Below are 56,949 nucleotides of genomic sequence, written 5' to 3'. Positions count from 1 at the left end.
CAGGCGCGGGCCCGGGCCCGACGGGAGCGGCGGTCGCTGTGCGGTGATGTTGGCGGATGTCATGGATGCAGGTCCCCCAAGGCGGGATGCGTCCCCTGCCCGCCGGATCGCGGATCAGGGAGTGGCGGCGCCCCCGCGGGGATGCCGCCCATGGCCGGGCCATCAGTCCCGGGCGGCCGCCAGCAGGTCGAAATCCCAGTACTGTGCGGTGTCCAGATCGGCCTCTGGCGCCTGGACCTGGCCCGCGGCGGCCAGGAACGTCAGGTCGTCAATGACGTCCTGCGGGGCGCCGCCCGCCGTGGGCAGCATGCCGTCATCCACCGCGCCTTGGAAATAAGGGGTGATCTCGGCCACCGCCTGGTCGGGCAGGTCGGGCAGCAGGTCGTACTGGGTGCGCAGGTCGGCCACGACTGCCGGATTGTCGTTGATCTCGGTCCAGGTGCGCAGCAGTTCCTCGACAAAGACGGCCATGTCGGCCTCGCGCTCGTTCAGGAAGGCCTCGTTGCCGTACAGCGCCTCGTCGGTGGCGTTGACGCCGTCCAGCGGCAGACGCTCGAATTTGCCACCGCCCTGTTCGGTCAGCAGGCGAAAGCCCGAACTGTCGACGATCGTGGCCTTGACCGCGCCCTGCAGCATGGCGCCGGCGCGCACCTCGGATCCAGGGACATAGCTGACGGCGGAATATTCGATGCCGTGCTGCGTCTCCATCAGGCGCATCAATGCCTCGGTGCCAGAGCCGCGGGAGTGGACGGTGACCTCCTGTCCGTCCAGATCCTCCCAAGTAGAGTAGAATTCGGTGTTCACCACCGGAAAGAACTGCAGCGTGCTCATCCGATAGAACATGCGGATCGGCGCCTTGGAGTTCTGGATAAACGCATAGGGGGCGCCGACGCCGATGTCGGCCTGCCCGCCCACGACGGCCTGCGTTGCCACGTCCTCGGAGTTGAAGAACGTGATGTCCATGGGCACGCCGCGTTCCTTAGTGCGCTCCATCGCGATCAGCAGGCCCAGGGTCTCGACGGATGCGATGTCGCCCATGGCGACACGCATCGGCGTCTGCGCCGCTGCCCCCGTGGCCAGGGCCGCCGCCATCGCGCCGCCCGCAACCCATGCCGCAAGCGGCCCTGTCAGTGTCCTCATTCCCCTCATCTCGGCGCTCCTCCCAAAGCGGCAATGTCGGCGCGAATCCCAAGCGCACCTCGATTGGTTTGATCATGGCACCTGATTGGTTAATTGGTCAACAGCACAGTTCAGAGTATTTATACCGTAAAACATAAGTATTATGCATGATTGACCCCAAACCAATCTAGGATTATTCTAGCCATACTGACAAATTGGTTACGGATGGTGATCTTGCGCGGCAACCCTGACCCCCTGCCCGGATATCCGGCCCATGACGACGACGGCGGTTCGCGGCAGGCGACGCTGGTGCAGCTGCGCGCCTGGCTGATGCGCCATGATTTTGCGCCCGGCACCCGCCTGCCCCCGGAACGCGACCTTTCCGAGATCCTGGGCGTCTCGCGCGGGGAATTGCGCAAGGCGCTGGCCACGTTGGAGGCCGAGGGCCAGGTCTGGCGGCATGTCGGCAAGGGCACTTTCATCGGGTCGCGCCGCGTCGAGGTGATGAGCCTGTCCGAGATCGACCGCGTGACCAATCCCGCCGAGGTCATGCGCGCCCGCCTGATGATCGAGCCGATGCTGGCGCGCGAGGCCGCGCTGAACGCCACACAGGATCATATCGAGGCGATGGCCGCCTGCATCCTGCGCACGCGCAGCGCCCAGACCTGGCGCCAGTACGAGACCGCCGACAACGAGTTCCACCGTCTGATCGCGCAGGCCACCGGCAACCGGCTGCTGCTGGCGTTGTTCGATGCGCTGAACGCGGTGCGGCGGGCAGTGGTGTGGGGGGCGCTGCGGTCGGGGCGGCAACGGCCGCCGGACGACCACCATTCCTTTGCCGAACACGACCGGATCGCAGCGGCGATCGCCCAACGCGACCTGCCGGGCGCGGCTGAGGCGATGCATCATCACCTAAGGGCGGTCCAGAAACAGCTGATCGACCCCAAGGGCCCCGCGATCCCCCCGGAATAGCGGGTCAGATGGTGGACATTTCCCCCCGACGCGACGCACAATCCCGCGCATAAGAACGAGGATCAACAGACCATGGCCGAAAACGACACACCCCAGATCATCTATACCAAGGTGGACGAGGCGCCCGAGCTGGCGTCGGCATCGCTGCTGCCGATCATCCGCCGCTTTGCGGATGCGGCCGGAATCACGGTCGCGACGCGCGACATCTCTCTGGCGGGGCGCATCATCGCGGCGTTTCCCGAACGGCTGACCCCGGAACAGGCGCAGTCGGACGATCTGGCGGGCCTGGGCGCATGGGTCAAGACGCCTGCCGCCAACGTCATCAAGCTGCCCAACATCTCGGCCTCGGTGCCGCAGCTGGTGGGCGCGATCAAGGAGTTGCAGGCGCAGGGCTATGACCTGCCCGACTATCCGGTCGATCCGCAGGACGACGCCCAGGCCGAGATCCGCGCCCGGTACGACGCGCTGAAGGGATCGGCCGTGAACCCCGTCCTGCGCGAGGGCAATTCGGACCGGCGCGCCGCGCGGGCGGTCAAGAACTATGCCAAGGCGCATCCCCATTCGATGGGCAAGTGGTCCCCCGACAGCAAGACCCGCGTGTCGTCGATGCCCGCAGGCGATTTCCGCCGCAACGAGACGTCGGTGACGCTGACGGCCGAACAGGCCGGGCGCGTGCGCATCCAGCTGACCGGCGCGAACGGCCAGGTGACCGTGCTGAAGGACGGCCCCGACCTGCCCGCGGGCACCGTGGTCGATGCCAGCTTCCTGTCCGTGGCCGAGCTGACCCGCTTTCTGCAGTCCGAGATCGAGGCGACGCAGGCCGAAGGCACGCTGTTCTCGGTCCACCTGAAGGCCACGATGATGAAGGTCTCGGACCCGATCATCTTCGGCCATGTCGTGCGCGCTTGGCTGGCGCCGGTGTTCGAACGTCACGGCGCGGCGCTGGCCGCGGCGGGNGCGGACCCCAATGGCGGCCTGGGCACCGTGCTGGCCCGCGTGGCGCAGATGCCCGAGGGCGATGCGATCCGCGCCGAGATCGACGCGATCATGGCGCAGCGCCCGCCGCTGTACATGGTGAACTCGGACAAGGGCATCACGAACCTGCACGTGCCGTCCGACGTGATCATCGACGCGTCGATCCCGGCGCTGCTGCGGGCCGGCGGCAAGGGCTGGGGCCCCGACGGGGCCGAGGCCGACACCAACTGCGTGATCCCCGACACGTCCTATGCCGACGTCTATGACGAGAGCGTCCGCTATTTCAAGGAAACCGGCGCGCTGGACCCGCGCACCGCGGGCACCGTCCAGAACGTCGGCCTGATGGCCCAGAAGGCCGAGGAATACGGCTCGCACCCGACCACGTTCGAGATCCCGCATGCCGGCACCGTGACCGTCACCGCCGCCAACGGCGACGAGCTGAACCGCCACGCGGTCGATACGGGCGACATCTGGCGCCTGTGTTCCACCCGCCAGGCCGCGATCGAGGACTGGGTGCGCCTGGCCATCGACCGCCAGCGCCTGGAGGGCTGCAAGGCGGTGTTCTGGCTGGACCGGGACCGCGCCCATGACCGCGAACTGCTGGCCTATGTCGAACCGATGCTGGATGCGGCGGGCGTCACCGACCGCTTCCAGGTTCTGGCCCCGCGCGAGGCCACGCGCCTGTCCTTCGAGACCATCCGTGCAGGCCAGGACATCATCGCGGTCACCGGCAACGTGCTGCGCGATTACCTGACCGACCTGTTCCCGATCCTGGAGCTGGGCACCTCGGCCAAGATGCTGTCGATCGTCAAGCTGATGCAGGGCGGCGGCATGTTCGAGACGGGCGCTGGCGGGTCCGCCCCCAAGCACGTCCAGCAGCTGGCCGAGGAGAACCACCTGCGGTGGGACAGCCTGGGTGAATTCTGTGCCCTTGGCGAAAGCCTGAACTTCCTGGCCGAAGCCACGGGCAACGAAAAGGCCCGCACCCTGGCCGCCGCGGTCGAGGCCGCGACCCAGGGCGTGCTGGACCACGAACGTTCTCCCGGCCGCAAGGCGGGCGACCCGGACAACCGCGACAGCCACTACTATTTCGCGATGTACTGGGCGCAGGCGCTGGCGCAGCAGAATTCCGACCCCGACCTGGCCGAGGAGTTCCGCCCCATCGCCCGCGACCTGACCGAACTGGAGGAGCAGATCGTGGCGGAACTGCGCGCGGATCGCGGCCGTCCGGTCGACCTGGGCGGCTATTACCACGCGGACCCGGAAAAGGTCGCCGCGGTGATGCGCCCGTCAGCCACGCTGAACCGCATCCTGGGCTGACGCCCCTGGGGGCGCGCGGGGAAAACCCGCGCGCCATTCCTATCGGCGCGCCGACAGCGTCAGCAGACCCTTCTGCAGCAGGATGAAGACCAGCAGCAGCAGGCCGATCACGATCTTGGTCCACCAGCTGGACAGGGTGCCGTCGAAGACGATGTAGGTCTGGATCAGCCCCATCGTCAGCACGCCGACCAGCGTGCCGAACATGTATCCCGACCCGCCCGACAGCAGCGTGCCGCCGATCACCACCGCGGCGATGGCCGTCAGTTCGGTCCCCACCGTGGCCAGCGAATAGCCCGACCCGGTATAGACCGCGAAGACGATCCCCGAGAGCCCCGCCATCAGCCCCGAGAACCCATAGACCAGCACCGTCGTGCGCCCCTGCGGGACGCCCATCAGGCGGGCGGTCTGCGCGCCGCCGCCCAGGGCATAGACGCTTGTGCCGAACCGCGTGCGGTGGGCGATGACCATGCCGACGGCAAAGACCGCCAGCATCAGCACCCCGATCAGCGTCAGCCGCCCCTTGCCCGGCATCAGCACATAGGCGCCCTGCAGTTGGCCAAAGAACGGGTGCGTGATGGGCACGGATTGCACCGACAGCAGATAGGCCGCACCCCGCGCCAGGAACATCCCGGCCAGCGTGACGATGAAGGCGGGCATGGCCAGCCGGTCGATCAGGAACCCCATCGCCGCCCCGAAGGCGGTCGTCAGCCCCAGCAGGATCGCAAAGACCGCCAGCGGATGCAGCCCCGTGTCGCGCAGCATCACGGCGATGAACACGCCCGAAAACGCGATCACCGCGCCGACCGACAGGTCGATCCCGCCGGACAGGATGACCAGCGTCATCCCCACCGCGACGATGCCAAGATAGGCGTTGTCGGTCAGCAGGTTGCCGATCACCCGGGTGGACAGGATGTTCGGGAACTGGCTGTAGGCCAGCGCATAGGCCACGACGAAGATCAGGATCGTCGCATAGAGCGGCAGGGCACGGGCGTTCATGCGCGGTCCCCCTGGGCGCGGTGGCTGTCGCGCCACAGCCGCCATTCCGAGGCGATGCGCGGCGATTGCAGGATCAGGATCACCAGCACCAGCCCGGCCTTGATGATCAGGTTGTATTCGGACGCGAACCCGGCCAGCAGGATGCCCGCGCTGATGGTCTGGATGATCAGCGCCCCCAGCACCGATGCCGCGATAGAGAACCGCCCCCCCAGCAGGGAGTTGCCGCCGATCACCACCGCAAGGATGGCGTCCAGCTCCAGCCACAGGCCGGCGTTGTTGGCGTCGGCGCCGCGAATGTCGGCGGTCACGATGATCCCCGCCAGCGCCGCGCAGAACCCGCTGGCGACATAGACGGCGATTAGCAGGACCGTGGCGTTCACACCTGCCAGCAGGGCCGCGCGGCGGTTGATGCCCACCGCCTCGACCAGCAGGCCAAGCGCGGTGCGGCGCATCAGCAGGGCCGCGGCTGCGGCGGTGGCCAGCCAGATCCAGACCGGCACCGGCAGGCCCAGGGCCATCCCCGAGCCCAGCCAGGAAAAGCCCGGATCGGTGAAGGTCATGATGCGGCCTTCGGTGATCAGCTGGGCCACGCCGCGGCCCATCGTCATCAGGATCAGCGTCGCGACGAAGGGCTGGATGCCCACGACCGCGACCAGCACGCCGTTCCACAGCCCCGCCACCAGCCCCGCGCCAAGCGCCAGGGCCAGCGCCGCCCCCGCGCCAAGCCCCGCGGTCAGCGCCCAAGCCGCCGCCGCGCCGCAGATCGCCATGATCGTGCCCACGGACAGGTCGATCCCGCGCGTGGCGATGACCAGCGTCATGCCGACCGCCAGCAAGGCGACCGGTGCGCTGCGCTTCAGGATGTCGATGACCGGGCCGACCAGGCGGTCGTTCTGCACGTCGACGGACAGGAAGCCGGGATAGAAGACCGACACCAGTGCCACCAGGGCCGCCAGGGCGATCAGCTGGGGGGCGATGCGCGACATCAGGGTCATGCCGCCTCTCCGGTCCCGGCGATGGCGCGCATGATCGCATCCGCGCCGACCGCGCCTCCGGTCAGCTGGGCCACATGGGCGCGGTCGCGCAGCACGATCACGCGATCGGCCACCGCGACCAGTTCGTCCAGCTCGCTGCTGATGATCAGCAGGGACAGGCCTCCGCGGGTCAGGTCGCGGATCAGGCGCAGGATCTGGGCATGCGCGCCCACGTCGATGCCGCGCGTGGGCTCGTCCAGGATCAGGAAGCGCGGGTTCATCGCCAGCCAGCGGGCCAGCACGGCCTTCTGCTGGTTGCCGCCCGACAGCTCTCCGATGGGCTTCTCGCGACCGGATGTGCGGATGTCCAGCTGACGGATGTAATCGTCGGCCAGCCGGTTCTGTTCCGCCCGCGGAATGGGTCGTGCCCAGCCCCGGCGGGCCTGCAAGCCCAGGATGATGTTCTCGCGGATCGACAGGTCGGCCACGATGCCGTCTGTCTTGCGGTCCTCGGGCGCAAAGCCAAAGCCCGCCGCGATTGCCGCGCGGGGGGTGCGCAGGTCGATGGGGCCCGCGTCGTCGCGGGCGGTGCCGGTCTGGGCGGGGCGGATGCCGAACAGCAGTTCGGCCGTCTCGGTCCGGCCCGACCCCAGCAGACCGGCCAGGCCGACGACCTCTCCGGCACCCATGTCCAGGTCGAAGGGCTGGATGGTGCCGGCCCGGCCCATCCCCTGGAACCGCAGGATCGGGGCCGCGGGCGCGGCATCCGCGGCGGGGCCGGCCACAACATCCTCCAGCGCGCGGCCCAGCATCTGTTCGACCAGGGTCATGCGGTCCAGCCCGGCGATGGGCTGGCTGGCGACGCGGCGTCCGTTGCGCAGGATCGTCACCTGGTCGGCCAGATCGAACACCTGGTCCAGGAAGTGCGACACGAAGACGATCGCCATCCCCTGGTCGCGCAGGGACCGCAGCACGTCGAACACCATCCGCACCTCGGCAGCGTCTAGGCTGGCGGTGGGTTCGTCCAGGATCAGCACCTTGCCGGAAATGCGCACCGCGCGCGCGATGGCCACGATCTGCTGGATGGCCACGGAATAGCGGCCCAGGTCGCGGTCCACATCGATGTCCAGGCCATAGCGGGCAAGCGTCTGGCGCGCTTGGGCGCGCATGGCGCGAGTGTCGGTCAGCCCGAACCGGCGCGGTTCATGGCCGAACATCAGGTTCTGCGCGACCGTCAGGTTGGGCAGCAGGTTCACCTCCTGGTAGACAGTGCCGATGCCCAGTTCCTGCGCCTGCAGGGTGGAACGGGGGTCGATCGGGGCGCCGTCCAGCATGACCGTGCCTCCGTCGCGGCGATAGGCGCCGGTCAGGCACTTGATCAGCGTGGACTTGCCCGCACCGTTCTCGCCCAGCAGGGCGTGGACCTGGCCCGCCGCGATGTCCAGGTCGACATCGTCCAGCGCGCGCGTGCCTGGAAACAGCTTGGTCAGCGACCGGATCGACAGCAGCATCGGCATTCCTTTCAGGGATCGGGCGGGCCTGTCGCGGCCCGCCCGCGTGGCATTAGTAGCCCAAGTCCTTGCGGCGGTCGTATTCGCCCTGCGGATCGTCGGCCGCCGTGTACAGCTTGGATTCGGTCTGGATGAACTTTTCGGGCATGGTTCCGTCGGCCCAATACGCCTCCAGCGCGTCGAAGGCGGGGCCGGCCATGTTGGGCGTCAGTTCGACCGTCGCATTGGCCTCGCCCGCCGCGATGGCCTGGAAGATGTCGGGCACCGCATCGATGGACACGACCAGGATGTCGGTGCCCGGCGCCAGACCCGCCTCCTTGATGGCCTGGATCGCGCCCACCGCCATGTCGTCGTTATGGGCATAGAGCGCGCAGATGTCCGCGCCGCCGCCCTCGGCCTGCAGGAAGCTCTCCATGACCTCCTTGCCGCGGGCGCGAGTGAAATCGGCGGTCTGGCTGCGCACGATCTCCAGGTTGTCATGGCCCGCGATGGCGTTCTCGAAGCCGGTCTTGCGGTCGATGGCGGGGCTGGAGCCCGTGGTGCCCTGCAGTTCCACGATGCGGCAGGGTTCGCCCGCGACCTCGTCGACCAGCCACTGGCCCGCGACCTCGCCCTCGTGGACCAGATCCGAGCCCACGGCGGTCAGGTACAGATCGTCGGCGCTGTCGACCTGGCGGTCCAGCAGGACGACGGGGATCTCCGCCTCGGCGGCCTCCTGCAGGACGCTGTCCCAGCCCGTGGCCACGACCGGCGCCAGCAGGATCGCATCGACCCCCTGGGCCACGAAGGACCGGATCGCGGCGATCTGGTTCTCCTGCCGCTGCTGGGCGTCGGAAAACTGCAGCTGATAGCCGCGCTCTTCGGCTTGGCTGCGGGTCAGCGTGGTCTCGGCCGCGCGCCAGCCCGATTCCGAACCGATCTGCGAAAAGCCGATCGTCTCTCCCTCGGCAAGGGCCGCCCCGGCCGACAGGGCCAGCGCGGCGACGGTCGTCAGCATGGTTGCATGGGTCATGTGAACATCCTCCCTGGATATGTTTAGACGTTTGTCCGCGCGGCTGTCTTCCCTCAGTCGCGAAGGTCGTGCGGCAGCAGGGCGTCGGGCAGGTTCTGGAAGCAGACCGGGCGCAGCCAGCGCCGGATCGCCAGAGTGCCGACGCTGGTCGCGCCGAAATTCGTTGATGCCGGATAGGGACCGCCATGAACCATGGCATCGGACACCTCGACCCCGGTGGGCCAGCCGTTGGCCAGGATGCGCCCGGCCTTGCGTTCCAGCACAGGCATCAGCCGCGCCGCAAGGTCCGTGTCGCCGTTATCCATCTGCAGCGTCACCGTCAGCTGGCCGTCCAGCGCGCGGGCCACGTCCAGCATCTGCGCATCACCGTCGGCGGCCACGATCAGGCCAAGCGGGCCGAACACCTCATGTGCCAAGTCGGGGTTGTCCAGAAACGCGGATGCGGTCGCGCGAAAGACGGCGGGCCGCGCGTTCCGGCCCGACGCCTCGGCCACGGTCACGGGCGTCGCCGCTCCCGCGACCGCCGCCACGCCGTCGCGGAACGACTGCGCGATGCCGTCGGTCAGCATCCCCTGGGCCGGGGCATCGGCCAGCGCGGCGGCGGCGGCACCGGCGAACGCGTCGGCCCTGTCCGCCGGAACGATCACCACGCCCGGATTGGTGCAGAACTGGCCCGCGCCCATCGTCAGGCTGGCCGCCCAGCCCTGGGCGATCTGATCGCCGCGCGCGGCCATGGCGGCGGGCAGCAGGAAGCAGGGGTTGATGCTGCCCAGTTCGCCATAGAAGGGGATCGGTTCGGGCCGCGCGGCGCACAGGTCGAACAGCTCGCGCCCGCCGCCCAGGCTGCCGGTAAAGCCCACCGCCCGGATCAGCGGATGACGCACCAGCGCCTGACCGGTCTGGTGCCCCGCCCCGTCCAGATAGGCAAAGACCCCGGCCGGCATGCCGGTCCGCCCGGCGGCCTCCAGGATCGCCTCGGCCACGATGCGGCCGGTTTCGGGATGGGCGGGGTGGCCCTTGACCACGACCGGGCAGCCCGCCGCCAGCGCCGATGCCGTGTCGCCCCCCGCGGTCGAGAAGGCCAACGGAAAGTTCGACGCGCCGAACACCGCGACCGGCCCCACCGGCCGCTGGATCATCCGCAGATCGGGGCGCGGCAGCGGCTGGCGGTCAGGCAGCGCCACGTCGTGGCGGCGGTCCAGGTAATCGCCCCTGCAGATGTGGTCCGCGAACAGGCGCAGCTGCCCGGTGGTGCGCCCGCGTTCACCCTGCAGCCGCGCGGTGGGCAGGCCGGTCTCGGCCACGCCGGTTTCGGTGATCGCGTCGGCGCGCGCCTCGATCGCGTCGGCGATGGCCTCCAGGAACCCGGCGCGGGCGTCGCGGGACAGGGCGGCGAATTCCGGGAACGCCGCCTCGGCCGCGCGGGCGGCGGCGTCGACGGCGTCCTGGCCGTCAGCGTCCTGCCAGCGGCCAAGGATCAGGTGCTGTCCGTCGCGGGGGTGGGTCATCAAGGTCTCCTTCAGAATTCGAACGGGTCGACGGCATGCCGCCGGCCCGAGGTAAAGGCGTCGGCGACCAGCACCATCGGCGCCAGGTCCACGTCGGACGCCCCCTGGCGCACCAGCCGCGCCATGCGGTCATACAGCGCGGGATATTCCTGCATGATGCTGTCGCCGCCCGTCACGGGGCGGTCGTCGATCTGCAGGATGTTGCCGCCGTTCCTCAGCACCAGCGTGCCGTCGTCGGTGACGATGCGAATGTCCCAGGTCTGCGGCCCCCGCTGGCGGAAATCCAGATCAGCGGTGATGCCCTGCGACAGCTGCAGCCGCGCCGCGATGGGCGCCTGGCGGTTGGCGGGCACGTCCAGGTCGGCGCCCTGCAGATGCACAGGTTCGGGCAGGATCGCGGTCAGGATCGACAGGGCGTTGATACCGGGATCGAACACGCCCATGCCCCCGGCGTCCAGGATCCAGTCCTGGCCGGGATGCCATTTGCGGATATCCTCGCGCCAGGTGATCCGGCCTTCGCGGATGGCGCGACCCGCCAGCCAGTCGCGGGCCGCGGCGACGCCCTGGGCCATGCGCGAATGCCAGGTGGCAAAGATCGTCAGCCCCTGCGCCGCGGCCATGTCGCGCAGGACGTGAACCTCGGACAGGGTGGCGCCGGGGGGCTTTTCCAGCATCAGGTGCCGCCCCGCGCGCAGCACCGCCACCGCCGCGGCAAAGCGTGGCACGGGCGGCAGGCACAGGCTGATCGCGCAGATCTCGGGGTGGGCCGCCAGCATCGTGTCGATGTCGTGAAAGGCCAGGACGCCCGGAACCTGACCGCTGCGCGACACGGTCGCCGTCAGGTCCCAGTCCGGGCTGGCGGCCAGCGCGGGGACGTGCTGATCCAGGGCGATCTTGCCGATGCCGACCAGGGCGATCTTCATCAGTGGCTGTCCTTTCCGACCGCGTTGCCCCGGCACCCGCGCAGGAAGTCCATGTCCGCCCCGGTATCGGCGCCCATCACGTGGGCCTGGTGCAGAAAGGCGTAACCGCTGGTCGGCTGATCGGGCAGCGGACGCCACGCGGCCAGCCGCGCGGCCAGTTCCGCATCGGGGATGTCCAGGTGCAGGCGGCGGTTCGGCACGTCCAGTTCGATCATGTCGCCGTCGCGGACCACGGCCAGCGGCCCGCCTGCCGCCGCCTCGGGGGCGGTGTGCAGGACCACGGTCCCATAGGCCGTGCCCGACATGCGCGCATCCGAGATGCGGATCATGTCCGTGATGCCCCGGCGCAGGACCTTGGGCGGCAGGCCCATGTTGCCCACCTCGGCCATGCCGGGATAGCCCTTGGGCCCGCAATTCTTCAGGACCATCACGCAGGTCTCGTCGATGTCCAGTGCCTCGTCCGTGATGCGCGCCTTGTAGTGGTCGATGTCCTCGAACACGACCGCGCGGCCCCGGTGCACCAGCAGATGCGGGCTGGCGGCGGACGGTTTCAGCACCGCGCCGTGGGGGGCCAGGTTGCCCCTCAGCACCGCGATGCCGCCCTGGGGCGTCAGCGGGTTCGATGCGGGGCGGATCACGTCGGGATTGTGGTTCATCACCCCCTTGACCTCGTCCCAGATGGACTGGCCGCTGACGGTCAGCGCGCCCTTGTGCAGCTGCCCCGCCTCGGCCAGGTGCTTGATGACCACGGGCAGCCCGCCGGCATAGAAGAACTCCTCCATCAGGTACTGGCCCGACGGCATCAGGTTCACGATGGTCGCTACGTCCCGCCCGCAGCGGTCCCAATCGTCCAGCGTCAGGTCCACCCCCACGCGGCCCGCCATGGCCAGCATGTGCACGACCGCGTTGGTCGACCCGCCGATGGCGCCGTTGACGCGGATGGCGTTCTCGAACGCCTGCTTGGTCATGATGTCGGACGGTTTCAGATCGTCCTTGACCATCTGCACGATGCGCCGCCCCGACATCTGCGCCATGACGCGGCGACGCGAGTCCACCGCCGGGATCGCGGCATTGCCGGACAGCGCCATGCCCAAGGCCTCGGCCATCGAGGCCATTGTGCTGGCGGTGCCCATCGTGTTGCAGGTTCCCGAGGAACGCGACATCGATGCCTCGGCCTCCAGGAAATCGTCCTGGCTCATCTCTCCGGCCTTCACCGCCTCCGAGAACTTCCACAGATGCGTGCCCGACCCCACGCGCTCTCCGCGGAAATAGCCGTTCAGCATCGGCCCGCCGGTCACCACGATCGAGGGGATGTCGCAGGATGCCGCCGCCATGATCAGGCTGGGCGTGGTCTTGTCGCAGCCGACCAGCAGCACCGCGCCGTCCATCGGCTGACCGCGGATCGTCTCCTCGATCGCCAGGGCGGCCAGGTTGCGGAACATCATCGCGCTTGGCCGGAACGTGTTTTCCGAGGCAGAGAAGACCGGCACCTCGACCGGAAAGCCACCCGCCTCCCACACGCCGGCCTTCACCTTCTCCGCCAGTTCGCGCAGGTGGCCGTTGCAGGGCGTCAGGTCGGACCAGGTGTTCAGGATGCCGATGATCGGGCGCCCATCGAACAGATCGTGCGGATAGCCCTGATTCTTCATCCAGCCGCGGTGATAGATCGTGTCGCGTGACGTGCCGCCATACCATTCCTGCGAACGCAGACGGCGGGGCCAGGGGGCGGGGGTGAATGTCATGGGCCGGATCTCTACAGGGCCGCGACCGCGACGGGCGTCGCGTCGGCGGGGCGTTGCGTCAGCGGATTGACCAGCGGCAGGCCGAAATCCGGGCATTCGATCTGGAAGCTGTCGCCGTCGCGCGTGGTGATGCCGTCGGCAAAGGACAGGGTCGCGGTGCCGAAAAAATGAACGTGCACGTCGCCGGGCCGGCGGAACAGATCGTACTTGAAATGGTGGTGTTCCAGGTTGGCAAGACTGTGGGACATGTTCGCCTCTCCGGACAGGAACGGCTTTTCCCAGACCACCGCGCCGTCGCGGACCAAGCGGCTGGTCCCGCGCAGATCGGCAGGCAGCTCGCCCACCCGCAATTCGGGGCCAAAGCTGGCCACCCGCAGCTTGGAATGCGCCAGCCACAGATAGTTGCCGCGTTCGGTCACGTGGTCGGAAAATTCGTTGGCCAGGGCAAAGCCCAAGCGGAACGGGCGGCCATCGGGGGCGATGACGTAAAGGCCCGCGATCTCGGGCTCTTCTCCGGCGTCCAGGGCGAAGCCGGGCGAGGTCAGGGGCGCGCCGGGGGCCACCGCCGCATGGCCGTTGCCCTTGTAGAACCATTCGGGCTGGGCGCCGATGCGGCCCTGGTCGGGCTTGCCGCCCTCCAGCCCCATGCGGAACATCTTCATGCTGTCGGTCAGCGTCTCGACCGCGCTCTGGTGCATGGCGTCGCGGGTGGATGCCGACCCCAGATGGGTCAGCCCGGTGCCGGTCAGGTGCAGATGCGCGGGATCGTCATGGTCCAGCGGCACCAGCAGGCGGCCCTGGTCCAGCGCCTCGGCCAGATCGACCGCATCCCCCCGCCCGCGGGCCGCGACCTCGGCCGCCAGGCCCCGGCCCGCGGCGATCGCCGCCAGCGCCAGGTCGCGGGTCGAGGTCGCGCCGGGGACCAGATGCGCCGCGCCGTCGGTGCGGGCGGCGACGGCGCGGGTGCCGTCGGTCACGGTCAGTTGCGACAGGAACATGGATCAGACCTCGCGGTTCTTGTTGTAAACGTCGAAGAACACCGCGGCCAACAGGACCAGGCCCTTGATCACCTGCTGGTAATCGATGCCGATGCCCATGATGGACATGCCGTTGTTCATCACGCCCATGATGAAGGCGCCGACCACGGCGCCCACGATGCGGCCCACGCCCCCCGACATGGACGCCCCGCCGATGAAGACCGCGGCGATCACGTCCAGCTCGACCGCGAAACCCGCGCGGGGCGTGGCGGTGTTCAGGCGCGCCGCGAAGATCAGGCCCGCAAGCGCCGCCAGCAGGCCCATGTTGACGAAGGTCAGGAAGGTCAGCCGTTCGGTGCGGATGCCCGACAGCTTTGCGGCCTTGGCATTGCCGCCGACCGCATAGATGCGCCGCCCGATCGTCGTGCGTTCGGTCAGGAAGACATAGATCACCGTCAGCACCACCATCGACAGCAGCACGTTGGGCAGGCCGCGGAACCAGGCCAGCTTCCACGTCACGAACAGCAGCGCGGCGGCGACGATGGCGTTGCGCAGCACGAACAGGGCGAAGGGTTCGTCCTCGATGCCATAGCGGGCGTTGCGGGCGCGGGTGCGCAGGCCCAGCCACACGATCAGCAGCGTCGCCATCACGCCCACGGCCATGGCCAGCCCGTTCGGCCGCCCGATGCCCAGGATGTCGGGGATGAACCCCGTCGACAGCAGCTGGAAGTTCGCCGGGAACGGTCCGACCGACTGCCCCGCCAGAAGCCACAGCGACAGCCCGCGAAAGACCAGCATCCCCGCCAGCGTGACGATGAAGGACGGGATCTTCCAATAGGCCACGAAATAGCCCTGCACCGCGCCGATCGCCATGCCCATGACAAGGCAGATCGCCATCGCGGCCCAGACCGGCATGCCCCAGGTGACGATCATCACAGCCGCCAGCGCGCCGACGAACCCCATCACCGACCCCACGGACAGGTCGATATGGCCCGACACGATCACCAGCAGCATGCCAAGCGCCATGATGATGATATAGCTGTTCTGCAGGAACAAGTTGGTGATGTTCACCGGGCGCAGCAGCACGCCCCCCGTCACGATCTGGAAGAAGACCATGATCGCGATCAGCGCGAACAGCAGCCCGTATTCGCGGATGTGCCGCATGATGTAGTCGCCGATGCCGATGCCCGGCGCGCGGTCCGTCTGTTCCACGGCCATGTCCTTTCTATTCCCTGACTATCAGCGACATGATCGCTTCCTGGCTGGCCTGATCCGCGGTCAGTTCGCCCACGAAGCGGCCCTCGTTCATCACATAGATGCGGTCGCACATGCCCAGCAGTTCGGGCATCTCGGACGAGATCACGACGACGCCCTTGCCCGCGGCACTCAGGTCATTGATGATACTATAGATTTCGTATTTCGCGCCCACATCGATGCCGCGCGTGGGTTCGTCCAGGATCAGCACGTCGGGATCGGTGAACAGCCATTTGGCCAGGACGACCTTCTGCTGGTTGCCGCCCGACAGGTTCATGACCTTCTGGAACACCGACGGGGTGCGGATGCGCAGCTGCCGGCGATAGGTCTCGGCCACCTCGGTCTCGCGGCTTTCGTCCACGATGCCGCGGCGCGCGACGCCGTCCAGGTTGGCCAGGATGGTGTTGCGGCGGATCGTCTCGTCCAGGATCAGGCCAAGCGTCTTGCGGTCCTCGGTGACATAGGCCAGCCCTGCGGCGATGGCGCGGTCGACGGTGGACAGGTCCACCGGACGCCCCCGGACCAGCGCTTGTCCCGCGATGTCGCGGCCATAGCTGCGGCCGAAGACGCTCATCGCCAGCTCGGTCCGGCCCGACCCCATCAGCCCGGCGATGCCCACGACCTCTCCGGCGCGGACGGTCATCGACAGGTCGCGGATCATCTGGCGATCGCGCTGTTCGGGATGCCAGACGTTCCAGCCCCGCAGTTCGAACAGCACCTCTCCGGCGAGGCGGTCGCGGTCGGGATAGCGATGCGCCATGTCCCGGCCCACCATGTCGCGCACGATGCGGTCCTCGGTCAGGCCCTGACGCGCGTCCAGCGTGCTGATCGTGGCGCCGTCGCGGATCACGGTGACGCTGTCGGCCACGCGACGCACCTCGTTCAGCTTGTGGCTGATGATGATGCTGGTGACGCCCTGACCCTTCAGCTCCAGCAGCAGGTCCAGCAGGGCCTGGCTGTCGCTTTCCGACAGGGCCGCGGTCGGTTCGTCCAGGATCAGCAGGCGCACGTTCTTGGACAGGGCCTTGGCGATCTCGACCAGCTGCTGCTTGCCCACGCCCAGGGTGTCGACGATGGTGCCCGGCGTCTCGCGCAGGCCGACCTTGGCCAGCAGGGCCTCGGTCTGGCGGTACGTCTCGGGCCAGTCGATGACGCCGCGGGTGGCGCGTTCGTTGCCCAGGAAGATGTTCTCGGCGATGGTCAGCAGCGGCACCAGCGCCAGTTCCTGGTGGATGATGATGATCCCGCGATCCTCGCTGTCGCGGATGGTGCGGAAATCGACGGGCTGGCCGTCGAAGACGATCCGCCCGTCATAGCTGCCGGTGGGATAGACGCCCGACAGCACCTTCATCAGCGTGGACTTGCCCGCGCCGTTCTCTCCGCAGATGGCGTGGATCTCGCCCTGCGCGACGGTCAGGCTGACATCGTCCAGCGCCTTGACGCCGGGAAATGTCTTGCTGATCCCCTGCATTTCCAGAAGGTCTGTCATGGCCCTGCCCCGGATGGGGACCGCCCCGCGGGGGACGGTCCGGCTGGTGTCACTGCAACTGCTCGGGGGTGTAATAGCCGCTCTCGACCAGGATCTGCTCCCAGTTCGAGGCGTCGACCGGCACCGGCTCCAGCAGATAGGAGGGCACGACCTTGACGCCGTTGTCATAGGTCTCGGTGTCGTTCACCTCGGGCTCGGTGCCCTTCAGCATGGCATCGACCATGCCCACGGTGACGCGGGCCAGTTCGCGGGTATCCTTGAAAACGGTGGAATACTGCTCTCCGGCCTGGATCGACTTGACCGACTGGACCTCGGCGTCCTGGCCGGTGACGATGGGCATGGTCTGATCGCCCGACCCGTAACCCACGCCCTTCAGCGACGACAGGATGCCGATGGACAGCCCGTCATAGGGCGACAGTACGCCATGCACGGTGGCCTGGGTATAGTTCGACGACAGCAGGTTATCCATCCGCGCCTGCGCGGCCGATCCGTCCCACCGCAGCGTGCCGACCGTGTCCATGCCCATCTGGCCCGACGGGATCGCGATGCGCCCGTCGTCGATCAGCGGCTGCAGGACCGACATCGCCCCGTCGTAGAAAAAGTAAGCGTTGTTGTCGTCCGGGCTGCCGCCGAACAGCTCGACGTTCCAGGGTTTCACGTCGGGGAACCGCTCCTCCAGGCCCGCGACCAGCGAATTGGCCTGCTCGACGCCGACCGAGAAGTTGTCGAAGGTCGCGTAATAATCGACATCCGGCGTGTCGCGGATCAGGCGGTCATAGGCGATGACCTTGATGTCGGACGCGGCGGCATTGGCCAGCGCGTTCGACAGCGTGGTGCCGTCGATGGCGGCGATCACCAGGACGTCGACGCCCTTGGTGATCATGTTCTCGACCTGGGCCAGCTGGTTGGGGATGTCGTCCTCGGCGTATTGCAGGTCGGTCTCATAGCCGGCCTCCTGGAACTGGCGGACCATGTTGTTGCCGTCATCGATCCAGCGGGCCGACGATTGCGTGGGCATCGAGATGCCCACGGTCTGGGCCGCGGCGCCGAAGGCCAGCCACGACGTTCCGATCGCCAGCGCGATCGCGGCGGTGTTCAGTCTCATGTGATTCTCCCTTTCGGCGCCGTGGCGCCGCCCCTCTCGAATGCTCCCGACAGGACGATAGCAAAGCGACGGGTTATCAGTAAAATGAGATTTGCGACCTTCAACATACCGGAAAATGCATGTCCGAGATTCCCGCACGGTCCTATCTTAAACCCGCGCAGCTGCGCCTGATCCTGGAGATCGCCGACAGCGGGCAACTGCGGCAGGCGGCGGCGAACTGCGCCATGACCCAGCCCGCCGCATCGCGGATGCTGGCCGAGGTCGAGCGCCTGTTCGGCGCCCCGCTGTTCGAGCGCCAGCCCAAGGGCATGTCACCGACCGAGATCGGCAGCACCGTCCTGCGCCGCGCCCGCGTGATCCTGCGCGAGATGCACAGCATGTCGGCCGACGTCCACGCCCTGCGCGGCGGCCAGGCGGGGTCGGTGCATGTGGGCGCGGTCACCGGGCCTGCGGTCGGCTATCTGATGGCCTCGATCCGCGAGATCAAGAAGGAGACGCCCGAGGCCGACATCACCGTCGACGTGATGCCGTCGCGCGAACTGCTGGGCCATCTGACCACGGGGCAGATGGATTTCGCGCTGGCCCGGATCCTGCCGGAATTCGACAGCCGCGATTTCGAGATCCTGCCGTTGCGCGACGAGAAGGTGACCTTCTGCGTGCGCGCCGATCACCCGATGGCGCGCGCCCCGATGGTGACATTGACCGAGCTGCATGACCACGAATGGATCATGCAAAGCCGCGGCGCCCCCATCCGCGAGGCCACGATGGAGGCCTTCGCCGCCGTGGGCCTGGCCGAGCCGCGCAACATCGTCAACAGCCCGTCGATCCTGTTCACCATCGCCTATCTGGCGAACAGCGATGCCATCGCCTCGGTCTCGGAGGAGGTGGCGCAGCTGCNGATGCGGCCGCCGGTCCATGCGGGGTTCGCGCTGCTGGCCCAGCCCCGCGAGATCCGCGTGGACCCCTATTACCTTTTGAACCTGCGGCGCAGGCCGCTGTCGCGGCTGGCGCGGCGCGTGCGCCAGAAGGTGATCGAAAAGACCCTGGCCGCCGATTAGGGCCGCGACAGGTCCACCGGGCTGATCAGCGGCTGTCCCGCGAAATGCGCCTCAAGGTTGTCGACGATCAGCGACGCCATCGCGTCCCGTGTCTGAACCGTGCCCGACCCCTGATGCGGCGACAGGGTGACGTTGGGCAGCGCGGTCAGGCGCGGATCGGGGTCGGGTTCGGACCAGAACACGTCCAGCGCAGCAGCGCCCAGGCCCCCGTCCTGCAGCGCCGCGATCAGCGCGGGTTCGTCCACCACCGACCCGCGCGCGACGTTAACGAACAGCCCGTCCGGCCCAAGCGCGCGCAGCACCCGGTCCGAGATCAGCCCCTGCGTGTCCGGCCCCCCGGCCACGATGGCGATCAGGATGTCGCTGTCCTGCGCCAGCTGTTCCAAGTCGGGCTGGAACGGATAGCCCGCATCCTTGTCGCGGCGGTTCCAATAGGCGACCTGCAACCCCTGCTGGCTGGCCAGTTCGGCGATCTTGTGGCCGATCGTGCCCATGCCCACGATGCCCAGCCTGCGCCCGCGAAAGCTGCGCTGCAGGGGGAATGCGCCCTTGCGCGCCCAATCGCCGTTGCGGACCCAGGCATCGGCGGCCACGACGTTGCGCCAGCCCATCTGCGCCNGCAGCAGCGCCATGTCCGCGACCTCCTGCGCCAGCGCCGGAGAGGCGTTGGTCAGCGCCACGCCGCGGCGCGCGATGGCATCGACGTCGAACGCGTCATAGCCCGCCGACCCGCAGCTGATGATCTCCAGCGCGGGCAGCTGGTCCAGCAGGGCCACGTCGACGCTCGTGTGCCCCATCGCGACCATGCCCCGGCAGGCGGCACCGTGGCGCGCCAGAAAGGCGGGCCTGTCGTCGGCCAGATCCAGACGGTGCAGGGTGAACTGCTGTTCAAGGCGGGCTTGGGCGTCGGGGCGGGTGGGGGACAGCATCAGGACGTCGGGCTTCATCGGGCTCTCTTTCTGGCGGTTCGGGCGCCAGCATGCACCGCGCGGCCGTCAATCGCCACCCATGCGCTGCGGCGGGACCAGCGCGCGGATGACCGCGCCCATGTCGACCATGCCCACCACCTGCCCGTCGCGCATCACCTGATAACGCCGCGCCGTGTCGCCGCGCGACAGGGCGATCACGCTTTCCAGCGTGTCGTCCGCATCCACCTGACCCGACGATGCGCCATCGCCCGGCCCCGTCATGACCGAGCGCACGCGCAGCACGCGGGCGCGGTTGATGTCGGCGATGAACGCCTCGATATAGGGATCGGCCGGGTTCAGCAGGATGCCCTGCGGCTCTCCCTGCTGGACCACCTGGCCGTCCTTCAGGATCACCAGGTGATCGGCCAGCTTCAGCGCCTCGTCTAGGTCGTGGGTGATGAAGACGATGGTCTTGTGCAGTTCCGCCTGCAGTTCCAGCAGCAGGTTCTGCATGTCGGTGCGGATCAGCGGGTCCAGCGCCGAGAACGCCTCGTCCATCAGCATGATCCCCGCGTTCGAGGTCAGCGCCCGCGCGATGCCCACCCGCTGCTGCATGCCGCCCGACAGCTGGTGGGGGAAATGCGCGCCGTATCCGCCCAGGCCCACCCGGTCCAGCCAGGCGCGGGCGTCGGCCTCGTATCCCGCGCGCGGCACCCCCTGCGTCAGCAGCGCCATGCCCGCGTTGTCCAGCACCGTGCGATGTGGCAGCAGCGCGAATTTCTGGAACACCATCGACATGGTCCGCCGCCGCAGGTCGCGCAGGCGGCGTTCGTTCCAGGTCAGGATGTTGTCGCCGTCGACCAGCACCTCTCCGGCGGTGGGTTCGATCAGCCGGTTCAGGTGGCGGATCAGCGTGGACTTGCCCGACCCGGACAGGCCCATGATGACGGTGATCTGGCCCTCGCGGATGTCCACGTTGATGTCGCGCAGGCCCAGCACGTGGTTGTGGCGCGCCAGCAGGTCGGGCTTGGACAGGCCCTCCAGCACCTGCGGCAGCACCGCGGCGGGCCTGCTGCCGAAGATCTTGTACAGATTGCGGATACGGATCTTGACCGGGGCATCCATCAGCGGCCGTCCCGACTGACGTCGATGCGCGCCAGCGATGCCTTGGTCACGCGGTCCAGGATGATGGCCAGCAGCACGATGCCGAAGCCCGCCACCAGCCCCACGCCCAGTTCCAGGTTGCGGATGCCGCGCAGCACCAGCACGCCCAGGCCCGGCGCCGAGACCAGCGACGCGATGACCACCATCGCAAGGCTCATCATGATGGTCTGGTTCACGCCCGCCATGATGTTGGGCAGGGCCAGCGGGATCTGCACGCGCCACAGTTTTTGCCCCCGCGTCATGCCGAACGCGTCCGCGGCCTCGATCACGTCGGGATCGACCAGGCGGATGCCCAGGTCCGTCAGGCGAATGACCGGCACGATGGCATAAAGGATGATCGCGATGCCGTACAGTTTCGGTTCGGTCACGCTGAACAGGAAGATCAGCGGGATCAGATAGACAAAGGCGGGCAGCGTCTGCAGCATGTCCAGAACCGGCGTGCCGATCCGGCGCAGGGTGTTGCTGCGCGACATGGCGATGCCCACCGGCACCCCGATCAGCACGCAGATGAACGCGCAGACAAAGATGATCGCCAGCGTCTGCATCGCCTCGGTATAGTGGTCGACAAAGGCCAGGAACCCCAGGGACACGGCCACCAGCCCGACCACCCGCCAGGACCGCGCCACGAACCACGTGACGCCCAGCAGCACGGGCAGCATGATGAACCACGGCGTCGCCACCATCAGCGCGATCATCTGGCGCAGCATCCAGCTGAGCGGTTGGGTCGCCGGGTCCAGCACGATGCGCAGCGCGTCGCGCGCCGACAGGAACGCGCGTTCCATCCCCAGGGTCAGGTCACGTGTCTGCCAGACCGCGCCGCAGGCCGCATGCAGGTTGTTCAGCGACGGCAGCGGCAGGTCCCACCNCGACCCCGCCGGTGCGGCCGAACCGCCCGATGCCCGCGCCATCAGGTCGGCCATCGACATCGGCCCGCCCCCTCCGCCGCCCGCGTCGCACCATGCCCTCAGCCCCAGGGCGTCGAACAGCCCGTCATAGGTCGTCATGTCAGTCCCCCGATGGATGCGCGTCCGCCAGGCCGGGCCGGGGATCGCCCCGGGCCCGGCCCGCCGGTCAGTTCTGGCCCAGCAGGGCCGACAGCTTGCCCTTGGCCTCGTCCGACAGCCAGCCGGACCAGGCGTCGGTGTTGGTGGTCAGGTAATGGACCGCCACCTCCTCGGCCGAGGCGCTGTTCTCGTCCTGCCAAGCCAGCAGGGTGTTCAGCTCGTCGGTCTTGAAGGTCATCTTGCGCAGGAACTCGACCACCTCGGGCTGCTCGTCCACCAGGGCGGCGGTGACGGCGGTGACACTGGGTGCCTCGGGGAAATCGGATACCTGCGGGTCGGGCGCGTTCGGATTCTGCAGCGGCATGAACTTAGCCTCGTCATAACCGCCAAGATCGATCCGGGTCATGTCATACTTGCCAAGCGGCACGGTGGGGCCCCAGTAATAGCCGAACCAAGGCTCCTGCGCGCTGACCGCCGATCCCATCGACGATGCCAGCGTTTCGCCCGAGCCGTGGTTGAACACCTCGATGCCCGCGCCCTCCAGATCCAGCGCGCGGATCAGGTTGTCGCTGACCACGCGGCAGCCCCAGCCTTCGGGGCAGTTGTTGAACCGCCCCACCAGCTGGGGATTGTCCAGCACGCCCTGGATGGTGGTCAGTTCGGGATGAGCCTCGGCCAGATAGGTGGGGATCCACCAGCCCTCGATCCCGCCCGGGTCCAGGACGTTGGCCAGCGTCACCATGGTGCCCTCGGCCTCCAGCCGGGTATAGGCTTCTCCGGCCGAATTCAGCCACAGGTCGGTGACGATGTCCGGCTCTCCGTTCTCGGCGACCGAGGTGATGGCCGGGATGGTGTCCGACTTGACCAGCGTCACGTCGCAGCCATAGCCCTGCTCCAGCAGGAACTTGGCCACCTCGGTGATGATCTCGGCCGAGGTCCAGCCCATCTGCGCGATCGACAGATCACCGCAGGCTCCCGGTGCGTCCTGCGCGGCGGCGGGCACCGCAAGCGCGGTGCCCAGGGCCAGGGTCGTCATGGATAGAAGATGTCTCATCGTCAGTCTCCCGGTTGATGTCGGTTGGGGCGCCATGGCCCGTCAAAGGTCCTTGACCAGCCGCAGCGCGTCATAGATCGCGGCATGGGTGTTGCGGGCAGCGACCGCGTCGCCGATGCGGAACAGGCGGAACCGCCCGTCGGGGTTCGCGGCGACATCCTGCGCCCCGCCCGCGATCAGCGCGTCGTAATCGACCGCGCCCAGGTTGCGCGACAGGGGCTTGAGGTCGAAATACAGATCGTCCAGCGGCCGCGTGCCATGGTTCACCACCACCTGATCGACCAGCCTTTCGCGGGTCATGTCGCCATAGTCGCTGCCAAGCGTGGCGCGCAGGCGATTGCCGTCGCGCACCACCGACACCAGGCGCCAGGTCACGGTGAAGGTCACATCCCGGCGCTGCAGGCTGCGCATGTAGGGGACCAGGTTCATCGCCATGACCTCGGGGGCGAAGGCGCGGTCGGGGGTCACGATCTCCACCCGCGCGCCGGTGGCGGCGATGATGTCGGCGGCCTGCAGACCCGCATGGTCTCCCGCGTCGTCAAAGATCAGCACGTCCTGGCCCGGTTTCACATCGCCCGACAGGATGTCCCAGGCCGAACAGACCAGGTCGTTGCCCGCGCCCAGCACCTCGGTATGGGGCAGCCCGCCGGTGGCCACGATCACCGCGTCGGGGTCGGTGGCCAGCACGTCGTCCACCTCGGCATAGCTGTTGAAGCGGAACGACACCCCGTGCTTTTCGCACATCGCCATCCGCCATGAGATGATCGAGATCATCTCGCGCCGCCGCTCCTGCTGGGCGGTCAGGCGGATCTGGCCGCCTGGCTTGTCCGCGGCCTCGAAGACGGTCACGGCATGCCCGCGTTCGGCGGCCACGCGCGCCGCCTCCAGCCCGGCGGGACCGGCGCCCACGATGGTCACGCGGCGCCTGTCGGACGCGGGTGGGATGTCGTGGGGCATCGTCTCCTCGCGCCCGGTCGCGGCGTTGTGGAGGCAGAAGGCCAGCCCGCCCTGATAGATGCGGTCCAGGCAATAGTTGGCGCCGACGCAGGGGCGGATGTCATCCTCGCGGCCTTGGGTGATCTTGCGCACCAGATGCGGGTCGGCCATGTGCGCCCGCGTCATGCCGACCATGTCCAGCAGGCCCGCGGCGATGGCATGACGCGCGGTCGCGACATCGGGGATCTTGGCGGCGTGAAAGGTGGGAAACCCCGTCTCGGCCCGGATCCGGCCCGCGAATTCCAGATGCGGCGCGTTGCGCATGCCCTGCACCGGGATCAGGTCGGTCAGCCCGGCATCAGTGTCGATATGGCCGCGCACCACGTTCAGGAAATCGACCAGCCCGCTGTCCTTCAGCAGATGCGACACCCGGAACCCCTCCTCGGCACCCATGCCGCCGGCCAGCACCTGATCGCCGGTATAGCGCAGGCCGACGATGAAATCCGGCCCGCAGCGGTCGCGGATCGCGCCCAGCACCTGCATCGTGAAGCGCAGGCGGTTCTCCAGGCTGCCGCCCCACGGTGCCTCAAGGTCGTTGGTCAGGGGCGACCAGAACTGTTCCAGAAGGTGGCCATAGGCCTCCAGCTCGATCCCGTCGACGCCCGCGGCCTGCATCCGTTCAGCGGCATCCGCGAAATCGCGGGTGATGCGGGTTATGTCCCAATCCTCGATCCGCTTGGGAAAGGCGCGATGGGCGGCCTCGCGTTCGTGGCCGGGGGCCACCACGGGCAGCCAGTCGCCCTTGTCCCACCGGGTCCGGCGTCCCAGATGCGTCAGCTGGATCATCACCGCGGCGCCGTGGTCGTGGCATTCATCGACCAGCTTGCGCATCCATCCGACGACCTCGTCCTTGTAGGCCAGGATGTTGTTGAAGACCGGCGGGCTGTCGCGCGACACCGCCGCCGACCCCGCCGTCATGGTCAGCGCCACCCCCGCCCGGACCCGTTCGACATGATAGGCGCGATAGCGATCCTTGGGCATCCCGTCCTCGGGATAGGCCGGTTCATGGCTGGTGATCATGATCCGGTTGCGCAGGGTCAGATGTTTCAGCCGATAGGGCTGCAGAAGGGGGTCTTGGGACATCCGTGCCTGCCGTTGGGAAAACCGATCGGGGTCATACGGCGCAAAATGTTCACCTGTGTCAAATAAAAAGACAGCACTGCATACTTTGGGCGGAGTGACGTCTTGCAGGGGTTGCGGCCACCGCCTAGGGTTCCCGCATGGATGCACAGGAAATGGCCGGCGCGGGCTGGCGGGGATCGCGGGACGGCTGGCTGGAGGCGGGCTATCGCGCGCTGATCGAAGGCGGCGTGGACGCGGTCAAGATCATGCCGCTGGCGCGCCAGCTGAACCTGTCGCGCACCAGCTTCTACTGGTTCTTTCACGACCGTGAGGCGCTGCTGGCCGCCCTGTTGGATGGCTGGCACGCCCGGACCACGGTGCCCCTGATCGCGGCAACGCGCCAGTATGCCGAGACCCAGGCCGAGGCGATGCTGAACGTCCTGTGCTGTTTCCTGACACCGGGCGTCTTTGATTCGCGGCTGGAATTCGCGGTGCGCAGCTGGGCGTTGCAGGACCAGGCGGTGGCCGACCGCGTCACGGTCGCCGATGCCGCGCGCATCGCCGCGCTGACGCGGATGATGGCGCATTGGGGCCATGACCCGATGTCGGCCGATGTCCGCGCGCGCACCATCTATCTGGTCCAGATCGGCTACATCTCGATGCAGTCGTCCGAGGACATCGAGACCCGCCTGTCGCGCATCCCGTCCTATGTCCAGATCTATACCGGCGCCGCCCCCGAACCGCGCGAGATCGCCCGTTTCAACGCGCGCCTCCGACGCGACGGGGCGGCATAGGCGGCTATTCCGCCGCCTGCAGCCGCGCCGCGCCGGCCAGCAGGGCCGCCAGTTCCGGGCGGCACGATCCGCAATTGGTGCCCGCACCGGTGGCCTGGCCCAGGGCCGCGACGCCGTCGCATCCCTGGCCGATCGCCTGACGGATCGTGTTCACCCCCACGCCAAGGCAGGCACAGACGATCGCGCCCGGATCGGGCATGTCCGACCGGGGCCGCCCGGCCAGCGCGCCCGCCGGGGCCCCGCCCAGCATCGCGGCCAGGTGCGACCGCGACAGCGCCACGGGCCGGGGTCCGACGAACAGCGCCGCCGCCAGCCGGCCGTCGCGGTGAAAGGCCATCCGGTGCAGACCGCGCGCCGGATCGCCCATCTGCTGGGCGGGCGCGCCCAGGCCCAGCAGCCGCTGCGCCCAGTCCTGCCAGTCATCGGGGGCGCGGGTGCCCGCCATCTCGACCTGCCAGCCGCCGGGCAGACGGCTTTGCGCCCAATAGGCGCAGTCCGGCGCGACCGGCGCGTCACTGACCAGGAACGCGTGCCACGCGGCCGCGAACCGCCCCACCGTCACCGCCGCCGCCTTGCTGGCCGGCTGGCCCGAGACGGGATCGACCTGCCCCGCGACCAGCGCGTCGATGCGCCCGGCCGATGCGCTCTGCCCGCTCCAGTGGATCGGGGCGAAGGGGTGACCGGGGCGCACGGCGTCGCTGATCATCACGCGCAGGATGGCGCGGCCCTGCGGGCTGTCCACCTGCGCCAGATCGGCAACGGCCAGCCCAAGGCGGCCCGCATCGTCCGGATGCAGCTGCAGATAGGGTTCCGCCAGGTGCCGTGCCAAGCGGGGCGACAGGCCGGTCCGGGTCATCGTGTGCCACTGGTTTCGCGTGCGCCCGGTGTTCAGCAGCATCCGCCCCACGGGGTGATCGGGCAGCCGGGCCATGACCGGCACCATCCGCGCCCGCCCGTCCGGCGTGTGGAACCGCCCCGTGCCAAAGAACCGCCCCGCACGCTGCGCGGGCCCCTGGGGCCAGTGGACGGGCGCCAACGCCTCGTAATCCGCGCCCGCAAGGTCAGAGATGTCGAAATCGCCGCCCAAGGCGCCTGCCACGCCCGACAGCGCGGCATGTTCCGCAAAGATCTGCGCAGGCTCGGTCCAGCCGAAGCCGCGGAACCCCATGCGGCGCGCCACCTGCGCCACCGCCCACCAATCGGGCCGCGCCTGCCCCGGCGCCGGCAGGGCGGCGCGCTGGCGGCTGATCAGGCGTTCGGAATTGGTGACCGTGCCGTCCTTTTCGCCCCATGCCGTCGCCGAAAGCAGCACATGGGCCAGCCGCGCGGTATCGGTGTCGGGCCAGGCCTCGCTGACGACGGTGAAATCGCAGGCGGCGATGGCGCGGGCCACGCGGTCCGCGTCGGGCATGGTGACGGCAGGGTTGGTGTGGATGATCCACAGCGCCTTGATGCGCCCCTCCTCGACCGCGTGGAACAGGTCGACGGCCTTCAGGCCCGGGCGTTCAGCCATCCGTGGTGCGTTCCAGAATGCCCGGACGGCATCGCGGTGGTCGGGGTTCTCCAGCTCCAGATGACAGGCAAGCATGTTCGACAGCCCGCCGACCTCGCGCCCCCCCATGGCGTTGGGCTGGCCGGTGACACTGAACGGGCCCATGCCCGGATGCCCGATGCGGCCCGTCGCCAGGTGGCAGTTCAGGATCGCATTGACCTTGTCGGTGCCGGTGTCGGACTGGTTGATGCCTTGGGAATAGACGGTGACGACCCGGTCGGTCGCCGCCCACATCTCCAGGAACGCGGACAGGTCGCACGGCTCCAGGCCGGTGGCGGCCGGGTCGGCGCGGCGCGCCGCGCTCAGCGCCACGTCCAGCCCCGCGACATGGGGCATGAACCCTGCGTCGATCCGGCCCGTGTCGAACAGGTGGCACAGAAGCAGGTTGAACAGATGCGCGTCCGCCCCCGGCGCGATCGCCAGATGCAGGTCGGCCCCCTCGCAGGTCGCGGTGCGGCGCGGATCGATGACGACGATGCGCATGTCGGGTCGCGCGGCCTTGGCGGCCATCAGCCGCTGGTGCAGGACCGGGTGGCACCAGGCCAGGTTCGACCCGGTCAGCACGACCAGATCGGCCAGCTCCAGATCCTCGTAAAGGCCCGGCACGGTGTCGCTGCCAAAGGCCCGGCGGTGTCCCGCGACGCTGGACGCCATGCAGAGCCGGCTGTTGGTGTCGATATTCGCGCTGCCGATGAAACCCTTCATCAGCTTGTTGGCGACATAGTAATCCTCGGTCAGCAACTGGCCCGAGACATACATGGCCACCGAATCTGGCCCGTGATCGCGCACCGCCGCGGCAAAGCGGTCGGCAACCAGGTCCAGCGCGCGGTCCCAGGGCGCCTCGGCCCCGTCGATGCGCGGGGTCAGCAGGCGGCCCTGGGTGGCGACGGTCTCGCCCAAGGCGGCACCCTTGACGCAAAGACGGCCGCGGTTCGCAGGGTGGTCCGGGTCGCCCCGGACCGTCAGCCCACCCTGCCCGTCCGGGGTGGCCAGCACCCCGCAGCCGACCCCGCAATAGGGACAGGTCGTGCGGATCGTCATGCAACCCGCCTCAGGGCGCGGGCGTCCAGCCAGATCCGCCCGCCCTCGACCCGGACGGGATGGGTGGCGACCTGGCCGCGATCGGCGCCCTGCGCCCGTCCGGTGGCCATGTCGAACACCCAGTTGTGCAGCGGGCAGGTGACCTGGGTGCCATGCACGATACCCTCGGACAGGGGGCCGCCCTTGTGCGGGCAGCGGTCGTCCAGCGCAAAGACCCGGTCGTCGGCGGTGCGGAACACCGCGACGCAGCCGTGCGGGGTGCGGACCACACGGGCGCCCTGCGGTGGGATGTCGTCCAGTGCGGCGATGTCGATCATGCTCATGCGACAGTCCTCATTCGGCGGCCTTCAGGGTCAGGTCGGCCACGGGGGCCCATTCGGCGGGACGGGCGGCGTGATCGGCCCAGGGGTCGGTCTGATAGACTGCCTGGCTTTCCGCGAACCGCGCCACCAGCGCGGCGCGCGTCCCGGCATCCGCCACCTGATCGCGGCACCAGTCCAGCCCCACCTTGTCCACCCATTTGTAGATGCGGTGCAGATAGCGGGCGTTCTCACGGTACAGCTGCACGAACGCGGCGGTGACATCGCAGACCTCGTCGGCGGTCGCGACCGTCAGCAGGGGCACCGTTTCGCGCACGTCCATGCCGGCGGCTCCCGCCACGCTGATCTGGAACCCGCTGTCGACGCAGATGATGCCGATGTCCTTGCAGGTCGCCTCGGCGCAGTTCCTGGGACAGCCCGACACGCCCAGCTTGACCTTGGCGGGCGTCCACGACCCCCACAGCAGCTTCTCCAGCCGGATGCCCAGACCCGTCGAATCCTGCGTGCCAAAGCGGCAGAACTGTTCGCCCACGCAGGTCTTCACCGTGCGCAGACCCTTGGCATAGGCATGGCCCGACACCATCCCGGCATCGTTGAAATCGGCCCAGATCGCGGGCAGATCCTCCTTCCGGACGCCCAGCAGGTCGATGCGCTGGCCACCGGTGACCTTGATCATCGGCACCGCGTATCGGTCGGCGGCATCCGCGATGGCGCGCAGTTCCGCGCTGGTTGTCACCCCGCCCCACATGCGCGGGACGACCGAATAGGTGCCATCCTTCTGGATGTTGGCGTGGTTGCGTTCGTTGACGAAACGGCTCTGCCGGTCATCGCGGTATTCCATGGGCCAATCCGCGATCAGGTAATAGTTCAGCGCCGGGCGGCAGGACGCACAGCCGCCGACCGTGCGCCAGCCCAGGTCCTGCATGACCGCGGGGATGGATTTCAGCCCCATCGTCTTGATCAGGCGGCGCACGTCCTCATGCGTGTGGTTGGTGCATTTGCACATCGGCGGGTTGGCGTTGGCCGCGAATCCGTCGCCCAGGGTCAGCGCCATGACCTGTTCGACCAGCCCCGTGCATGTCCCGCAGGAGGCGCTGGCCTTGGTCAGGCCACGCACCGCGTCCAGGCTGTGCGCGCCGCCCGCGATCGCCCTGGTGATCTGTCCCTTGCAGACGCCGTTGCAGCCGCAGATCTCCGCCTCAGGCGGCAAGGCTGCAACGGCTGCCAGAGGGTCCGCGTGGGCCCCCCCGGCGAATGCGGGACCAAAGATCAGCGTGTCGCGATCCGCCGTGATGTCGGCCCCGCTGCGGATCTTGTCAAAGAACCATGCCCCGTCGGCCGTGTCGCCATACATGACGGCGCCGATCAGGCGGTCACCCTCCAGGATCAGGCGCTTGTAGATGCCGCGGCCGGGGTCGCGGAACACGATGTCCTCGCGTCCCGGCGCATCCGCGAAATCGCCGGCGCTGAACAGGTCGCAGCCTGTGACCTTCAGCTTGGTCGCGGTCTGGACGGGCTGGAATGCGGCATCCTGCCCCGCCAGCGTCGCGGCCAGAACGCGGGCCTGATCGTAAAGCGGCGCGACCAGGCCGAACAGCTGCCCGTCATGTTCGACGCATTCGCCAAGCGCAAAGATCGCCGGATCGCTGGTCCGCATGTGGTCGTCGACGGTGATGCCGCGCGCGACCTCCAGACCTGCATCGTTGGCCAGCCGCGTCTCGGGGCGGATGCCCACGGCCATGCAGACCAGATCGGCGGGATAGACGGTCCCGTCCTCCAGCAGCACGGCCTCGACGCGATCGGTCCCCAGGATCGCCTTGGTCGCGCCCTTGCAATGGACACGGATGCCGCGCCCCTCCAGGTCGCGTTGCAGCAGATAGGCTGCGGCAGGGTCCAGCTGGCGTTCCATCAGGTGGCCCATCAGGTGGATCACGGTGACCTCCGCGCCGCGCGCGGCCATGCCGACGGCGGCCTCCAGCCCCAGCAGACCGCCGCCGATCACGACTGCCCTGGCACCGGGGCGGCTGGCGGCGATCATCGCGTTGGTGTCCTCTAGGTCGCGATAGGCGACCACGCCGGGCAGCCTGTGCCCCGGCAGCGGGATGATGAAGGGCGCCGATCCGGTGGCGATGACCAGCGCGTCGTAGTCGACCGGGCCACGGGCGCCATGCACGATCTGCGCTTCGCGGTCGATGGCGGTCACGGCCTCTCCGAAACGGCAGGTGACGCCTTGGGCGGCATACCAGGCATCATCATGGGTGACGATCTGGTCATAGGTCTTGTCGCCCGACAGCACCGGCGACAGCATCAGCCTGTTGTAGTTGCCGCGCGGTTCGGCATTGAACAAGGTGACGTCCCACTGGCCGGGGGCCATGTCGAACAGATGCTCCAGCATCCGGCCCGAGGCCATGCCCGCGCCGATGACGACCAATTTTCGTGCCATGATGCCTACTCCGCGGCTTCGACAAAGCGGTGGCGTTCGTACAGGAACCGCAGGACCGATTCTCGGGCACGCACGTAATCGGGCTGGCTGGCCAGCCGGATGCGGTCGCGCGGGCGGGGCAGGTCGACGGTGACGACCTCTCCGATGGTGGCGGCGGGGCCGTTGGTCATCATCACGATCCGGTCTGCCAGCAGCACGGCCTCGTCCACGTCATGGGTGATCATGATCATGGTGTTGCCAAGCCGTGCGTGGATCTCCATGACCGCGTCCTGCAGATGCGCGCGGGTCAGCGCGTCCAGCGCGCCGAAGGGTTCGTCCAGCAGCAGGACCTTGGGCTCCATCGCCAGGGCGCGGGCGATGCCGACCCGCTGGCGCATCCCGCCCGAGATCTCGGCCGGGCGCTTGTCGGCGGCGTGGCTCATCTGGACCAGGTCCAGGTTCTGCATGATCCAGTCGTGGCGTTCCGCGCGGGTCTTCGTGCGGCCGAAGACCTTGGTCACGGCCAGCTTGATGTTGTCATAGACCGTCAGCCAGGGCAGCAGGCTGTGGTTCTGGAAGACCACGGCCCGGTCGGGGCCCGGCGCGTTGACCTCGCGCCCGTCCAGGGTGATCGCGCCGCGGGTCACGTCGGTCAAGCCGGCGACCAGGTTCAGCAGGGTCGACTTGCCGCAGCCGGAATGGCCGATGATGCTGACGAATTCGCCCTTGTCGATCGTCAGGGTGATGTCGGACAGCACATGCGCCGTCCTGGACCCGTTCACAAAGGATTTGGACAGGTGTTCGATGGACAGGTATTTCATGGTCATTCCCCTTACGCGGCCGTGCCGCGAGAGACGACGCGTCCGATCCAGCCGACCAGACGATCCAGGATGAAGCCCGTGCCGCCGATATAGGCCAGGGCCACGATGATGTCACTGAGGCGGGACGAATTCCACGCGTCCCAGATGAAGAAGCCGATGCCCACGCCGCCGGTCAGCATCTCGGCCGCGACGATGGCCAGCCAGGACAGGCCCACCCCGATGCGCAGTCCCGAAAAGATGTAGGGGGCGGCGGCGGGGACCATGATCTTCCAGAAGAACTCGATCTGGTTCAGGCGCAGCACGGCGGCGACGTTGCGGTAATCCTGCGGGATGGCGCGCACGCCCGCGGCGGTGTTGATGATCACCGGCCAGATCGCGGTGATGAAGATCACGAAGATCGCCGACGGCCCGCTGTCCATGAAGGCGGCCAAGCTGATGGGCAGCCAGGCCAGGGGCGGCACCGTNCGCAGGATCTGAAAGATCGGATCGAAGCCGCGCATCATCAGCGCCGACTGTCCGATGACCGCGCCGGTCAGCACGCCCACCACCGCGGCCAGGCCAAAGCCATAGGCCACCCGCTCCAGCGAGGTCAGCACGCGCCAGCCCAGGCCGATGTCCTGAGTGCCATAGACGTAGAACGGCTCCATGATCAGAAAGCCGCTGTCGATCCAGACCTGGACCGGCGTGGGCAGGCCGCTGCCCTCGCCCGATGCGCCGACCTGCCAGATCGTCAGCAGGACGACCAGCACGGCCAGGGGGGGCAGGACGCCGGCGGCCAGCGCCTGGCCGCGCTTGCGCCAGGCGGCCCGGCGGGGGGTGCTGCGGGGGGGCAGCGCCACGACGGGGGCTGCGGGCTTCGGGGTCAGGTCCAGCTTTCGCTTGAGGGCTGTGACGTTCATCGGATCACACCATCGCCTTGATGGACTGGGCGTCCAGATAGGCGTCGGGGTCCGCCGGATCGAAGGTCTTGCCGTCGAAGAACGTCTCGACCCCGCGGCTGTCGCCGAAATCGGGCGTCAGGCCCAGGCCCGCGGCGGCGGCCAGCCACAGGTCGCTGCGGTTGGTGCCGTCAACCAGCGCCTTAGTGTCCAGATCGCCCGGCAGGTATCCCCACCGCTTGTTTTCGGTGATGAACCACGCATCCAGCGATTTCCACGGGTACGACGTCTCTCCGTTCTGACCCCAGAACTTCATCGCCAGATCGGGGCGCAGTTCGTCGCGGCCGTTGCCATAATTGATCTGGCCCTGGATGCGGCCGACGATGTCGGCCACGGGGACGTTGTACCATTGGCGGCGGCCGATGATCTCGGCCATCTCCTGCTTGTTCTCGGGCAGGTCGCACCACATCTGGGCCTCCATCACCGCCATCATCAGCGCGACGGTGGCATTGGGGTTGGCGTCCACCCAATCGGCCCGCATCCCCAGGATCTTCTCGGGATGGCGCGCCCACAGTTCCCCGGTCGTGGCGGCGGTAAAGCCGATGCCCTGGTTCACCAGCTGCTCGTTCCACGGCTCTCCGACGCAGAAGGCCTCCATGTTGCCGACCTTCATGTTGGCGACCATCTGCGGGGGAGGCACCACGATCAGGTCGACGTCCCGGGTCGGGTCGATCCCGCCCGCCGCCAGCCAGTAGCGCATCCACAGATCATGCGTGCCGCCGGGGAAGGTCATCGCGACGGGGATGTCCTCGCCCGCGGCGCGGCGGGCGGCGAAGATCTCCTTCAGCGGGCTGCTGTCGATGCCCACGCCGCTGTCGGCATAGTCCTGGCGCACCGACAGGCCCTGCCCGTCTTCGTTCAGGTTCAGCAGCGTGTACATCGCCAGGGGCTGGCCGTTCTGCATCACGCTGCCGGTGGAGTACAGATGCACCTTGGGGCGCAGGATGTGGCCGCCGTCGATGCCGCCCGATGCCGCCCCCAACGCCATGTTGTCGCGCGTGGCCCCCCAGCTGGCCTGCTTTTCGACCCGCACGTCGGGCATGCCGTATTTCGCGTAAAGCCCCTTTTCGGACGCGATGATCAGCGGCGCGCTGTCCGTCAGGGCGATGTAACCCAGGGTGCAGCCGGTGACCTCGGGCGTGCCGGGGGTGGCGGCCCATGCCCCGGCGGGCAGGGCCAGGCGGGCGGCGGCCATCGTGGCCATCGCGCCGGTGGCCTGCAGGAAACGGCGGCGCGAGGGGGGCGTGATCAGGGACGTGATCTGGGTCATGGGGGCTGGTCCTTGGACTGGCGCGCAGCAGGGCGCACGAACACGAAAGGCCACCTGCCGCGGCCCTGCGGACAGGGCACGATCAGATGGCGTCATTGCCTAAAGATGGGGAACCGCATCCTTGCGGCCGGGGGTCAAACGCGGTGCGCCGTTGCATCCGCCTTTCCCCGATCATTCGCGGCGCCGGGGCCTCGGTCAAGCCTGCGGGGCGGGTCCGCTCCCCCTGCCCCGCCCATCGCCGCGAATTGCGCCAGCCTGCCCGCGAATTCAGCGCCGCGCGAACGCCGCGTCGAACCGGTGGCCGTCGAAGAACGCATCGGCGCCCAGAATCATCCGGCCCTGTTCGGTGGCCACCGGGGTCGGGGCGACCATCGCGCCCTCGACCTTGGCGGATGCCGCGGGCAGGTCGGCCCCCGCCTCGCGCAGGTGGCGGCGATAGAGGTCGGTGCGGAAACAGGCGGCCGCCCGCGCCATCGCCCATTCGGGATCCAGCCCGTGCCGCGCGGCCAGGCGCGCGCCCAGCATCGCGGCGATGCTGCGCCACGGGAACGTCGCGCCTTGCGCGTGAAAGCGGATGAAGCCCGGACAATCGCGCAGATCGCCCTCGGGCGTGACATGCAGGCGGCCCAGCAACCCGCGTTCGCACAGTTCGGGCGGCAGGTTCAGCCAGTCGAGGCGCGACAGGATCTCGGCCGCGGTGCCGCGGTTGCCGGGCTGGTCCAGCCAGCGGCCCGCCCGCCACAGCGCCCGCATCAGCCGGCCCGTGGGGTCGGGATGGCCTTCGGCAAAGGCGCGGGTCATCACCAGCCCCTTTTCCGGCGGCGCAGCCCAGATGGCAGACCCCGGCAGCAGCAGCGCGCCGACGCCGCGTTCCACCGCGCGCGACGCCCAGGGCTCTCCGACGCAATAGGCGTCGACCTCCTCGGCGGCCAGCGCATCGGCCATCAGGGGCGGCGGCACGGTATGGATGGACAGCCGCGCGGCCAGCCCGGTCCCGTCCAGCCAGTGCCGCACCAGTTCGGCCTGGGTCGAGAACGGGAACGGCACCCCCACCCGCAGCGGCCCCGGATGCGCGCGCGCCAAGGCATCGCGCGCCGCGCGCGGATCGCGGAAATCCAACCCGTGGCCCTGATCGCGCAGCCGCGCGGCGATGGCCCGCGACACGGCGATGGCCTGCCCGCCCTGCGACAGGACCATCAGCAGGTCCAGGTCGGGGAACGCCGGACCCAGCCCCAGCCCCTGCGCGATGGGCAGCGGCACCAGCATATGCGCGGCGACCACCGCCCCGGTGCCCAGCATGTCGCGGCATTGCGCCCAGCTGCCGGCGCGGACCAGGTCCAGGTCCAGCGCCTCCTCGGCGGCGAAACCCAGCTCGCGGGCGATGATCAGCGGCGCGGCATCGGTCAGCGGCACATAGCCAAGGCGCAGGCGGTCGGTCATGTCAGCAGCCCCGCCGCCATCACCAGCTGCTGGGCGATGTCGGCCACGCGGCGCTTCTGGTCCATCGCGGTCTTGCGCAGCAGGGCATAGGCCGCCTCCTCGTCGATGCCGCGCGCCTTCATCAGGATGGCCTTGGCGCGGTCGATGATCTTGCGCTCCTCCAGCGCGGCCTTGGTGGCGGCCAGTTCGGCGCGCATCTTGTGGAACAGGTGGAACCGCGCGATTGCCGCGTCCAGGATCGGCTTGATCCGGTCGCGCTGCAACCCGTCCACGACATAGGCGGACACGCCCGCCTCGATTGCGGTGCGGGTCAGCTGTTCGTCCGACCGGTCCACGAACATCGCCACCGGCCGGTCCAGCGGCCCCGAGGCCAGGGCCAGTTCCTCCAGCACGTCGCGCGACGGGTCGGCCACGTCGATCAGCACGATGTCGGGCTGCGCCTGCGCGATGCGCCGCGCCAGGCCCGTCTCCTCGGCGATGACGGTGATCTGGTGGTCGCCGGACGCGCGCAGCCCGTCGACGATCCTGATCGCCCGGTCCCGGTCGCGTTCGNCCACGATGATTGACAGCCGCTCCATCCCGCCACTGACGACCGCGCGCGGGGCGATGGCAAGCCCCGCCCGCCCCCGCCAGGGCCTGCCGGCGCGAACTGCCCGATCCGTGGGCAGCGGTCCGGGACGCTCAGTGCGGCAGGGTGACGATGANCGCGCCGCGCTCGGTCGCGACGACGGTGTGTTCGTATTGAACGACGGGCGCGCGGGGCTGGCTGAACAGGGTCCATTCGTTGCGCCCCTCGGCGGCGCGCATACCGCCGCGCGACAGGAACGGCTCGACCGTCAGCACAAGGCCGCGGTCGATGCGGCGGCGGTCGCCCTTGGTGGGCCAGGTCGCGATGACCTCGGGCGCCTCGTGCAGCGCGCGGCCCACGCCGTGGCTGGCCAGGTTGCGGATCAGCGTATAGCCGCGCGCCGCGGCAAAGCGGCCGATGGCGTTACCGATCCCGTCCAGCGGCCTGTCGGCGCCCACCTGCGCGATGCCGACCTCCATCGCGCGCCGGCCGTCGCGGCACAGCCGCTCGATGGCGGGCGCCACGGCGCCCACGGCAAAGCTGGCCCCGGTATCGGCAAAGAACCCGTCCTTGGAGGCCGACACGTCGATGTTGACCAGATCGCCCGCGGCGATCACCCGGTCGCCGGGGACGCCATGCGCGATCTCCTCGTTGACGCTGATGCAGGTCGCGCCGGGAAAGCCATAGCTGTCCTCGGGCGCAGGCACCGCGCCCGCGCGTTCCAGCAGGGCGCGGCCGATCCCGTCCAGCTCGCGCGTGGTCATGCCCGGCTCCATCGCGCGGGCCATCGCCTGCAGGGTCGTGGCCACGATCCGGCCGATGGCCTGCAACCCCTCCAGCTCCGCCTGATTCGTGACCGTCATCGCGCCCTCCGCCCTTGGTGCCGGTCCAGCATAGCGCCTGCACCCGCACCCGGCATCCCGAAAAGCCACTTTACTGGTATGGTAGTATAGTGTAGTGCTCGCGACCGAGGAGATCACCATGGCCACGCCGTTCCGCACCCGCCCCGAGCCGCTGCCCCAGACCCGCGTGAACGCGGCGTCGCAGCTGGCCGACCGGTTGCGCGCGGCGATCATGGACAACAGCCTGCCCCCCGACACCCGCCTGTCCGAGGTCGAGACCGCCCAGCAATACGGCGTCAGCCGCCAGCCCGTGCGAGAGGCGTTCATCGCGCTGGCGGGTCAGGGCCTGCTGGACGTGCGCGCACAGCGAGGGACCTTCGTGACGCGCATCTCGCTGGCGGCGGTGATGGACGCGCGCTTCGTGCGCGAGGCGATCGAGGCCGACATCGTCAAGCTGCTGGCCGTCGACCCGGACCCCGCGCTGATCGCGGACCTGGACACCCAGCTGACCCGCCAGATGGACCTGATCGGCGGATCGGCCCGCGATTTCATGGACGCGGACGAGCTGTTCCACCGCACCTTGGCCGAAGGCGCGGGCAAGGCCAGCGCCTGGCGCGTCGTGGTCGAGATGAAGGCCCAGATGGACCGCGTCCGGTTCCTGTCCAGCCGGCATTTCCCCGTCGACCGCCTGATCGACCAGCATCGCGCGCTGGTCGCGGGCATCCGGGCGGGCGATGCGCCGCGCGCCGAAGGGGCGATCCGCACCCATCTGCGCGGCATCCTGGACGACCTGCCCGTCATCCGGGCCGACTGCCCCGACTATTTCACCTGATCCCGGCGCCGCCGGACAATCCTTGGAGGAGGACACCATGACACCGACCCGCATGATCGCCATCACCCTGGCCGCCGCACTGACCACCAGCACCGCGATGGCCGCCGACGTCACGCTGAAGCTGGGCCACCTGGCCAACGAGGAGAACATCTGGCACAAGGCCGCCCTGCATTTCGCCGAGGAGGTCGCCGCCGGGACCGAGGGCCGGGTCGAGGTCCAGGTCTTTCCGAACGAATCCCTGGGCAAGGAGATCGACGTCATCAACGGCATGCAGCTGGGCACGGCCGACATGACCATCACCGGCGAAAGCCTGCAGAACTGGGCGCCCAAGGCCGCGCTGCTGGCACTGCCCTATGCCTACCGCTCGCTGGAGCACATGGACGATGTCGCCTCGGGCGAGATCGGCGACCAGATCGAGGCCGAGATCATCGCCAATGCCGACATCCGCCCCCTGACCTATTTCGCGCGCGGCCCGCGCAACCTGTCGGCCAACCGCCCCATCACCACCCCGGACGAGCTGAACGGCTTCAAGCTGCGGGTGCCCAACGTGCCGCTGTTCGTGACCGCCTGGCAGGCGCTTGGCGCGAACCCGACGCCGATGGCCTTCTCCGAGGTCTTCACCTCGCTGCAGAACGGCACGATCGAGGGGCAGGAGAACCCGTTGGCGCTGTTCCAGTCCGGCGGCTTCTACGAGGTGCAGAAGACCGTGAACCTGACCGAGCATGTCCGGTCCTGGATCTATCTGACCATCTCGGAGAACGCCTGGAACAAGCTGTCCGAGGACGACCAGGCCGCCGTGCAGGCCGCCGCCGACAGCACCCAGGCCTTCGAGCGCGAGCTGTTCCTGACCGACGAGAAGGAGCTGATCGCCGAGCTGGAGGCCGCGGGCGTGACCTTCGTCGAGGTCGACCAGCAGGCCTTCGCCGATGCCGCCCGCGACGCGGTGATCGGTGCCGTGGACGCGGACATCCGCCCGCTGGCCGAACAGATCTTCAACAACTGATGGCAGGGCGGCGGGGCGCACCCTGCCCCGCCCGTCCCCCGGAGACATCCCATGACACAGGCATTCAAGGGGTTGGAGGGGCTGTGCCGCCTTCTGATCCTCGTGGCGTTCCTGCTCTTGTCGGCATCGGTCCTGCTGCAGGTCTTTGCGCGCACCTTCCTGTCCACCGCCCCCGTCTGGACCGAGGAGCTGACCCGGTTCTGCCTGATCTACATCGGTGCCCTGGGCGCCGGTCTGGCGCTGCGCAGCGGCGACATGGTGAACGTCGACCTTCTGTGCGAAAGCCTGCCGGGCCGCTGGCCGTGGCGTCTGCGGCTGGTCAGCGCGGTGCTGACCGCGCTGTTCGCCGGCGGCCTTCTGGCGGCGGCGTGGCAATACACCCGCGTGGGCCTTCGCCAGACCGCACCCTCCCTGGGATGGCGGATGGATTTCCTGCATGTCACCATGCTGATCCTGTTCGTCACCCTTGGCCTGTGGGCGCTGATGCGCATCTTCGAGATGCTGACCGGCCGCCATGACGGACGCGCCATCCCCATATCGGAGGACCTGTGATGGGACTGACCCTGCTTCTGGGCGTGTTCGTGCTGGGGCTGGCCATCGGCCTGCCGGTGGCGGTGACGCTTGGCCTGTCGTCGATGGCCTATCTGCTGTTCGCGGACATCCCCTTGGTGGTGATCCCGCAAAAGATGTATGCGGGCATGGACAGCTTCGTGCTGCTGTGCATCCCGGGCTTCATCCTGGCGGGCAACCTGATGAATTCGGGCGGCATCACCGAACGCATCATCCGCTTTGCCAATGCGCTGGTCGGGTGGATGCGCGGCGGGCTGGCCCAGGCCAACATCGCGGCCTCCATGCTGTTCGGCGGCATCTCGGGCACCGCGGTGGCCGACGTCGCCTCGGTCGGCGGCATGATGATCCCCGGGATGAAGCGCGCGGGCTATCCCGGCGCGTTCTCGGCCGCGGTCACCGCGGCGTCGTCGACGGTGGGCCCGATGATCCCGCCAAGCGTGCCGATGATCATCGTGGGCTCGCTGTCGGGCATGTCGGTGGGCAAGCTGTTCCTGGGCGGGGCCATTCCGGGCATCGCCATGGGCGTGGCGATGATGATCACGACCGTCATCCTGGCCCGCAAGCACGGCTTTCCCCGCGAACCCTGGCAGGGGCTGCGCGAACTGTTCACCTCGTTCACCGGGGCGATCTGGGCCATCGCCATGACCGCGCTGATCGTGGGCGGCCTGCTGACCGGCATCACCACGCCCACCGAAACCGCCATCGTGGCCTGTCTCTATGCGATGCTGGTGGGCCTGTTCATCTATCGCGAACTGCCCTGGCGCGCGATCCCGCGCATCATCACCAACAGCGCCATCAGCTCGGCCGGCATCCTGGTGCTGGTGGGCACAGCCAACGTCTTCGGCTGGATCCTGGTGTCGGAACGCATCCCGCAGATGCTGGCCGACGGGGTGCTGTCCATCACCGACAACAAGTTCGTGGTGATCCTGCTGATCAACCTGCTTCTGCTGTTCGTCGGCATGTTCATGGAAACCATCGCGGCGCTGATCATCCTGTTCGTGCCGCTGCAGACGCTGGCCCTGGCCGTGGGCATCGACCCGCTGCACTTCGCGGTCTTCGCGGTGATGAACCTGATGATCGGGCTGACCACGCCGCCGGTGGGGGTGTGCCTCTTCGTGGCCGCCAACATCGCGCGCCTGCCGCTGTCGCCGGTGATCCGGGCGATCACGCCCTATATTGTCACCAACCTGATCATGCTGCTGATGGTCAGCTATTTCCCGCCGCTGTCCACCTGGCTGCCCAACCGCCTGATGCCGTAAGGAGGTCACCATGACCCAGACCCGATGCGTCCGCCTGAACGGCCAGGACGACCTGACCATCGCCGCCACCGATCTGCCCACCCCCGACCGGGGGCAGGTCCGCGTCGCCGTCCTGGCCGGCGGCATCTGCGGATCGGACCTGCATTACTGGCAGGAGGGCGGCATCGGCACGATCCGCGTGCGCGAACCGATCATCCTGGGCCACGAGGCCGCCGGCCGGATCGAGGCCGTGGGCCCCGACGTCACCCACCTGCAGGTAGGCCAGTTGGTCGCGATGAACCCCTCGCATCCCTGCGGGACCTGCGATTTCTGCCAGGCCGGGCTGCCGCATCACTGCATGGCGATGCGGTTCAAGGGCTCGGCGATGTATCTGCCCCACGAACAGGGGATGTTCCGCGACGGCATCACCATCGGCGCCGCGCAGTGCCACCCCCTGCCCGACACCGTCACCCCCGGCGCCGCCGCCTGCGCCGAACCGCTGGCCGTGTGCCTGCACGCCGCCAACCGCGCCGAGGCGATCGCCGGACCCCTTGCGGGCAAGACCGTCCTGGTCACGGGCGCGGGGCCGATCGGCGCGCTCTGCGTGGCGGTGGCCGCCTGCGCGGGGCCGCGACGATCATCGTGACCGACATCCAGGACGCCACCCTGGCCGTCGCGCGCCGGATGGGCGCCGACCATGCGGTGAACCCCGTGGCCGACCCCGATGGCCTGGCGGAATGGCAGCAGGACAAGGGCCGCGTCGATCTGGTCTTCGAATGCTCGGCGGCGGCATCGGCCATCCGCGACGCGGTGGCCTGCCTGCGCCCGCTTGGCGCGCTGGTCCAGGTCGGCGTGGCGGGGCCCACGCCCCTGCCCCTGAACCTGATGGTCGGCAAGGAGATCCTGTTCATCGGTTCGACACCGAATTCTCCGATGCGGTGGGGCTGATCGGCACCGGCGCCATCGATCCCCGCCCGATCATCACCGCCACCTTTCCGATGAGCGACGCCGAAACGGCGTTCCGGACCGCCGCCGACCGCGCGCGGTCGGTCAAGGTGCAACTTTCCTTTGCTGAAGAAGAGACCCAATCATGAGACAGACCTGGCGCTGGTTCGGACCCAAGGACCTGGTGTCCGTCGACGACATGCTGCAGGCGGGCGTCCAGGGCGTCGTGACCGCCCTGCACCACGTCCCCACCGGACAGGTCTGGCAGCCCGACCAGATCGCGGACCGCCAGGCCCAGCTGGCCGTGATGCGCGACGGCGCGCCCTCCGGCCTGGCATGGGAGGTCGTCGAGAGCCTGCCCGTATCCGAGGACATCAAGCGCCAGACCGGCGACTGGCGCGCCCATATCGAGGCGTGGAAGACCTCGATGCGCAACCTGCACGCGGCGGGCCTGCGGGTCATCTGCTACAACTTCATGCCGATCCTGGACTGGACGCGGACCGACCTGGTCTATCGTCTGCCCAACGGCGCGACCTGCATGCGCTATGACGCGATCGACTTCGCGGCCTTCGACCTGTTCATCCTGCAGCGCCGCGGCGCGGCCGACGACTATGCCCCGCAGATCGCCGAAACTGCCCGCGCGCGGCTGGCCACCATGTCGGACGACCGGCGCGAACAGCTGACCGGCAACGTGGTCTTCGGCCTGCCGGGTGCCGCCGAACGCATGACCCTGGACGACGTCAAGGACCACCTGGCGCGCTATGACGACATCAGCCCCGACCGCCTGCGCGCCCATCTGGTCGATTTCCTGGCCGAGGTGACGCCCCTGGCGCAGGAGCTGGGCATGCGCCTGTGCTGCCACCCCGACGATCCGCCGTTCCCGCTGTTGGGCCTGCCCCGCATCATGTCGACCGAGGCCGATTATCGCGCCGTCATGGATGCGGTGGACCTCTCCGCCAACGGCATCACGCTGTGCACCGGATCGCTCGGCGCGCGCGCCGACAACGACCTGCCGGGCATGATGGCGCGCTTGGGCGACCGGGTGCATTTCCTTCATCTGCGCAACGTCGCGCTGGAGGAGACCCATCTGGGCGGGTCCTTCCACGAGGCCGCGCATCTTGAGGGCAACACCGACATGGTCGCGATGATCGCCGCCATCCTGGCGGAGGAGACCCGCCGCCGTGCAGAGGGCCGCGACGACTGGCAGATCCCCTTCCGCCCCGATCACGGCCAGGACATCCTGGATGACCAGTCCCGCAAGGCGCAGCCCGGCTATCCCGCCATCGGTCGCCTCAAGGGCCTGGCCGAACTGCGCGGAATCGAGACCGCGCTGTCCCATCCGCTGGTGGCGCAGCGCGGCTGAGGTGATTGGACGGGTTATTCGCATCATGAAACGCCTTGTCATGATGCGAATAACCGCCATAATCCCCTCATGCAGATCTGGGAAAGCCCTGCCTGGCCCAATTTCCGCCACGACCCCTCCCTGACCGAGGGGCGGCTGGCGGCGTTTTCCGCACGCCTCGGCGCCATCACCGGCCTGCACCACGCCCTGACCCCCGACGAACGGCGCGAGGCCTTCCTGCGCGCGGTCACGACCGAGGCCGTGTCCTCCTTCGCGATCGAGGGGGCCAGCCTGCCCGCGGCCCAGATCCAGGCCTCGGTCGTGGCCTCGATGGCGCATCGGGGTGCCGAACCCGTGCGGCGCAGCGACGCCATCGCCGACCTGATGCTGCAGGCCCGCGCCGGGGGGCCGCCCTTGGACACCCCCACCCTGTGGCACTGGCACCGCCTGCTGTTCCACGGGCTGGAGGTCGAGGACAAGGGCCGCTGGCGTCGCTTTGCCATGGTCATCACCCGCAGCGCGACCGCCGGCCGGGACGAGGTCCTCTATGCCGCGCCCCCTGCCGACCGCGTCCCCGCGATGATGGACGATTTTCTGACAGCCCTGCAGACCGACGACCGCCCCGCGCCGATCCGCGCGGCGCTGGCGCATCTGTGGTTCGAATCCATCCACCCCTTCTCGGACGGCAACGGGCGGCTTGGCCGGGCGCTGGTCGAACATGTCTTCGCCCGCGACGGGGCCGCCCTGCCCTTCTCGCTGTCGCGCCAGATCGAGGCCGACAAGCGCGGCTATTACGCGGCGCTGCAGGCCGGGCGGCAGGTGGTGGGCGCGGCGATCGACGCCACGCCCTTCGTGCTGTGGTTCCTGGACCGGCTGATCGCGGGGGTCGACGATGCGGTCACGGACGCCCGCTTCCTGGTGGCGCGCAACGCCTTCTTCCTGCGCCACCGCCCCCCGCCGCGCGCCGAACGCGTGCTGCGCCGCCTGTTCGCCGAAGGCCCGGCCCGCGTGGCCCAGGGCATCTCGGCCGCCCCCTACGGGCGCATCGCGGGCGTCTCAGCCGCGACCGCCACGCGCGATCTGACCGACCTGGAGGCCGCCGGAATCCTGCGCCGCGGCCCCGAAGGCGGCCGGTCGACCCGCTATCTTCTGGTGATGGCCTAGCCGAACAGGCCCGGCGACATGTCCTCCCAGAACGCCCCGATCCGGGCGGCGTTCAGGGGCGACATCCAGCCGTGGCGCTCGAAATCGGCGCGCGCGGCGCGGTCGGTCAGCTGGCTCAGGAACAGCCGCCGGTCGGCGTCGCGCTGCGTCGGGGTGCGCTGGCGGATCACCTCCAGGATGCGGCGCAGCCGTTCGGCCTGCGGGTTGGGCGGTTCGACCGTCACCGGGTCGGGCGTGCCGAAATCGCCGTCCAGCGCGGCGCTGAGATAGCCCACCTTGCTGACCACGTTCCGCCGCGCCTCGACGTAATCCAGCTTGGCCGACACGACCTCCTCGCCATGCGCCGACAGCCATTGCCGCGCCAGCCGGTCGCTGACCCCAAGCGCGCGCAGCCGGCCATAGACGGCGCCGTGCCGCGCCCCCTCGCCGTCGTCCATGTCCAGGATCGCCAGCTGCGGGTTCTCGGTGATCAGGAACCGGATATGGGTGACCGCCCTGCCCTGCTTCTTGGTCTCGGGCGTCAGGATGATGTTCGAGGTCTTGTTCACCTCGGTCACGGCGGGCTTGATGATTTTGGCGTTCAGCTGCTTGAACACCTCGTAATAGGCCGACCCCTCGACCCCCATCAGCCGCCGGAACAGGTCCAGCGGCCACCACCCCGTCGAGCCGGTCCGCACGAAGCGATAGCAGTTCTCGTACAGCGCCAGCGCATGCCCGGAGGTGAACCGCCGCTGCATGTTGAGGTTGATCAGCGCAAAGACCTTGGGATCGTGCAGCTTCTCGGCCAGGGCCGGGGAATAGGCGTATTCGCAGATCCCGCCCTTCAGCTTGGCATAGCTCAGCAGGCTGGACACGCCCCATTCCTGACGCCCCTTGTCGTCCAGCATGTCCCATTCCGCAACGGTCTCGACCAGCCCGCGCAGCGACTGCTTCAGCGTGTCCATGTCGTTGCTGTTGTACCCGATCATCAGGCACAGGGTCCGCGCGTCGATCTGATGGCTGGGCCGCGACATCAGCGTGTCATAGGCGTTCAGCAGCAGCACGTTGGACAGCTTGCGCTGCAGCAGCGTCAGCTTGCCCGACACGTGGATCGCCGCCACATGCTTCTTGACCGCACCGCGCCTGAGCGCGCCGGACAGCTGGTCGCGGGGGATGTCGTCCATGAGGTCTGCCATTGTCCTGCCTGTCCCCATGCTGCCGCAAAAGGCACCCTGCGGCAACAGCCTTTCAGGCACCCTTGCCGCGACTGCCGCGATCCCGAAGACGGGCACCTTGCAACGCAGGCGTCGCACTAAGGCACCCGTTTCCGGGACGGACACCCCTGGCAAACCGTGCCCCGTGGGCTTTTTCTGCCCCAAACAGGCCCCTCCCGTTCCTCGGCACCCCTCAACCCGAGAATCGGCGCCCCTCCCCCTGTTCCCGGGCACCCGTCATCCCGGATAAGGGTCCCCTTCGTCCCGCATATGGGTCCTGAACTGCCTTCAGGTCATTGAAATTATGATATTTCCTTACCGCAAAGACTCTAAAGTCTCTAAACAAGATACAAGCTTTAGGGGGCTGCTTTTTCTGATTTAGGAAGGGTTTCGCGGCGAAACCGGGCAATTTTGTTCCCAACCGGGGGATGATGTGCGATAGAAAGTGCAGTACGCCTCGGAACACGATACATCGCAGCAGGAACGAGATGTCAGGCAAAGAGCCGCTTCCCCCCTATTTCAGCATAGACCCCGCCCGTGCCGCCAAGCGCCTGTCAGAGCCGATCGGCACCGCCCGATTCGCCAAGGCCGCGGCGTTCGCCGCCCGTGGACGACAGGACCTGGCAGAGCGCGGATATGCCCCCGACGGACGCAAGCGCCTGCGCCGCTTTTCCACCTGGGAGATCTGCCGTTATCTGATCCCCGTCGCGACCGCCCATTTCCGCCGCGTGCTGCGCAAGAACCCCGACCTGCCCCAGGGCGTCGGCGAGGGCAACTCCAAGTGGTTCACCCTGGATGACGTCCTGCGCCTGCGCGACCACTTTGCCCAGGAGGGGGCCGCCGACCGCGAATACCGCCCCTGGCGCCCCGAGGGCCTGCCGGCCAAGGTGCTGGCAGTGGCGAACTTCAAGGGCGGCGTGGGCAAGACCTCGACCGCGGCGCATCTGGCCATGTCGGCGGCGCTGGACGGCTACAAGGTGCTGGTGATCGACCTGGACAGCCAGGGCAGCATGACCTCGATCATGGGTGGGCAGGTGACGGATGAATGGTCCACGGCCTTCCCCTTGCTGGCCAAGGACTATGCCCTGGCCCTGCAGGACGAGAACCGCGTCCGCGAGGCCCGCGGCCAGCCCCCCCTGCCCTTCGACGAGACCCTGACCGAGGCGCTGAAGATCGGCGCCCGCGACCTGATCCAGAAGACCCACTGGCCTAATATCGATCTTCTGGGCGCGCAGCTGAACCTGTACTGGGCCGAATTCCAGGTGCCGGTCTGGCGGATGGGCCTGCGCGGCTGGCCGCTGTGGGACGCGCTGTCGAACGGGCTGACCCATGACGGGGTCGTGGACGACTATGACATCATCATCATCGACACGCCCCCTGCCCTTGGCTACCTGACGATCAACGCGCTGGCGGCCGCCGACATCCTGCTGGTGCCCTTGGGGGCAACCTTCTTGGAGTTCGATTCGACGGGCCGGTTCTTCGACATGCTCTATTCGACCTTCGCCAGCGTCGAGGATGGAGAGAACACTGCCCGCCGCCGCGACGGCCTGCCCGAGATGCGGTTCGAATGGGACGCGGTCCGGGCCATCATCACCCGCTTCGAGGCCGGTCAGCAGACCGACCTGGCCAACGTGATCCAGGCCTATTTCGGCGACTTCATGACGACCTATCGCCAGGAGCTGACCGCCATGGTGGGCCAAGCCGGGGAACAGGTGAATGGCATCTACGAGGCCGATTACCGAGAGTTCAACCGCGACACCTACGTCCGCGGCCGCGAGACGTTCGACCGCACCTGGGCCGAGGTGAAGGAGCTGATCCTGGGGGCCTGGTGGCGCGATCTTCAGATGGAAAAGCAGGAACAGGAGCAGACCGATGGTCAAGCGCAGACGTCTTGAAGCCCCCAGCACCGATGACCTGACCCGCATCGAGGCGGAGTTTCGCAGCGAAACCTTCGACCGCGCCGCCTCGGTCCGAGGCATCGCGCCGATCGCCCAGGTCGCGGCCGACAGCGCGTCCCAATTCCAGCCGGACGGGGCGGACAGCCGCGCGGCGCGTGCCCGCGCCGAGGCCGACGCCGCGCGTCTGCATGCGGCGCAGGACAGCGGCCTGCTGATGGTCGACCTGCCGCTGGAGCAGATCGACGAGGACGCGATGATCCGCGATCGCATGACCATGGGCGAGGCCGAGATGCTGGAGTTGCGCCAGTCGATCGCCTCGCACGGGCTGCGGCTGCCGATCGAGGTCTTTGCGCTGGAGCAGGAGGGCAGGGCGGGCCAGCGCTATGGTCTTCTGTCGGGCTATCGCCGGCTGCTGGCCACGCGAGGGTTGCGCGACCTGACGCAGGCGGACAAGTACGCGACCATCCGGGCGATCGTCCGGCCCCGCGCCGATGCAGGCAACGCCTTTGTCCAGATGATCGAGGAGAACGAAGTCCGCGAGAACCTGAGCCATTTCGAGCGGGGGCGTATTGCGGTCATCGCGGCGAACCATGGAGCCTTTGCCAATACCGAAGATGCCGTCGACAAGCTGTTCGGCAGCGGATCGAAGGCAAAACGGTCCAAGATTCGATCTTTTTCTCTTATATTTGAAGAGCTTGGCGACATGCTGCAATTCCCCGAACAGCTGACCGAGCGTCGCGGGCTGCAGCTGGCGACCGCGCTGCGCCAAGGGGCCGAGAGCCAGGTTCGCCAGGCTCTGTCCCATGCTGCCCCCGAAGATGCGGATGCAGAATGGGCGGTAATCGAACCGGTGATCCGGCAGCAGGATCAGGGGGTCCGCGACCCGGGACGGGGAGGGCGCCCCAAGCGCCCTGCGACGGCCCATGGCTGGCTGGACGACAAGACCCTGCGGACATCCAGCGGGGTGACGATCCGGCGGTCCAGCGACAGCAGGGGGCACCTGCTGCGCCTGGAGGGGGCTGCCCTGACCACCGAACTGGTGGACAGCCTGATGCTGGAGATACGGGCGCTGCTAGAGCGCTGACGGTTTCGTGGCGAAACCGGCCAGCCGGAAGTTCGGGCAATCGCGGTAGGGCAGGGGGGGTACGGCTGCGGGGCAGTGGGCACTTACGGGCAAGACTTCAGGTCGCCGCGGGGTTGTGTCCCTAGGGCGTTGTAAAGGCGCCGATTTATCAGTGACGAAGCCCATTTCGACGGCACGGTGTCGTGACGCAGACCGAACAGTGTCATTCGCCGCGTTCACCGGCCACGGTGCTTTAACCCTTACTCCCATGTGTCTTCACCCGGCTGGTCGGGAACCGGCGGGGCGAAGATTATGACGGGTCGTTGCCGCCGCCGGTTCTGAGGCGGCGGTTGGCGTCAGAGGCCTTCGACCGGGGGGCGGGTCTCGGGCGGGATCGGGCAGCGATAGGGGTGCTGGGCCAGGTGGTCGGCATGGGCGGCCCTGGCCGCCTGGATCAGCGCCGGGTCGGTAAGCGCCGCATGGGCGGTCGCGGCCATGACCTTGGCGGCGTGCAGCATGCCCTTGTGCGCGGCGGGGGCCTTGCCCTGGGCGGTCTGCTGCCAGCTGTGGAGCGCGGTGCCCACCGCACAGGTGGCGACGCGGGCCTGGACGGTGGGCACCGCCCAGCTGACATCACCCACGTCGGTCGAACCCATGCCGCCCATGAAGGGCCGATCCAAGGGGGCGATGAAGTTGCACAGCGGCAGGTCGTAGTCGGGCTTCATCGCCAGCCTCTTGAACGTGTCGGCGATGTCCTCGCGCGACAGGCTTTCGCGGATGGCGGTGGCGAAGGCCGTGTCATCCGCGTCGAAGGGGACGGGGCCCAGGGCCTCGAACTGGGCCTGCATGGCGCGGGACAGGGGCAGGTTCTCGGTCAGGTTGGACACAGCCGAGAACACGCGCGAGGTCACGGTGGTGCCCGACATCAGGGCCGCCCCGTCGGCGATCTTGCGCACGCGGTCGACCAGCGACGACAGGCCTGCAAGGTCCGGGCTGCGGATCAGCTGGCGCACGGTCGCCTTGGCCTGGACGACGTTGGGCGCGATGCCGCCGGCGTCCAGATAGGCGTAATGGACCCGCGCCGCGTCGGGCATGTGTTCGCGCATGTAGTTGATGCCGATGTTCATCAGCTCGACCGCGTCCAAGGCCGACCGGCCCAGCTCCGGCGCGCCCGCCGCGTGGGCGGCCTTGCCGTGGAAGGTGAAGTCGATGCGCGTGTTGGCCAGGGACCGCATGTCGTCGACCGCGTTGAAGCTGGCCGGATGCCAGGTGATGGCGATGTCGACGTCGTCGAACAGGCCGTCGCGGACCATGTAGGTCTTGGCGGCGCCGCCTTCCTCGGCCGGGCAGCCGTAGTAGCGGACGCGGCCCGGCACGCCGTTGGCCTCCAGCCAGTCCTTGACGGCGGTGGCCGCCGACAGCGCGGCCGAGCCCAGCAGGTTGTGGCCGCAGCCATGGCCGAAGCCGTGATCGGCGATCTGGCGCGGCTCGGCCAGACCGGGTTCCTGGGACAGGCCGGGCAGGGCGTCGTATTCGCCCAGGATGGCGATGACCGGGCCGCCCGTGCCCGCCTCTCCCATGACGGCGGTCGGGATGCCGGCCAGGTTCTCGGTCACGCGGAAGCCCTGATCGCGCAGCATCCGGGTGTGGGCGGCGCAGGATTTGACCTCGCCATAGGCCAGTTCGGGCGTGTCGAACACGGCATCGGCCAGGCCGGTGAACTGGGCGGCGCGGGCATCGACCAGCGGCCAGAGGGGGTTGTCGTTTCGCATCGGGCGTTCCTTCGTTCAGAGGCAGTCGTTCAGGTGACAGGCGGACAGCCGGCCGGGTGCCACCGCGCGCAAGGCAGGGATATCAAGGCGGCTGCGGTCATGGGCATGGCGGCGGCGGGGGCCAGGCCCGCCAGAACGATGCCCGCGGCCAGGGGCAAGCCGAATGCTTTCATCGCGATATCCTCTCTGCTGGTGATGCGTGGATCGGTCACCCCGAAGTTGTTCCCCGGTGGTGCAATCCCGCTTGGCGATCAGGGTATGATGCGATAATCAGATGTCAATCGCGAATATCGATGCGTTTTTCTCATAGGGTGGCGATGGAACCGGATGACACTGCCGCCGACCGGGATCGCCGGTCGGAAATATCCCTGCGCGAACTGGAGGTTCTGCAGGCGCTGGTGGCCAATGGCACCGCGATCAGCGCGGCGCGTCGGCTGGACATCTCTCAGTCGGCGGTCAGCCGCAGGCTGGCGCAGCTGGAGGAGCGGCTTGGCTTCAAGCTGTTCCTGCGCACCAACGGCCGCCTGGTTCCCACGATCGAGGCCCTGTCGCTGAGCGAGCAGCTGGCGCCGGTGCTGGAGACGCTGGCCCGGCTGGTCCATCGCGCCGACCGGCCGCAGGGCGCGCATGAGGGAACGCTGTCCATCGTGGCCCCGCCGACCATCGCGCACCGGTTCCTGCCAAGCCGGATCGCGGCCTTCAAGCGGGCCAATCCGGGCTGCCAGATCACCTTCGACGTGCTGGCCAGCGACAGCCTGCTGACCGGCATCGCCGAGGGTCGGTTCGATGTCGGGATGAGCGACAGCACCGTTGCCCATGAAGGCATCACATCCGAGCTGCTGCTGGAAACGCAGGCAATCTGTGTCCTGCCGCGCGACCACCACCTGGCCGCGTTCGAGGTGATCCGCCCCGAGGATCTGCACGACGAGCCGTTCATCGCCCTGTCGCGCCGCCATTCCAGCCGCGCCGCCATCGACCGCCTGTTCGACCGCGCGGGCCTGGCCCTGCGGATCGAGCTGGAGGCGTCGACCAACGTATCCGTCATCCAGTTCGTGCACGAGGGTCTGGGCGTGTCGCTGTTGAACCCGTTCCCGCTGGTCCACCAGATGGCCGATCAGGTGGCGATGCGCCCCTTCCTGCCCGCGATCCGCTACAGCACGCATTTCCTGCTGCCGGCCAGCCGGGCGCCCTCCGCGGTGACGCGGGCCTTCATGCAGGACGTCACCGACAGCCTGGACCGCGCCGCCTATCCGACCCCCACCGCCCTGCGATAAAGGAATCCCGATGCAGACCCCCACCAGCCAGCAGATCCTGGCGCAGCTGATCGCCTTTGACACGACCAGCCACCGCTCCAACCTTGCGCTGATCGACCATGTCCGGGCCTATCTGGCGGAGTATGGGGTGGACAGCCGGCTGGTCATGGATGCGACCGGGCAGAAGGCCAACCTGTGGGCGACGATCGGGCCCGCCGATCGGCCGGGGGTGATCCTGTCGGGCCATACCGACACGGTTCCGGTCGAGGGCCAGGACTGGGCCAGCGACCCCTATGCGCTGACCGCGCGCGACGGGCGGCTGTACGGGCGGGGCAGCTGCGACATGAAGGGGTTCCTGGCCTGCGTGCTGGCCGCCGTGCCGGACCTTGTGGCGCGCGATCTGGCGCGGCCCGTGCATCTGGCGTTTTCCTATGACGAGGAGGTCGGCTGCGTGGGCGTGGTCGGCCTGCTGGAGATGCTGCGCGACGAGGGCATCCGCCCCGCCCTGTGCATCGTCGGAGAGCCCAGCTTGATGCAGGTGGTGATCGGGCACAAGGCCAAACGCTCGATGCGGGTGACGGTGCGGGGCAGGGGGTGCCACTCCTCGCTGGCGCCGCAGGGGGTGAATGCGGTCGATTACGCCGCCCGGCTGGTGGTGCGGATGCAGGACATCGCGGCCCGGCTGGCGACCGAAGGCGGGCGCGACGCCGATTATGACATCACCCACAGCACCGCCCATACCGGCACCATCCGCGGCGGCACGGCACTGAACATCGTGCCCGACCTGTGCACGCTGGACTGCGAGTTCCGGGTGCTGCCGCAGGAGGATGCCGACGCCCTGGTCCAGGAGCTGCGGGATTACGCCCGCGACGAACTGGAACCGATGATGCGGCGCATCGCCCCCGAGGCCGGGATCGAGATCGAGGTCTTTGCCCAGTTCCCCGGCCTGGAGACCCCGCCCGACGCCGAGGCCGTCACGCTGGTCAAGCGCCTGACCGGCAGCAACGGCCATTCCAAGGTCGCCTTCGGTACCGAGGGCGGCCGCTTTGCGGAGATGCTGGGGGTGCCCACGGTGATCTGCGGGCCCGGCGCGATCGCCCAGGCCCACAAGCCCGACGAATATATCGAGCGGTCCCAGCTGGACGCCTGCGACGCCTTCCTGGGGCGGCTGGCCGATTGGGCGACGCGAGGGGCGTGACGCCGCCCGCTGGCCGTCAGCGCGGCATCAGCTTGGCGGCCAGCGTCTGGACGTCCGGCCCCGAAACCTTGGGCACGATCCGATAGGCCGCGTTCACGAAGCAGAACAGCGCGAATCCCAGCAGCCCCAGGCAGACGCCCGTCACCAGGATCTGGCCATAGACCTGCCCCGACAGCCAGGAGAACGCCTCTCCGGTGCCGCCGGCCTGCTGGGGGTTGGCCTGCCAGGCCGCGAAGCCGAACAGCAGGCCCACCACGCCGACCACCACGCCATGCGCGATCAGCCCCGCCTTGAGCACGGGGTTCCAGCGGGTGGTGACCGGGTTGGCGCGCAGGTGCTGGCGGTATTCGTTGGTCCAGCCCTGGCGCATGTAATGCACGCCCGCCCCGATGATCAGCACCGCCGCGGCCCCGATCAGCCAGCGGCCGCCGGGCCATTCCATGACGGTGCGGACATGGCCGGGAATGCTGGACCCCTCGCCCGAGCCGTCCCCCGACCCGCCCCCCGTACCGCCGCCGAACAGAAGCGGAAAGACGGTCGCGCCGATCCCCAGGTGGATCGCGCCGGTCACCAGCATGCCGATGCGGGCGACGATGCCCTTGGCGTCGCTGCCGTAATCCTCGAGGTCGAAGGCCGCGTCCAGCACCCGCCACAGCGCGTAGGCCAGCATGCCGATGAAGATGACGAACAGCAGCACGCCGCCGCCCCAGGTCGTGTCCAGCCATCCCAGGGCCGAGGACGTGTCCTGCGCGCTGCCCCCCCGCCAGATCGAATAGAGAGAGATCCCCGCGACGGCCAGATAGACCAGCCCCTTGCCGATATAGCCTGCCCGCATCAGCGGCACGGCCCAGCCCAGCTTGCTTTCGGTCATGTTCGTCGTTCCCGTTCCGGTTTGTGCCGAACCTACCGCAGGTCCGGGCGGCCGCGTCAAGCGATTGGCCCGAAAACCCGCCGTCAGCCCCCCGGCCCGCGCGGATCGTGTCGGGCAAAGGCGCTGATCAGGTCGGTGCGCGTCACCACCCCCACCAGCGATGGCCCCGACAGGACCGGGACGGCGTCCACGTCGCCCTCGGCCATCAGGGTCAGCAGATCGCCAAGCGGCGTGTCGGCCCGCGCGGTGGGCATGTCGGCCCGCATCAGCGCGCCCGCCAGGCCCGCGGGGCGCACATCGGTCGCGATCATGTGGATCTGGAAGATCATGCCCAGATAGCGCCCGTCGGGCCCGGCAACGGGGATCGAGGTGAAGCGGTGGCGCCGGAACAGCGCCGCCACCCGTTCGGCCGGGGCGTCGAGGCCGACGGTCACCAGGTCGCGCGACATGATCGTGCCCGCCGTGACCGTCCCGACCCGCTGCGCCGCCGCCTGCAGTTCGGCCGCCCCCATATGCTGCATCGCGTTCCTCTTCCACTCTCATCGTGATGTCTGCAGCGCGTAGCGCGAGAGGACGTAGGTCGAAGCCAAAAGCACGGTCAATCTGGCCTGATGCGCCTCAGCGCGCAGAGGTCGCCCGACAAGACGTTGTTGACAGCTGCCAACCAAAGCCGCTATTTTCGAGGTGCGAGTTCGAGAAGCGGCCCTTCGGGATGTATGTCCTGGGGGACTTTTCTTTTGGTCTTTCCCGTCGTGCCATCCTTGATTGTTTCTACTCGTCTTCTTGCCGCTATTGGTTCTTGATTGACCAATCCCGGTGAAGGTCTTCAATGTGATCAACTAACCAGTCGGCAAACTCTCGGCCTTGGCCGGACAGTTCGATCACAATTTTTCCTTTTAGTTTCCCAGCATGACCGAGTGCGCCTCCGTCTGCTGATTGCAGGGCACGCGTGTTAGTTGCCGGCTTCGGCGGTGCCAATTGTGCCAGAACGGCGAGAAAGCGTGCGTCAGAATCCGGGCCTTTGGCGGCGGCAATCAGGGCTTCAGGTGAATGACCTCGGGCCTTCTCAGCCAGTGCCATCCAACGGTCCCGCCCTGCATTCGGTGCAGCGCCAATGGCGCGAATTAGCCCCTTTGGTAGGGCATCAACGATCGTAAGCATTCGGGAAATCAGTGTTTTATCGACTGTCAGGGCGTCGCAAATTACCTTGCGGTCGAAACCACCCTGCTGCATCTGGGCGGCGAAATTCGCCTTTTCGATAAAACTAAGATCTTTACGCGCAGTGTTTTCCTGACCTTGCGCAATGACCAGATCGCGGTCGTTCAGAGTGCGGATCATCGCCTTGACTGGCAGCCCCAGCTCTTTCAGGGCTTGTACACGCCTCCGGCCAAAAACTATGTCGAAGCGCCCTTCTTAGGTCGCGCTGTGGCGGAGTAGAACTGGCACCTGTTGCCCGTATTCCGACAGTGAGACCTTAAGGGCTTCTATGCCTTCGGGGTCTGTGTCTACCCGACGCAGCGGCACTGGATCGTCATAGCGGATGGCGTCGTTAAGGGTGCCGCCGTCGAGCAAATCAAATTCAGGCTGGAAGCCGTGGAGCGTTGAAAGACTGGCCTGCGCGTCGAGATCAATGCCAAGCACTCGGTAGCCATAAAGTGCCAGCTTTTGCGCCAGATGCGCGGCAGTCGTGGTCTTCCCTGACCCGACCTTGAAGTTGATTACTGCAATGACCTGCATGTGGTCACCCGTGCGCCTTCCGGGCAAGTATGTTCCCGGACTTTTTGCCCCTTTCTCCAGCATTTCGCGTAGTGCTTGAATGTCGGCGGGCGAATAATAGCGCCGCCCCCAGCCCGCGTTTCGGGCGAAGGGCCGCGCCCGTCCAAGTTTAACTTGCGAAGATATGCATCTTTTACCCCAAGCAGGTCTGCAACCTCTCCTCACGTAAACTTACGCAACTCCTGACGTGCATCAGGTGGGAACAGCTGAGCGCGATGCGCTTGTAATCGCTCTGATAGGCGTACAGCGTGGTCGCCAACCAGCTGGTCGATCCGTTCTTTGGTTCTCATGCTGAATCTGCGTATCTTGTTACGCTTTTTGGCGACTTATTATCTTTTTTCCGTATACAAAACCCAATCTATCGATTCCTGCAATAGATTTCGACATATCTGAGTTCGGGAAATTGAGTGTAGTCGCCGCGGCCCGGCCCAGTCCCGCCACTTGCGCGCGGAACCCATATGATCTACATCCTAATGTGGATATACATCACGCTGGAGGCAAAAATGCAGATTGCAAAATGGGGAAACTCTTTGGCTGTTCGCCTACCTGCGGAGCTTGTGCGGGAAATGGGCCTGAAAGAGGGCGATCAGATCGACCTAGTGCAGAACGACGGCCCCCTCACAATTCAGCGCCTGCCTCGCGCCGATGAGGTGTTAGAGGGTTTACGTCGCTTTCGCGGCAGGCTGGCTGCGACCGAACGGCTAGGTCGCGACGCTGCGCATGAGCGGTGAGTTCGTCGATACGAATGTCATTCTTTACCTACTAGACGATGGCTTCAAGGCCGACCAAGCCGAAGCGATCCTAGCACGGGGCCCGCGCATCAGCGTGCAAGTTTTGAACGAGGCAATGGTGAATTGCCGTCGCAAGGCTGGACTTGACTGGGACGAAACTGCCAGTTTTCTAGCCGGAGTCCAAGCGCTTTGCTCGGTTGAGGATGTGACCTTGCGCACTCACGAGGTCGGTCGCGCGCTGGCTGAGCGTTACGGGTTTTCGGTGTATGACGCGATGATCGTCGCCGCGGCGCTTATCGCCGGCTGCACTACGCTCTGGACTGAAGACATGCATGCGGGGCTGCTGGTCGAAGGACAGCTGCGGCTGGTTAATCCGTTCGCTTGATCGCTTTCGCGGACAGCATCCCCAGCTTCTCAGCCTGTTCCAGCAGCATCTTGACCGACGAGGGCTGCCACGTTGTCCGCCCGCGGGGGGTGCGCTCACGCATCGCCTCCAGGCGATCGCAGATGGCCTGGAGGGTGATCTGGGGATCAGCCCCCTTTATCGCAGCCACGATCGCCGGCAGACGGTCGTCGCCTACGCGTCGGGCGGCACGCCCGAGGACCTCCTCGGGCAGGAAGCCGTCACGAACATAGGCCCGCACAGCCCTCAGGAGCCGCGGCTGTGTCCATTGTCGGTTCGGGGGCAGGGATGCATTGATGATCCGCAGGATATCCTCCCAGGCCATGTGTGGGCGCAGCCTGCGGACATGGGGAACCCAATCCGCTGCAGTCTTGGCAACGCGCTCCATGTAGCCGTCATGCCGCGCCAGGCGTACCTTGCGAAGCGCCTCCGGGTTTCGGGAACGCAGCCCGGGATTTCCGCCAATGCGGCCTTCGAGACGTGCGCTGGCTAGTCCCGCTTTTGTGCGCTCACGGATCAGGGCCCGCTCGAACTCGGCCGCCGCCCCAAGCACCTGAAGCGTGAAC

The 56,949-nt window shown here is 68.1% G+C and carries 52 protein-coding genes and 2 pseudogenes (1 of these 54 only partly in view); 19 read left to right on the top strand and 35 right to left on the bottom strand.

The window, feature by feature from the left end; genetic code table 11:
- Positions 1–63, bottom strand: the start of a protein-coding gene (locus tag GBO37_RS14305) for an ABC transporter permease (protein ID WP_252929720.1). It extends 750 nt beyond the left edge of the window; the window shows 63 of its 813 coding nt (coding positions 1–63); the start codon lies at positions 61–63; its stop codon lies off the left edge, out of view.
- A 99-nt stretch (positions 64–162) separates the two neighbouring features.
- Positions 163–1,140, bottom strand: coding sequence for an ABC transporter substrate-binding protein (locus tag GBO37_RS14300; RefSeq protein WP_252929717.1), 978 nt, complete (start codon positions 1,138–1,140; stop codon positions 163–165).
- Positions 1,141–1,353: 213 nt separating this feature from the next.
- On the opposite strand from GBO37_RS14300, the gene GBO37_RS14295 reads away from it, so the two are divergent.
- Together GBO37_RS14295 and GBO37_RS14290 are read left to right on the top strand one after the other, a co-directional pair.
- Positions 1,354–2,091 (top strand): FadR/GntR family transcriptional regulator, encoded by a 738-nt coding sequence (locus tag GBO37_RS14295; RefSeq protein WP_252929715.1) that lies wholly within the window; start codon positions 1,354–1,356, stop codon positions 2,089–2,091.
- Between the two features lie 72 nt (positions 2,092–2,163).
- Positions 2,164–4,386, top strand: coding sequence for an NADP-dependent isocitrate dehydrogenase (locus tag GBO37_RS14290; protein ID WP_252929713.1), 2,223 nt, complete (start codon positions 2,164–2,166; stop codon positions 4,384–4,386).
- Positions 4,387–4,425: 39 nt separating this feature from the next.
- On the opposite strand, the gene yjfF is transcribed toward GBO37_RS14290, so the two are convergent.
- From yjfF to chvE, 11 genes are read right to left on the bottom strand one after another with little or no spacing between them, the layout of a single operon-like run.
- Positions 4,426–5,382, bottom strand: coding sequence for a galactofuranose ABC transporter, permease protein YjfF (gene yjfF, locus GBO37_RS14285; protein WP_252929711.1), 957 nt, complete (start codon positions 5,380–5,382; stop codon positions 4,426–4,428).
- Complete coding sequence (locus GBO37_RS14280) at positions 5,379–6,377, bottom strand: ABC transporter permease (RefSeq protein ID WP_252929709.1); 999 nt, start codon at positions 6,375–6,377, stop codon at positions 5,379–5,381. The genes yjfF and GBO37_RS14280 overlap by 4 nt, the downstream gene beginning before the upstream one ends.
- Positions 6,374–7,867: a sugar ABC transporter ATP-binding protein gene (locus tag GBO37_RS14275; protein ID WP_252929707.1), complete on the bottom strand. Its 1,494-nt coding sequence runs from the start codon at positions 7,865–7,867 to the stop codon at positions 6,374–6,376. The genes GBO37_RS14280 and GBO37_RS14275 overlap by 4 nt, the downstream gene beginning before the upstream one ends.
- Positions 7,868–7,919: 52 nt before the next feature.
- Positions 7,920–8,879 (bottom strand): galactofuranose ABC transporter, galactofuranose-binding protein YtfQ, encoded by a 960-nt coding sequence (ytfQ, locus tag GBO37_RS14270; RefSeq protein ID WP_084693910.1) that lies wholly within the window; start codon positions 8,877–8,879, stop codon positions 7,920–7,922.
- A 53-nt stretch (positions 8,880–8,932) separates the two neighbouring features.
- Positions 8,933–10,387, bottom strand: coding sequence for an aldehyde dehydrogenase (NADP(+)) (locus tag GBO37_RS14265; protein WP_252929705.1), 1,455 nt, complete (start codon positions 10,385–10,387; stop codon positions 8,933–8,935).
- A gap of 11 nt (positions 10,388–10,398) precedes the next feature.
- Entirely contained in the window at positions 10,399–11,310 is a 912-nt protein-coding gene (locus GBO37_RS14260) for a Gfo/Idh/MocA family protein (protein WP_252929703.1), read from the bottom strand.
- The gene (gene araD / locus GBO37_RS14255) at positions 11,310–13,052 is read right to left on the bottom strand and encodes an L-arabinonate dehydratase (RefSeq protein WP_046001636.1); all 1,743 of its coding nucleotides are present in this window, start codon (positions 13,050–13,052) and stop codon (positions 11,310–11,312) included. The genes GBO37_RS14260 and araD overlap by 1 nt, the downstream gene beginning before the upstream one ends.
- Before the next feature lie 11 nt (positions 13,053–13,063).
- Entirely contained in the window at positions 13,064–14,050 is a 987-nt protein-coding gene (araD1, locus tag GBO37_RS14250; RefSeq protein ID WP_252929701.1) for an AraD1 family protein, read from the bottom strand.
- Positions 14,051–14,053: 3 nt separating this feature from the next.
- The gene (gene mmsB / locus GBO37_RS14245) at positions 14,054–15,247 is read right to left on the bottom strand and encodes a multiple monosaccharide ABC transporter permease (protein WP_046001479.1); all 1,194 of its coding nucleotides are present in this window, start codon (positions 15,245–15,247) and stop codon (positions 14,054–14,056) included.
- Between the two features lie 7 nt (positions 15,248–15,254).
- Positions 15,255–16,772, bottom strand: a complete 1,518-nt coding sequence (gene mmsA, locus GBO37_RS14240) for a multiple monosaccharide ABC transporter ATP-binding protein (RefSeq protein ID WP_252929699.1) — start codon at positions 16,770–16,772, stop codon at positions 15,255–15,257.
- A 49-nt stretch (positions 16,773–16,821) separates the two neighbouring features.
- Positions 16,822–17,877 (bottom strand): multiple monosaccharide ABC transporter substrate-binding protein, encoded by a 1,056-nt coding sequence (chvE, locus tag GBO37_RS14235; RefSeq protein WP_084693901.1) that lies wholly within the window; start codon positions 17,875–17,877, stop codon positions 16,822–16,824.
- Positions 17,878–17,996: 119 nt separating this feature from the next.
- Between chvE and GBO37_RS14230 the strand changes: the two genes are divergently transcribed.
- Complete coding sequence (locus GBO37_RS14230; protein WP_252929697.1) at positions 17,997–18,935, top strand: LysR family transcriptional regulator; 939 nt, start codon at positions 17,997–17,999, stop codon at positions 18,933–18,935.
- Here the strand turns inward: GBO37_RS14230 and GBO37_RS14225 are convergent.
- The 5 genes from GBO37_RS14225 to hpbA form a co-directional block, all read right to left on the bottom strand.
- Positions 18,932–19,882, bottom strand: a complete 951-nt coding sequence (locus GBO37_RS14225) for a 2-hydroxyacid dehydrogenase (protein WP_252929696.1) — start codon at positions 19,880–19,882, stop codon at positions 18,932–18,934. The genes GBO37_RS14230 and GBO37_RS14225 overlap by 4 nt on opposite strands.
- A gap of 48 nt (positions 19,883–19,930) precedes the next feature.
- Positions 19,931–20,968: a glycine betaine/L-proline ABC transporter ATP-binding protein gene (locus GBO37_RS14220; protein WP_252929695.1), complete on the bottom strand. Its 1,038-nt coding sequence runs from the start codon at positions 20,966–20,968 to the stop codon at positions 19,931–19,933.
- Complete coding sequence (locus tag GBO37_RS14215; protein ID WP_252929694.1) at positions 20,968–22,011, bottom strand: proline/glycine betaine ABC transporter permease; 1,044 nt, start codon at positions 22,009–22,011, stop codon at positions 20,968–20,970. Before GBO37_RS14215 ends, GBO37_RS14220 begins: the two co-directional genes overlap by 1 nt.
- Before the next feature lie 67 nt (positions 22,012–22,078).
- Positions 22,079–23,065, bottom strand: coding sequence for an ABC transporter substrate-binding protein (locus GBO37_RS14210; RefSeq protein ID WP_252929693.1), 987 nt, complete (start codon positions 23,063–23,065; stop codon positions 22,079–22,081).
- 42 nt (positions 23,066–23,107) lie between these two features.
- The gene (gene hpbA / locus GBO37_RS14205) at positions 23,108–25,144 is read right to left on the bottom strand and encodes an N-methyl-L-proline N-demethylase HpbA (RefSeq protein WP_252929692.1); all 2,037 of its coding nucleotides are present in this window, start codon (positions 25,142–25,144) and stop codon (positions 23,108–23,110) included.
- 137 nt (positions 25,145–25,281) lie between these two features.
- Between hpbA and GBO37_RS14200 the strand changes: the two genes are divergently transcribed.
- Positions 25,282–25,917, top strand: coding sequence for a TetR/AcrR family transcriptional regulator (locus GBO37_RS14200; protein ID WP_252929691.1), 636 nt, complete (start codon positions 25,282–25,284; stop codon positions 25,915–25,917).
- Positions 25,918–25,921: 4 nt separating this feature from the next.
- Here the strand turns inward: GBO37_RS14200 and GBO37_RS14195 are convergent, their stop codons facing one another.
- From GBO37_RS14195 to map, 9 genes are all read right to left on the bottom strand, one after another.
- Positions 25,922–28,510, bottom strand: coding sequence for a nitrate reductase (locus tag GBO37_RS14195; RefSeq protein ID WP_252929690.1), 2,589 nt, complete (start codon positions 28,508–28,510; stop codon positions 25,922–25,924).
- The gene (gene nirD / locus GBO37_RS14190; RefSeq protein WP_252929689.1) at positions 28,507–28,833 is read right to left on the bottom strand and encodes a nitrite reductase small subunit NirD; all 327 of its coding nucleotides are present in this window, start codon (positions 28,831–28,833) and stop codon (positions 28,507–28,509) included. Before nirD ends, GBO37_RS14195 begins: the two co-directional genes overlap by 4 nt.
- 10 nt (positions 28,834–28,843) lie before the next feature.
- A complete protein-coding gene (nirB, locus tag GBO37_RS14185; protein ID WP_252929687.1) occupies positions 28,844–31,273 on the bottom strand; it encodes a nitrite reductase large subunit NirB in 2,430 nt (809 codons plus the stop codon).
- A gap of 5 nt (positions 31,274–31,278) precedes the next feature.
- A complete protein-coding gene (locus GBO37_RS14180; protein ID WP_218062271.1) occupies positions 31,279–32,073 on the bottom strand; it encodes an ABC transporter ATP-binding protein in 795 nt (264 codons plus the stop codon).
- A gap of 11 nt (positions 32,074–32,084) precedes the next feature.
- The gene (gene ntrB / locus GBO37_RS14175) at positions 32,085–32,972 is read right to left on the bottom strand and encodes a nitrate ABC transporter permease (protein WP_139597980.1); all 888 of its coding nucleotides are present in this window, start codon (positions 32,970–32,972) and stop codon (positions 32,085–32,087) included.
- Between the two features lie 4 nt (positions 32,973–32,976).
- A complete protein-coding gene (locus GBO37_RS14170) occupies positions 32,977–34,281 on the bottom strand; it encodes a CmpA/NrtA family ABC transporter substrate-binding protein (protein ID WP_252929685.1) in 1,305 nt (434 codons plus the stop codon).
- Between the two features lie 267 nt (positions 34,282–34,548).
- On the bottom strand, positions 34,549–35,721 hold the full coding sequence (locus GBO37_RS14165) for an ABC transporter substrate-binding protein (RefSeq protein ID WP_252929684.1): 1,173 nt from the start codon (positions 35,719–35,721) through the stop codon (positions 34,549–34,551).
- Positions 35,718–36,299, bottom strand: coding sequence for an ANTAR domain-containing response regulator (locus GBO37_RS14160; RefSeq protein WP_252929682.1), 582 nt, complete (start codon positions 36,297–36,299; stop codon positions 35,718–35,720). Before GBO37_RS14160 ends, GBO37_RS14165 begins: the two co-directional genes overlap by 4 nt.
- A gap of 103 nt (positions 36,300–36,402) precedes the next feature.
- The gene (gene map, locus GBO37_RS14155) at positions 36,403–37,152 is read right to left on the bottom strand and encodes a type I methionyl aminopeptidase (RefSeq protein WP_252929679.1); all 750 of its coding nucleotides are present in this window, start codon (positions 37,150–37,152) and stop codon (positions 36,403–36,405) included.
- Between the two features lie 118 nt (positions 37,153–37,270).
- Between map and GBO37_RS14150 the strand changes: the two genes are divergently transcribed.
- From GBO37_RS14150 to GBO37_RS14110, 9 genes are all read left to right on the top strand, one after another.
- Complete coding sequence (locus GBO37_RS14150) at positions 37,271–37,963, top strand: GntR family transcriptional regulator (RefSeq protein WP_252929678.1); 693 nt, start codon at positions 37,271–37,273, stop codon at positions 37,961–37,963.
- 37 nt (positions 37,964–38,000) lie between these two features.
- A complete protein-coding gene (locus GBO37_RS14145; RefSeq protein ID WP_252929676.1) occupies positions 38,001–38,966 on the top strand; it encodes a TRAP transporter substrate-binding protein in 966 nt (321 codons plus the stop codon).
- Positions 38,967–39,017: 51 nt separating this feature from the next.
- On the top strand, positions 39,018–39,518 hold the full coding sequence (locus GBO37_RS14140; protein WP_127899834.1) for a TRAP transporter small permease: 501 nt from the start codon (positions 39,018–39,020) through the stop codon (positions 39,516–39,518).
- Positions 39,518–40,795: a TRAP transporter large permease gene (locus GBO37_RS14135; RefSeq protein ID WP_045981853.1), complete on the top strand. Its 1,278-nt coding sequence runs from the start codon at positions 39,518–39,520 to the stop codon at positions 40,793–40,795. The genes GBO37_RS14140 and GBO37_RS14135 overlap by 1 nt, the downstream gene beginning before the upstream one ends.
- Before the next feature lie 10 nt (positions 40,796–40,805).
- A complete protein-coding gene (locus GBO37_RS14130; protein WP_252929674.1) occupies positions 40,806–41,420 on the top strand; it encodes an alcohol dehydrogenase catalytic domain-containing protein in 615 nt (204 codons plus the stop codon).
- Positions 41,417–41,722 (top strand): zinc-binding dehydrogenase, encoded by a 306-nt coding sequence (locus tag GBO37_RS14125; RefSeq protein WP_252929672.1) that lies wholly within the window; start codon positions 41,417–41,419, stop codon positions 41,720–41,722. Before GBO37_RS14130 ends, GBO37_RS14125 begins: the two co-directional genes overlap by 4 nt.
- Entirely contained in the window at positions 41,713–41,868 is a 156-nt protein-coding gene (locus GBO37_RS14120; RefSeq protein ID WP_252929670.1) for a hypothetical protein, read from the top strand. The genes GBO37_RS14125 and GBO37_RS14120 overlap by 10 nt, the downstream gene beginning before the upstream one ends.
- Complete coding sequence (uxuA, locus tag GBO37_RS14115) at positions 41,865–43,082, top strand: mannonate dehydratase (protein ID WP_127899836.1); 1,218 nt, start codon at positions 41,865–41,867, stop codon at positions 43,080–43,082. Before GBO37_RS14120 ends, uxuA begins: the two co-directional genes overlap by 4 nt.
- A gap of 69 nt (positions 43,083–43,151) precedes the next feature.
- A complete protein-coding gene (locus GBO37_RS14110; protein WP_252929668.1) occupies positions 43,152–44,225 on the top strand; it encodes a Fic family protein in 1,074 nt (357 codons plus the stop codon).
- Here the strand turns inward: GBO37_RS14110 and GBO37_RS14105 are convergent.
- Positions 44,222–45,400 carry a replication initiation protein gene (locus GBO37_RS14105; protein WP_046001498.1) on the bottom strand — a complete coding sequence of 393 codons (1,179 nt, stop codon included), beginning with the start codon at positions 45,398–45,400 and terminating at the stop codon, positions 44,222–44,224. The genes GBO37_RS14110 and GBO37_RS14105 overlap by 4 nt on opposite strands.
- A gap of 506 nt (positions 45,401–45,906) precedes the next feature.
- Here GBO37_RS14105 and GBO37_RS14100 point away from each other — a divergent pair.
- Together GBO37_RS14100 and GBO37_RS14095 are read left to right on the top strand one after the other, a co-directional pair.
- Positions 45,907–47,313, top strand: a complete 1,407-nt coding sequence (locus GBO37_RS14100; protein ID WP_045981848.1) for an AAA family ATPase — start codon at positions 45,907–45,909, stop codon at positions 47,311–47,313.
- Complete coding sequence (locus GBO37_RS14095) at positions 47,291–48,400, top strand: ParB N-terminal domain-containing protein (RefSeq protein ID WP_046001499.1); 1,110 nt, start codon at positions 47,291–47,293, stop codon at positions 48,398–48,400. Before GBO37_RS14100 ends, GBO37_RS14095 begins: the two co-directional genes overlap by 23 nt.
- Positions 48,401–48,735: 335 nt before the next feature.
- Here GBO37_RS14095 and GBO37_RS14090 read toward each other — a convergent pair whose 3' ends face one another.
- Together GBO37_RS14090 and GBO37_RS14085 are read right to left on the bottom strand one after the other, a co-directional pair.
- Positions 48,736–50,151 (bottom strand): M20 family metallopeptidase, encoded by a 1,416-nt coding sequence (locus tag GBO37_RS14090; RefSeq protein ID WP_252929666.1) that lies wholly within the window; start codon positions 50,149–50,151, stop codon positions 48,736–48,738.
- Between the two features lie 29 nt (positions 50,152–50,180).
- Positions 50,181–50,324: a hypothetical protein gene (locus tag GBO37_RS14085; protein ID WP_252929664.1), complete on the bottom strand. Its 144-nt coding sequence runs from the start codon at positions 50,322–50,324 to the stop codon at positions 50,181–50,183.
- 144 nt (positions 50,325–50,468) lie between these two features.
- Between GBO37_RS14085 and GBO37_RS14080 the strand changes: the two genes are divergently transcribed.
- Complete coding sequence (locus GBO37_RS14080) at positions 50,469–51,425, top strand: LysR substrate-binding domain-containing protein (RefSeq protein WP_252929662.1); 957 nt, start codon at positions 50,469–50,471, stop codon at positions 51,423–51,425.
- A gap of 10 nt (positions 51,426–51,435) precedes the next feature.
- Positions 51,436–52,602: an acetylornithine deacetylase gene (argE, locus tag GBO37_RS14075; RefSeq protein WP_252929659.1), complete on the top strand. Its 1,167-nt coding sequence runs from the start codon at positions 51,436–51,438 to the stop codon at positions 52,600–52,602.
- Between the two features lie 16 nt (positions 52,603–52,618).
- Here the strand turns inward: argE and GBO37_RS14070 are convergent, their stop codons facing one another.
- The 4 genes and pseudogenes from GBO37_RS14070 to GBO37_RS14055 all read right to left on the bottom strand — a co-directional run.
- Positions 52,619–53,473: a DUF1206 domain-containing protein gene (locus tag GBO37_RS14070; RefSeq protein WP_252929657.1), complete on the bottom strand. Its 855-nt coding sequence runs from the start codon at positions 53,471–53,473 to the stop codon at positions 52,619–52,621.
- Between the two features lie 83 nt (positions 53,474–53,556).
- The gene (locus GBO37_RS14065) at positions 53,557–53,994 is read right to left on the bottom strand and encodes a CBS domain-containing protein (RefSeq protein ID WP_252929655.1); all 438 of its coding nucleotides are present in this window, start codon (positions 53,992–53,994) and stop codon (positions 53,557–53,559) included.
- Positions 53,995–54,262: 268 nt separating this feature from the next.
- A pseudogene (gene repB / locus GBO37_RS14060) lies at positions 54,263–54,874 on the bottom strand (plasmid partitioning protein RepB); the annotation flags it as partial.
- A gap of 105 nt (positions 54,875–54,979) precedes the next feature.
- Positions 54,980–55,539: pseudogene (locus GBO37_RS14055) on the bottom strand (AAA family ATPase); the annotation flags it as partial.
- A gap of 213 nt (positions 55,540–55,752) precedes the next feature.
- On the opposite strand from GBO37_RS14055, the gene GBO37_RS14050 reads away from it, so the two are divergent.
- Both GBO37_RS14050 and GBO37_RS14045 read left to right on the top strand, forming a co-directional pair.
- On the top strand, positions 55,753–55,980 hold the full coding sequence (locus tag GBO37_RS14050) for an AbrB/MazE/SpoVT family DNA-binding domain-containing protein (protein WP_252929958.1): 228 nt from the start codon (positions 55,753–55,755) through the stop codon (positions 55,978–55,980).
- Positions 55,970–56,365 (top strand): PIN domain-containing protein, encoded by a 396-nt coding sequence (locus GBO37_RS14045; RefSeq protein WP_252929653.1) that lies wholly within the window; start codon positions 55,970–55,972, stop codon positions 56,363–56,365. The genes GBO37_RS14050 and GBO37_RS14045 overlap by 11 nt, the downstream gene beginning before the upstream one ends.
- Here GBO37_RS14045 and GBO37_RS14040 read toward each other — a convergent pair.
- The coding region (locus GBO37_RS14040; RefSeq protein WP_252929651.1) for a recombinase family protein at positions 56,349–56,949 on the bottom strand (601 nt) is incomplete at its 5' end. The two genes, GBO37_RS14045 and GBO37_RS14040, sit on opposite strands and share 17 nt — an antisense overlap.

This window comes from Paracoccus sp. 08, from assembly GCF_024105395.1.
GTDB lineage: Bacteria > Pseudomonadota > Alphaproteobacteria > Rhodobacterales > Rhodobacteraceae > Paracoccus > Paracoccus marcusii.
Note: the sequence above shows the minus strand (reverse complement) of the source record. Positions and strands in the feature narration are given on the sequence as shown.

Coding starts and splice junctions, on each gene's coding strand:
- GBO37_RS14165 (WP_252929684.1), bottom strand. CDS start 35,721: ATGACCGACCGCCTGCGCCTTGGCTATGTGCCGCTGACCGATGCCGCG.
- GBO37_RS14260 (WP_252929703.1), bottom strand. CDS start 11,310: ATGAAGATCGCCCTGGTCGGCATCGGCAAGATCGCCCTGGATCAGCAC.
- GBO37_RS14180 (WP_218062271.1), bottom strand. CDS start 32,073: ATGAAATACCTGTCCATCGAACACCTGTCCAAATCCTTTGTGAACGGG.
- GBO37_RS14110 (WP_252929668.1), top strand. CDS start 43,152: ATGCAGATCTGGGAAAGCCCTGCCTGGCCCAATTTCCGCCACGACCCC.
- GBO37_RS14095 (WP_046001499.1), top strand. CDS start 47,291: ATGGTCAAGCGCAGACGTCTTGAAGCCCCCAGCACCGATGACCTGACC.
- chvE (WP_084693901.1), bottom strand. CDS start 17,877: ATGAGACTGAACACCGCCGCGATCGCGCTGGCGATCGGAACGTCGTGG.
- nirB (WP_252929687.1), bottom strand. CDS start 31,273: ATGGCACGAAAATTGGTCGTCATCGGCGCGGGCATGGCCTCGGGCCGG.
- mmsB (WP_046001479.1), bottom strand. CDS start 15,247: ATGGCCGTGGAACAGACGGACCGCGCGCCGGGCATCGGCATCGGCGAC.
- uxuA (WP_127899836.1), top strand. CDS start 41,865: ATGAGACAGACCTGGCGCTGGTTCGGACCCAAGGACCTGGTGTCCGTC.
- GBO37_RS14070 (WP_252929657.1), bottom strand. CDS start 53,473: ATGACCGAAAGCAAGCTGGGCTGGGCCGTGCCGCTGATGCGGGCAGGC.
- argE (WP_252929659.1), top strand. CDS start 51,436: ATGCAGACCCCCACCAGCCAGCAGATCCTGGCGCAGCTGATCGCCTTT.
- GBO37_RS14280 (WP_252929709.1), bottom strand. CDS start 6,377: ATGACCCTGATGTCGCGCATCGCCCCCCAGCTGATCGCCCTGGCGGCC.
- GBO37_RS14210 (WP_252929693.1), bottom strand. CDS start 23,065: ATGAGACATCTTCTATCCATGACGACCCTGGCCCTGGGCACCGCGCTT.
- GBO37_RS14090 (WP_252929666.1), bottom strand. CDS start 50,151: ATGCGAAACGACAACCCCCTCTGGCCGCTGGTCGATGCCCGCGCCGCC.
- GBO37_RS14080 (WP_252929662.1), top strand. CDS start 50,469: ATGGAACCGGATGACACTGCCGCCGACCGGGATCGCCGGTCGGAAATA.
- GBO37_RS14140 (WP_127899834.1), top strand. CDS start 39,018: ATGACACAGGCATTCAAGGGGTTGGAGGGGCTGTGCCGCCTTCTGATC.
- yjfF (WP_252929711.1), bottom strand. CDS start 5,382: ATGAACGCCCGTGCCCTGCCGCTCTATGCGACGATCCTGATCTTCGTC.
- GBO37_RS14045 (WP_252929653.1), top strand. CDS start 55,970: ATGAGCGGTGAGTTCGTCGATACGAATGTCATTCTTTACCTACTAGAC.
- GBO37_RS14135 (WP_045981853.1), top strand. CDS start 39,518: ATGGGACTGACCCTGCTTCTGGGCGTGTTCGTGCTGGGGCTGGCCATC.
- GBO37_RS14145 (WP_252929676.1), top strand. CDS start 38,001: ATGACACCGACCCGCATGATCGCCATCACCCTGGCCGCCGCACTGACC.
- mmsA (WP_252929699.1), bottom strand. CDS start 16,772: ATGACAGACCTTCTGGAAATGCAGGGGATCAGCAAGACATTTCCCGGC.
- araD (WP_046001636.1), bottom strand. CDS start 13,052: ATGACATTCACCCCCGCCCCCTGGCCCCGCCGTCTGCGTTCGCAGGAA.
- GBO37_RS14065 (WP_252929655.1), bottom strand. CDS start 53,994: ATGCAGCATATGGGGGCGGCCGAACTGCAGGCGGCGGCGCAGCGGGTC.
- araD1 (WP_252929701.1), bottom strand. CDS start 14,050: ATGTTCCTGTCGCAACTGACCGTGACCGACGGCACCCGCGCCGTCGCC.
- GBO37_RS14200 (WP_252929691.1), top strand. CDS start 25,282: ATGGATGCACAGGAAATGGCCGGCGCGGGCTGGCGGGGATCGCGGGAC.
- ytfQ (WP_084693910.1), bottom strand. CDS start 8,879: ATGACCCATGCAACCATGCTGACGACCGTCGCCGCGCTGGCCCTGTCG.
- GBO37_RS14150 (WP_252929678.1), top strand. CDS start 37,271: ATGGCCACGCCGTTCCGCACCCGCCCCGAGCCGCTGCCCCAGACCCGC.
- GBO37_RS14085 (WP_252929664.1), bottom strand. CDS start 50,324: ATGAAAGCATTCGGCTTGCCCCTGGCCGCGGGCATCGTTCTGGCGGGC.
- GBO37_RS14100 (WP_045981848.1), top strand. CDS start 45,907: ATGTCAGGCAAAGAGCCGCTTCCCCCCTATTTCAGCATAGACCCCGCC.
- GBO37_RS14300 (WP_252929717.1), bottom strand. CDS start 1,140: ATGAGGACACTGACAGGGCCGCTTGCGGCATGGGTTGCGGGCGGCGCG.
- GBO37_RS14275 (WP_252929707.1), bottom strand. CDS start 7,867: ATGCTGCTGTCGATCCGGTCGCTGACCAAGCTGTTTCCAGGCACGCGC.
- GBO37_RS14220 (WP_252929695.1), bottom strand. CDS start 20,968: ATGGATGCCCCGGTCAAGATCCGTATCCGCAATCTGTACAAGATCTTC.
- nirD (WP_252929689.1), bottom strand. CDS start 28,833: ATGAGCATGATCGACATCGCCGCACTGGACGACATCCCACCGCAGGGC.
- GBO37_RS14195 (WP_252929690.1), bottom strand. CDS start 28,510: ATGACGATCCGCACGACCTGTCCCTATTGCGGGGTCGGCTGCGGGGTG.
- GBO37_RS14050 (WP_252929958.1), top strand. CDS start 55,753: ATGCAGATTGCAAAATGGGGAAACTCTTTGGCTGTTCGCCTACCTGCG.
- GBO37_RS14170 (WP_252929685.1), bottom strand. CDS start 34,281: ATGACCCAGATCACGTCCCTGATCACGCCCCCCTCGCGCCGCCGTTTC.
- hpbA (WP_252929692.1), bottom strand. CDS start 25,144: ATGTCCCAAGACCCCCTTCTGCAGCCCTATCGGCTGAAACATCTGACC.
- GBO37_RS14265 (WP_252929705.1), bottom strand. CDS start 10,387: ATGACCCACCCCCGCGACGGACAGCACCTGATCCTTGGCCGCTGGCAG.
- GBO37_RS14130 (WP_252929674.1), top strand. CDS start 40,806: ATGACCCAGACCCGATGCGTCCGCCTGAACGGCCAGGACGACCTGACC.
- GBO37_RS14105 (WP_046001498.1), bottom strand. CDS start 45,400: ATGGCAGACCTCATGGACGACATCCCCCGCGACCAGCTGTCCGGCGCG.